At 62.9% G+C, this 57,671-nt stretch carries 51 protein-coding genes and 3 tRNA genes (2 of these 54 only partly in view); 42 read left to right on the top strand and 12 right to left on the bottom strand.

The genetic code is table 11. The annotated features are described in order from the left end of the window. The 40 genes from pgi to GYH35_RS02625 all read left to right on the top strand — a co-directional run. A protein-coding gene (gene pgi, locus GYH35_RS02820) for a glucose-6-phosphate isomerase (protein WP_161813685.1) crosses the window boundary here: on the top strand, window positions 1-400 show its final stretch. It extends 1,247 nt beyond the left edge of the window; the window shows 400 of its 1,647 coding nt (coding positions 1,248-1,647); the start codon falls outside the window, past its left edge; the stop codon is at window positions 398-400. A 28-nt stretch (window positions 401-428) separates the two neighbouring features. Next, on the top strand, window positions 429-1,514 hold the full coding sequence (gene gmd / locus GYH35_RS02815; protein WP_161813686.1) for a GDP-mannose 4,6-dehydratase: 1,086 nt from the start codon (window positions 429-431) through the stop codon (window positions 1,512-1,514). Continuing rightward, window positions 1,507-2,448: a GDP-L-fucose synthase gene (gene fcl, locus GYH35_RS02810; protein WP_161813687.1), complete on the top strand. Its 942-nt coding sequence runs from the start codon at window positions 1,507-1,509 to the stop codon at window positions 2,446-2,448. The genes gmd and fcl overlap by 8 nt, the downstream gene beginning before the upstream one ends. A gap of 82 nt (window positions 2,449-2,530) precedes the next feature. Further along, on the top strand, window positions 2,531-5,452 hold the full coding sequence (locus tag GYH35_RS02805) for an SLBB domain-containing protein (protein WP_161827593.1): 2,922 nt from the start codon (window positions 2,531-2,533) through the stop codon (window positions 5,450-5,452). A 152-nt stretch (window positions 5,453-5,604) separates the two neighbouring features. Then, window positions 5,605-5,952: a MarR family EPS-associated transcriptional regulator gene (locus tag GYH35_RS02800; protein ID WP_161813689.1), complete on the top strand. Its 348-nt coding sequence runs from the start codon at window positions 5,605-5,607 to the stop codon at window positions 5,950-5,952. Further along, window positions 5,949-6,857 carry a Wzz/FepE/Etk N-terminal domain-containing protein gene (locus GYH35_RS02795; RefSeq protein ID WP_161813690.1) on the top strand — a complete coding sequence of 303 codons (909 nt, stop codon included), beginning with the start codon at window positions 5,949-5,951 and terminating at the stop codon, window positions 6,855-6,857. Before GYH35_RS02800 ends, GYH35_RS02795 begins: the two co-directional genes overlap by 4 nt. A gap of 48 nt (window positions 6,858-6,905) precedes the next feature. After that, window positions 6,906-7,967, top strand: a complete 1,062-nt coding sequence (locus GYH35_RS02790) for a Gfo/Idh/MocA family protein (RefSeq protein WP_161813691.1) — start codon at window positions 6,906-6,908, stop codon at window positions 7,965-7,967. Continuing rightward, window positions 7,964-8,467: an acyltransferase gene (locus GYH35_RS02785; protein WP_161813692.1), complete on the top strand. Its 504-nt coding sequence runs from the start codon at window positions 7,964-7,966 to the stop codon at window positions 8,465-8,467. The genes GYH35_RS02790 and GYH35_RS02785 overlap by 4 nt, the downstream gene beginning before the upstream one ends. Continuing rightward, entirely contained in the window at window positions 8,454-9,575 is a 1,122-nt protein-coding gene (locus tag GYH35_RS02780; RefSeq protein ID WP_161813693.1) for a DegT/DnrJ/EryC1/StrS family aminotransferase, read from the top strand. The genes GYH35_RS02785 and GYH35_RS02780 overlap by 14 nt, the downstream gene beginning before the upstream one ends. A 16-nt stretch (window positions 9,576-9,591) precedes the next feature. Continuing rightward, window positions 9,592-10,299 (top strand): acylneuraminate cytidylyltransferase family protein, encoded by a 708-nt coding sequence (locus GYH35_RS02775; protein ID WP_161813694.1) that lies wholly within the window; start codon window positions 9,592-9,594, stop codon window positions 10,297-10,299. After that, window positions 10,292-11,341: an N-acetylneuraminate synthase family protein gene (locus GYH35_RS02770; protein ID WP_161827592.1), complete on the top strand. Its 1,050-nt coding sequence runs from the start codon at window positions 10,292-10,294 to the stop codon at window positions 11,339-11,341. Before GYH35_RS02775 ends, GYH35_RS02770 begins: the two co-directional genes overlap by 8 nt. Beyond that, window positions 11,338-12,486, top strand: coding sequence for a UDP-N-acetylglucosamine 2-epimerase (gene neuC / locus GYH35_RS02765; protein ID WP_161827591.1), 1,149 nt, complete (start codon window positions 11,338-11,340; stop codon window positions 12,484-12,486). The genes GYH35_RS02770 and neuC overlap by 4 nt, the downstream gene beginning before the upstream one ends. 27 nt (window positions 12,487-12,513) lie before the next feature. Beyond that, on the top strand, window positions 12,514-13,494 hold the full coding sequence (locus GYH35_RS02760) for a class I SAM-dependent methyltransferase (protein ID WP_161827590.1): 981 nt from the start codon (window positions 12,514-12,516) through the stop codon (window positions 13,492-13,494). Between the two features lie 7 nt (window positions 13,495-13,501). After that, entirely contained in the window at window positions 13,502-14,725 is a 1,224-nt protein-coding gene (locus GYH35_RS02755) for an N-acetyl sugar amidotransferase (protein ID WP_161813698.1), read from the top strand. Then, window positions 14,725-15,489 (top strand): imidazole glycerol phosphate synthase subunit HisF, encoded by a 765-nt coding sequence (hisF, locus tag GYH35_RS02750; RefSeq protein ID WP_161813699.1) that lies wholly within the window; start codon window positions 14,725-14,727, stop codon window positions 15,487-15,489. Before GYH35_RS02755 ends, hisF begins: the two co-directional genes overlap by 1 nt. After that, a complete protein-coding gene (gene hisH, locus GYH35_RS02745; RefSeq protein WP_202624042.1) occupies window positions 15,486-16,127 on the top strand; it encodes an imidazole glycerol phosphate synthase subunit HisH in 642 nt (213 codons plus the stop codon). Before hisF ends, hisH (GYH35_RS02745) begins: the two co-directional genes overlap by 4 nt. Window positions 16,128-16,140: 13 nt before the next feature. Next, complete coding sequence (locus GYH35_RS02740; RefSeq protein WP_161813701.1) at window positions 16,141-17,445, top strand: lipopolysaccharide biosynthesis protein; 1,305 nt, start codon at window positions 16,141-16,143, stop codon at window positions 17,443-17,445. After that, window positions 17,432-18,988: a hypothetical protein gene (locus GYH35_RS02735; RefSeq protein ID WP_161813702.1), complete on the top strand. Its 1,557-nt coding sequence runs from the start codon at window positions 17,432-17,434 to the stop codon at window positions 18,986-18,988. Before GYH35_RS02740 ends, GYH35_RS02735 begins: the two co-directional genes overlap by 14 nt. Further along, window positions 18,985-19,599, top strand: a complete 615-nt coding sequence (gene hisH, locus GYH35_RS02730) for an imidazole glycerol phosphate synthase subunit HisH (RefSeq protein WP_161813703.1) — start codon at window positions 18,985-18,987, stop codon at window positions 19,597-19,599. Before GYH35_RS02735 ends, hisH (GYH35_RS02730) begins: the two co-directional genes overlap by 4 nt. After that, on the top strand, window positions 19,599-20,360 hold the full coding sequence (locus GYH35_RS02725) for an AglZ/HisF2 family acetamidino modification protein (RefSeq protein ID WP_161813704.1): 762 nt from the start codon (window positions 19,599-19,601) through the stop codon (window positions 20,358-20,360). Before hisH (GYH35_RS02730) ends, GYH35_RS02725 begins: the two co-directional genes overlap by 1 nt. Before the next feature lie 10 nt (window positions 20,361-20,370). Further along, window positions 20,371-21,690, top strand: coding sequence for an oligosaccharide repeat unit polymerase (locus GYH35_RS02720; protein WP_161813705.1), 1,320 nt, complete (start codon window positions 20,371-20,373; stop codon window positions 21,688-21,690). 3 nt (window positions 21,691-21,693) lie between these two features. Beyond that, window positions 21,694-22,851, top strand: coding sequence for an N-acetyl sugar amidotransferase (locus tag GYH35_RS02715; RefSeq protein WP_202624041.1), 1,158 nt, complete (start codon window positions 21,694-21,696; stop codon window positions 22,849-22,851). Then, the gene (locus GYH35_RS02710; RefSeq protein ID WP_161813706.1) at window positions 22,848-24,068 is read left to right on the top strand and encodes a glycosyltransferase family 4 protein; all 1,221 of its coding nucleotides are present in this window, start codon (window positions 22,848-22,850) and stop codon (window positions 24,066-24,068) included. Before GYH35_RS02715 ends, GYH35_RS02710 begins: the two co-directional genes overlap by 4 nt. A gap of 166 nt (window positions 24,069-24,234) precedes the next feature. After that, a complete protein-coding gene (locus GYH35_RS02705; protein WP_161813707.1) occupies window positions 24,235-25,452 on the top strand; it encodes a Kelch repeat-containing protein in 1,218 nt (405 codons plus the stop codon). A gap of 124 nt (window positions 25,453-25,576) precedes the next feature. Next, on the top strand, window positions 25,577-26,611 hold the full coding sequence (locus GYH35_RS02700) for a polysaccharide biosynthesis protein (protein WP_161813708.1): 1,035 nt from the start codon (window positions 25,577-25,579) through the stop codon (window positions 26,609-26,611). 3 nt (window positions 26,612-26,614) lie between these two features. Further along, complete coding sequence (wbjC, locus tag GYH35_RS02695; protein ID WP_161827589.1) at window positions 26,615-27,724, top strand: UDP-2-acetamido-2,6-beta-L-arabino-hexul-4-ose reductase; 1,110 nt, start codon at window positions 26,615-26,617, stop codon at window positions 27,722-27,724. A 2-nt stretch (window positions 27,725-27,726) separates the two neighbouring features. Then, on the top strand, window positions 27,727-28,854 hold the full coding sequence (gene wecB / locus GYH35_RS02690; RefSeq protein WP_161813710.1) for a non-hydrolyzing UDP-N-acetylglucosamine 2-epimerase: 1,128 nt from the start codon (window positions 27,727-27,729) through the stop codon (window positions 28,852-28,854). A 9-nt stretch (window positions 28,855-28,863) separates the two neighbouring features. Then, complete coding sequence (locus GYH35_RS02685; protein ID WP_161813711.1) at window positions 28,864-30,087, top strand: glycosyltransferase family 4 protein; 1,224 nt, start codon at window positions 28,864-28,866, stop codon at window positions 30,085-30,087. After that, window positions 30,078-31,040, top strand: coding sequence for an NAD-dependent epimerase/dehydratase family protein (locus tag GYH35_RS02680; protein WP_161813712.1), 963 nt, complete (start codon window positions 30,078-30,080; stop codon window positions 31,038-31,040). The genes GYH35_RS02685 and GYH35_RS02680 overlap by 10 nt, the downstream gene beginning before the upstream one ends. Further along, entirely contained in the window at window positions 31,037-32,059 is a 1,023-nt protein-coding gene (locus GYH35_RS02675) for an MraY family glycosyltransferase (RefSeq protein WP_161813713.1), read from the top strand. Before GYH35_RS02680 ends, GYH35_RS02675 begins: the two co-directional genes overlap by 4 nt. Window positions 32,060-32,293: 234 nt before the next feature. Beyond that, window positions 32,294-34,303 carry a nucleoside-diphosphate sugar epimerase/dehydratase gene (locus GYH35_RS02670; protein WP_202624040.1) on the top strand — a complete coding sequence of 670 codons (2,010 nt, stop codon included), beginning with the start codon at window positions 32,294-32,296 and terminating at the stop codon, window positions 34,301-34,303. Window positions 34,304-35,105: 802 nt separating this feature from the next. After that, window positions 35,106-36,440 (top strand): UDP-glucose dehydrogenase family protein, encoded by a 1,335-nt coding sequence (locus GYH35_RS02665; protein WP_161813714.1) that lies wholly within the window; start codon window positions 35,106-35,108, stop codon window positions 36,438-36,440. Beyond that, window positions 36,434-37,867 (top strand): mannose-1-phosphate guanylyltransferase/mannose-6-phosphate isomerase, encoded by a 1,434-nt coding sequence (locus GYH35_RS02660; RefSeq protein WP_161813715.1) that lies wholly within the window; start codon window positions 36,434-36,436, stop codon window positions 37,865-37,867. Before GYH35_RS02665 ends, GYH35_RS02660 begins: the two co-directional genes overlap by 7 nt. 74 nt (window positions 37,868-37,941) lie before the next feature. Continuing rightward, window positions 37,942-39,315 carry a phosphohexomutase domain-containing protein gene (locus GYH35_RS02655; protein WP_161827588.1) on the top strand — a complete coding sequence of 458 codons (1,374 nt, stop codon included), beginning with the start codon at window positions 37,942-37,944 and terminating at the stop codon, window positions 39,313-39,315. A gap of 203 nt (window positions 39,316-39,518) precedes the next feature. Beyond that, entirely contained in the window at window positions 39,519-41,948 is a 2,430-nt protein-coding gene (locus GYH35_RS02650) for a PAS domain S-box protein (RefSeq protein ID WP_161813717.1), read from the top strand. After that, complete coding sequence (locus GYH35_RS02645; protein WP_129645439.1) at window positions 41,945-42,391, top strand: response regulator; 447 nt, start codon at window positions 41,945-41,947, stop codon at window positions 42,389-42,391. Before GYH35_RS02650 ends, GYH35_RS02645 begins: the two co-directional genes overlap by 4 nt. Before the next feature lie 75 nt (window positions 42,392-42,466). Next, a tRNA-Val gene (locus GYH35_RS02640) sits at window positions 42,467-42,541 on the top strand. Between the two features lie 67 nt (window positions 42,542-42,608). After that, complete coding sequence (gene gltX / locus GYH35_RS02635) at window positions 42,609-44,012, top strand: glutamate--tRNA ligase (protein WP_161827587.1); 1,404 nt, start codon at window positions 42,609-42,611, stop codon at window positions 44,010-44,012. Between the two features lie 103 nt (window positions 44,013-44,115). Further along, a tRNA-Ala gene (locus GYH35_RS02630) sits at window positions 44,116-44,191 on the top strand. 20 nt (window positions 44,192-44,211) lie between these two features. After that, window positions 44,212-44,287: transfer RNA gene (locus GYH35_RS02625), tRNA-Glu, on the top strand. A 155-nt stretch (window positions 44,288-44,442) separates the two neighbouring features. On the opposite strand, the gene GYH35_RS02620 is transcribed toward GYH35_RS02625, so the two are convergent. The 11 genes from GYH35_RS02620 to GYH35_RS02570 form a co-directional block, all read right to left on the bottom strand. Beyond that, entirely contained in the window at window positions 44,443-45,291 is an 849-nt protein-coding gene (locus GYH35_RS02620) for a methyltransferase domain-containing protein (protein ID WP_161813719.1), read from the bottom strand. A 123-nt stretch (window positions 45,292-45,414) separates the two neighbouring features. Continuing rightward, entirely contained in the window at window positions 45,415-46,386 is a 972-nt protein-coding gene (locus GYH35_RS02615; RefSeq protein ID WP_161827967.1) for an NAD(P)H-dependent flavin oxidoreductase, read from the bottom strand. Window positions 46,387-46,424: 38 nt separating this feature from the next. After that, window positions 46,425-47,666 carry an NAD(P)/FAD-dependent oxidoreductase gene (locus GYH35_RS02610; protein WP_161827586.1) on the bottom strand — a complete coding sequence of 414 codons (1,242 nt, stop codon included), beginning with the start codon at window positions 47,664-47,666 and terminating at the stop codon, window positions 46,425-46,427. Next, on the bottom strand, window positions 47,663-48,547 hold the full coding sequence (locus GYH35_RS02605; protein ID WP_202624038.1) for an alpha/beta fold hydrolase: 885 nt from the start codon (window positions 48,545-48,547) through the stop codon (window positions 47,663-47,665). Before GYH35_RS02605 ends, GYH35_RS02610 begins: the two co-directional genes overlap by 4 nt. 2 nt (window positions 48,548-48,549) lie before the next feature. After that, window positions 48,550-49,785 carry an acetyl-CoA C-acetyltransferase gene (locus tag GYH35_RS02600; protein ID WP_161827585.1) on the bottom strand — a complete coding sequence of 412 codons (1,236 nt, stop codon included), beginning with the start codon at window positions 49,783-49,785 and terminating at the stop codon, window positions 48,550-48,552. A gap of 47 nt (window positions 49,786-49,832) precedes the next feature. After that, window positions 49,833-50,615, bottom strand: a complete 783-nt coding sequence (locus GYH35_RS02595; protein WP_161827584.1) for a CoA-transferase subunit beta — start codon at window positions 50,613-50,615, stop codon at window positions 49,833-49,835. Beyond that, complete coding sequence (locus tag GYH35_RS02590; RefSeq protein ID WP_202624037.1) at window positions 50,612-51,463, bottom strand: CoA transferase subunit A; 852 nt, start codon at window positions 51,461-51,463, stop codon at window positions 50,612-50,614. The genes GYH35_RS02595 and GYH35_RS02590 overlap by 4 nt, the downstream gene beginning before the upstream one ends. A 94-nt stretch (window positions 51,464-51,557) precedes the next feature. Then, complete coding sequence (locus GYH35_RS02585) at window positions 51,558-52,715, bottom strand: acetyl-CoA C-acetyltransferase (RefSeq protein WP_161827582.1); 1,158 nt, start codon at window positions 52,713-52,715, stop codon at window positions 51,558-51,560. A gap of 18 nt (window positions 52,716-52,733) precedes the next feature. Beyond that, the gene (locus GYH35_RS02580; protein ID WP_161827581.1) at window positions 52,734-54,050 is read right to left on the bottom strand and encodes an MFS transporter; all 1,317 of its coding nucleotides are present in this window, start codon (window positions 54,048-54,050) and stop codon (window positions 52,734-52,736) included. Further along, entirely contained in the window at window positions 54,029-55,543 is a 1,515-nt protein-coding gene (locus tag GYH35_RS02575) for a class I adenylate-forming enzyme family protein (protein WP_161827580.1), read from the bottom strand. The genes GYH35_RS02580 and GYH35_RS02575 overlap by 22 nt, the downstream gene beginning before the upstream one ends. Before the next feature lie 8 nt (window positions 55,544-55,551). Beyond that, the gene (locus tag GYH35_RS02570; protein WP_161813727.1) at window positions 55,552-56,004 is read right to left on the bottom strand and encodes an acyl-CoA thioesterase; all 453 of its coding nucleotides are present in this window, start codon (window positions 56,002-56,004) and stop codon (window positions 55,552-55,554) included. Between the two features lie 112 nt (window positions 56,005-56,116). Here GYH35_RS02570 and GYH35_RS02565 point away from each other — a divergent pair, with 112 nt between their 5' ends. Next, window positions 56,117-56,434, top strand: a complete 318-nt coding sequence (locus GYH35_RS02565; RefSeq protein WP_161813728.1) for a 2Fe-2S iron-sulfur cluster-binding family protein — start codon at window positions 56,117-56,119, stop codon at window positions 56,432-56,434. Between the two features lies 1 nt (window position 56,435). Here GYH35_RS02565 and GYH35_RS02560 read toward each other — a convergent pair whose 3' ends face one another. Beyond that, a complete protein-coding gene (locus GYH35_RS02560) occupies window positions 56,436-57,200 on the bottom strand; it encodes an SDR family NAD(P)-dependent oxidoreductase (protein WP_161813729.1) in 765 nt (254 codons plus the stop codon). Window positions 57,201-57,393: 193 nt separating this feature from the next. Between GYH35_RS02560 and GYH35_RS02555 the strand changes: the two genes are divergently transcribed. After that, window positions 57,394-57,671: the 5' end (the start) of a cytochrome P450 gene (locus tag GYH35_RS02555; RefSeq protein ID WP_161813730.1), read on the top strand. Its footprint extends 829 nt past the window's final position; the window shows 278 of its 1,107 coding nt (coding positions 1-278); its start codon is at window positions 57,394-57,396; the stop codon falls past the right edge of the window.

Below are 57,671 nucleotides of genomic sequence, written 5' to 3'. Positions count from 1 at the left end.
CCTGGCGCTGGCGAATTGTTTCGCGCAGGCCCAGGCGTTCGCGTTCGGTCAGACCGAAGCGCAGGTGCGCCAGGACCTGGCGGCGAAGGGCACGGGCGAAAGTGAGATTGCGCGGCTGATCCCGCACAAGCTGCACCCGGGCAACCGGCCGAGCACGGTGATCCTGTTCCCGCGCCTTGGGCCGAAGACGCTCGGCCGGCTGATCTCGCTGTACGAGCACAAGGTGTTCACGCAGAGCGTGATCTGGGGCATCAACGCCTTCGATCAGTGGGGCGTGGAGCTGGGCAAGAAGCTGGCGGAGTCGCTGGCGCCGGCGCTGGAAAAGCCGGGCGAGGCCGCGGCCGGGGCCGAGCCGTCGCTCAGGAATTTATTGGAGCATGTCGCCCGCTGGCGTGGCTAGCCGGGCTAGCTGACGATGAGAGGCTGCGGTGAAAAAAGCGCTGATTACCGGAATCACAGGCCAGGATGGCGCCTACCTCGCCGAGTTCCTGCTCGGGCAGGGCTATGAGGTCCACGGCATCAAGCGGCGCGCCTCGTCGTTCAACACCGATCGCATCGATCATCTGTATCAGGATCCGCACGAGCGCAACGTCAAGCTGTTCCTGCACTACGGCGATCTGACCGACGCCACCAACCTGATCCGCATCATCCAGCAGGTGCAGCCGGACGAGATCTACAACCTCGCCGCGCAAAGTCACGTTCACGTTTCGTTCGAGACGCCGGAGTACACCGCGAACTCCGATGCCCTGGGCACGCTGCGCATCCTCGAAGCGGTGCGCATCCTCGGCCTGGAAAAGAAGACGCGCTTCTATCAGGCATCGACGTCCGAGATGTACGGCAAGGTCCAGGAAGTCCCGCAGCGGGAGACCACGCCGTTCTATCCACGCTCGCCGTATGGTGCGGCCAAGGTGTACGGATACTGGATCACCGTGAACTATCGCGAGGCGTACGGCATGTATGCTTGCAACGGCATCCTGTTCAATCACGAATCGCCGATCCGCGGCGAAACCTTCGTGACTCGGAAGATCACGCGCGGGCTGGCGAGGATCAAGGAAGGGCTGCAGGACACGATCTATCTCGGCAATCTCGACTCATTGCGCGATTGGGGCCATGCGGGCGACTACGTGAAGGCGCAGTGGCTGATGCTGCAGCAGGAGCAGGCGGAGGATTTCGTCATTGCCACCGGCGAGCAGCATTCGGTACGGGAATTCGTCGAGCTGGCGGGCGCCGCGCTCGGCATGCGTATCGAATGGCAGGGCAAGGGTGTGGACGAGCAGGGCATCGACGGCAACTCAGGCCGCGCGATCGTGAAAGTCGACAGCCGTTATTTCCGCCCCACGGAAGTCGATACTCTGCTTGGCGATGCGACCAAAGCCCGACAGAAGCTCGGCTGGCAGGCCGAGACCAGCTTCGACACGCTGGTGCGGGAAATGGTTGCCGCGGATCTCGAGGCTGCCCGTCGGGATGCTCTCGTGGCCCGCGAAGGTTTCCGCACGTACCACCGACATGAGTAAAGACGCGCGCATTTTCGTCGCCGGACATCGCGGGCTGGTCGGCAGCGCCATCGTTCGGCGGCTGCAGGTCGAAGGCCACGGGAATATCCTGCTGCGTTCGAGCGCCGATCTCGACTTGCGCAACCAGGCCGCGGTCGAACGTTTCTTCACGCAGGAGCGCCCGGAGTTGGTGATTCTGGCGGCGGCCAAGGTTGGCGGCATCCACGCCAACAACACTTATCCGGCAGATTTCATCCGGGACAATCTGCAGATTCAGACCAATGTGATCGACGCCGCGTATCGGCTCGGCACGCGCAAACTGCTATTTCTCGGCTCCAGCTGCATCTATCCGAAATATGCTCCGCAGCCGATGAACGAGGATTGTTTGCTCACCGGACCGCTCGAGCCGACCAACGAGTGGTACGCCATTGCCAAGATCGCCGGTGTGAAGATGTGCCAGGCGTACCGGCGGCAATATCAGTTCGATGCCATTTGCGCGATGCCGACCAACCTGTATGGACCGGGCGACAATTTCGATCTGAACAATTCGCACGTGTTGCCGGCCTTGCTTCGTAAGTTTCACGAGTCGAAGCAGCAGGGCCTCGACGAGGTGGTGGTGTGGGGTACCGGGACGCCGCGCCGGGAGTTTCTCCACGTCGATGACCTGGCCGATGCCTGTTTGTTCCTGTTGCGCGAGTATTCGAGCGATCATCCGGTGAATATCGGCTGGGGCGAAGATGTTTCCATCCTGGAGCTGGCGCGGCTCATTCAGGAAATCGTCGGTTTCAGCGGGCAACTGCGCTTCGATACCAGCAAGCCTGACGGAACGCCGCGCAAGTTGCTCGATACGTCCCGGCTGCGGGATCTCGGCTGGCGTCCGAAGATCCCGTTGCGCGAAGGTGTGGCCGCAACCTATCGCTGGCTGCTGGCGCACCTGTCCGAGCGCCGCGGCTGACGAAGTAATCGCATCTGCGGGGGCGGCTGTGTAAACTCCCGCCCCTTGTCGCAGGGAATACATTTCGTCAAAGCGGCCCTGAATGCTTAGCACCAGTTTCGCCGGCCGGGCTCTCCGGCTGGCCTCAATCCTCGTTTATCTGCTATTCAGCATGGCGCTGTCGCCAGCGGCAGTCGCCCAAACGCCCTCCGCGGACCAGATCGAGATGTTCCAGAACATGTCGCCCGAGCAGCAGCGGGCGATCATGGAGGCCATGGGCGGCGGTGGCATGCGCACGCCGTTGCCGCGCACCGGAGTGGTTTCGGATCGACCACTCGAATTTCCACAGACCGTTCGCCCCAGGGCGCGTGACGAGGAGACCGACGGCGTTGGTCCGGATGGACTGCCCCGGGAGCCCAAGCTGAAGGGCGGCGATACGGTGCTGCTGACCCTGGAAGTTCGTCAGTTCAAGCGCAAGGCGCCGGAGATCGAAGAGAGGGAGCGGCGCGAGGAGCGGCGCGGCGCGGGACAGCCGGCGATTCCCGGGCGGCAAATGACCGATCCACGCATGGCTGGTTCCCAACAACCGGCCGAGGCGCAGACCCAGGAGTTGCTCGAGCGTACTCAGGAAGAGACCGTTCGCTTGGAAGAATTGCGAGAGCGAGTGCTCCGGCGCAATCCATACAAGCTCGACAAGTGGGGCATTCTGAACATTCCCGAGCTTGGCCCGATCCCGCTCGCCGGCCTGACTGCAAACGAAGCGACACAACGTATCTCGGCGGAGCTGCGCCTAGCGGACTTCATCGTCGCGCTCACGCGGCTGCCGTTGAAAGCCTATGGCTCGGAAGCGTTGAAACCGTTCGGCTACGACTTGTTTGCCGGCTCGCCCTCGACGTTCGCGCCCGCGACCGATGTGCCCGTACCCTCGGAGTATGTGGTCGGCCCCGGCGACACCTTGCAGATCCAGCTGATCGGCAGCGTCAAGGGCCGCTATGCGCTGGTGGTGGGCCGCGACGGCCGCATCAACATTCCCGAGCTCGAGCCGGTCCCGGTCGCGGGGCTGCGCTTCGAGGAAGTTCGCGAGCGGCTGGAAGCCGTGATTCGCGAGCAGATGATCGGAACCGATGTGAACGTCAGCATGGGTGAGCTGCGTTCGATTCGTGTCTTCGTGCTGGGTGACGCGGAGGTGCCGGGCTCCTATACCGTGAGCGGCCTGTCCACGATCACCAATGCGCTGTTCGTCAGCGGCGGCGTGAAGGAGATCGGCTCGTTGCGCAATATTCAGCTGAAGCGCGCCGGTCGCACCGTGACCACCCTGGATCTGTACGCACTGCTGTTGCACGGCGACACCAGCGCCGACGCCCGACTGTTGCCGGGCGACGTGATATTCGTCCCGCCGGTCGGCGCGACCGTGGGTCTGGCCGGCGAAGTGCGGCGTCCGGCGATATATGAATTGAAGGCTGAAACAGCGGTCGGCGAGCTGCTGGAGCTGGGAGGCGGCTTGTTGCCTGAGGCCGACCCGACTCTCGCGACGCTCGAGCGCGTCAACAGCCAGCGTCAGCGTGTCACTGTCGATGTAAACCTTTCCGCCGCGAGCGGCCGGGGGCTCCCTCTTCAGAGCGGCGACACGCTCCGAGTCCCGACGATCCGCGCGATCCTGGAAAACTCCGTAGCCGTCAATGGGCACGTGCATCGTTCCGGCGAATATCAATTCACTCCGGGGATGCGCCTGTCCGATGTGTTGCCGAGCCTGGACGAGCTGAAGCCGAACGCCGATCAGCGCTATATCCTGGTCCGGCGCGAGATGCCTGCCGACCGCCAGGTGCGGGTCTTCTCCGCCGATCTGGAGCAGGCGCTGGCGGATCCGAACGGCGCCGCGAATTTCGAGCTCGCGCCGCGCGATCAGATTTTCGTGTTCGATCGCGAGTCCGGCCGTGACCGCATCATCGAGCCGTTGATGCGCGAGCTGCGCCTGCAATCGCGCATCGACGAGCCGACGCTCGAAGTGAGCGTGGCCGGCAAGGTGAAGATCCCTGGAACCTATCCTTTGGAACCGGGCATGCGGGTCAGCGATCTGCTGCGCGCCGGTGGCAGCCTGGACGAAGCGGCCTATGGCGGGCAGGCGGAGCTGACTCGTTATGAGGTAGGAAGCAATGGCGCGCGCCAGGCCGAGTTGATCGAGATCGATCTGCGCCAGGCGCTCAATGGCGATCCCACGGCGGATCTGGCGTTACGACCCTTCGATTACCTGGTCATCAAGGAAGTGCCGCTGTGGGCGGCTCAGGAAGAAGTCGAAATCCGCGGCGAAGTGCGCTTCCCCGGGCGCTATCCCATTCATCGTGGCGAGACGCTGCGTTCGGTCATGGCGCGGGCCGGCGGGTTGACCGACCTCGCTTTCCCCGAAGGCGCGATCTTCACTCGCGAGGAGTTGAAAGAGCGCGAGCGCAAGCAGCTGGCGACGCTCGCGACCCGTATGGAATCCGACCTGGCGCAAGCATCGCTCATGTCGGCGCAGGAGGCTGGCCGCGATGCCAGCTCGGCGCTCGCGGTCGGGCAATCGTTGCTGGCGACCCTGCGTGAAGCCAAGCCCGTAGGCCGTCTGGTCATCGATCTGGAACGGTCGACTGCGGCGCGATCAGGCTCGGAGCAGGACATCGTGCTGAAAGACGGCGATCGTTTGCTAGTGCCGCGCGTCGTGCAGGAAGTCACGGTCATCGGCGAAGTGCAGAGCACGACCTCGCATCTGTTCCGCAACGATCTGAGCAGGGACGACTACATCGCGATGAGCGGCGGCCTCACGCCGCGCGCCGACGACGACCATATATATGTGGTCCGCGCCGACGGCAGCGTCGTTACTCGTTCCAGCACAGCCTGGTTCAGCGGCGGCGGAGTGGACATCAAGACGGGCGACACCATCGTCGCGCCGCTGGATACGGAGCGCATGCGGCCACTGCCGTTCTGGATAGCCGTGACCACGATTATCTACAACCTTTCGATCGCCGCCGCGGCGGTGAATTCCTTCTAACGTCAAGGGACGGGCGGTCTGCCGGATCTGGCAGACCGCCCGAGTTTCCGTGCGTCTTTTGGATCCGTGTCGTTGACAGCCTTGTGGTGGTGTCCCTACACTCCGCCGCGTTCAACACTTGAACACATCTCGGCAATGTCCGGCATCTATCGATGAGTGAGGTTCACTACAAGCTGATGCGGGCGCTGGAAGCGAATCCCGAGATGAGCCAGCGCGATCTGGCGCGCGAGCTCGGGGTGAGCCTGGGCAAGGTGAACTATTGCTTGCGGGCCTTGGTTGAAAGGGGCTGGATCAAGGCCAGCAATTTCACCAACAGTCAGAACAAGGCTGCTTACATGTATCTGCTCACGCCGCGCGGCATCGAGCAGAAGGCCAGCCTGGCCGTGCGCTTCCTGAGAGTGAAGATGCAGGAATACGAAGCGCTGAAACTCGAGATCGAGCAGATACGCAAGGAAACGCTCGTACGTGAGCGATCCGACCATTCGGAGGGGCACAAGTGAACGCAACCGTGGCGCAGGCCTACGATGAGGAGTTCATCGACATCCGCGAGTTGCTTGCGCGATTGAGGACGCGCTGGATGTGGATCCTCGCCAGCGTCGTCGTCTGTACTGCGTTGACCTCGGCGATGGCGTTTCTCAGCACGCCAGTTTACAGAGGGTCGGTGGTCCTCACGGCCGCGGACTCGGAAGTCGCCGGAATGAGCGGCGGCCTGGGCAGCGCGCTCGGGCAGCTCGGCGGGCTTGCCTCGCTTGCGGGTATCAGCGTCGGCGCGGATGGCTCCGCGACCGAAGAGGCGCTCGCAGTGCTCCGGTCGCGGCAGTTCACCGACGCGTTCATCCGGGATCTGCAGCTGATGCCGATCCTGTTCCCGAAGTTGTGGGACAAGCAGACCGGCACGTGGCGGACGGACATCGAAGCGCCGCCGACGCCAGCGCAAGCCTACAAATACTTCGACAAGCGCGTGCGTAGCATCTTTCGCGACAAGAAAACCAATCTGGTGACCGTGAATGTGGACTGGCGCGACCGGGAGCTCGCGGCGCAGTGGGCCAACGAGCTCGTGCAGCGCTTGAACGCCGAGATGCGTGCGCGCGCCATCGAAAGGACCAACGCTTCGGTCGGATATCTCGAGACCGAGCTCAAGACCACGACGACGGTCGCCACGCGCGATGCGATCAATCGCCTGATCGAGACTCAGATCAAACAACGAATGCTGGCGAACGTGACGCCGGAATATGCATTCCGCGTCGTCGACAAGGCCCTGCCGCCCGACGCGGACGATCCGATCAAGCCGAAGAAACTGTTGCTGCTGGTGGCAGGGCCCGTGATCGGACTCGCGCTCGGCGTCGTAGGCGTGCTGATCCTGTTCTGGGTTTATGCGCCTCCCAGGCGCGCCGTGGGCGCGTAGGCGGACGCGAGTCGCTCGAGGCGTATCGAATCTAGAAAGGATGAAAAGATGTTGAAATTTTCGCTTGTCGGCTGCGGTCGGATCGCCAAGAGGCATGCCGAGCTGCTCGGTCAGAACCAGATCGCCCACGCGCAGCTCGCCGCTGTCTGCGACATCAATCCGGGCAAGGCCGAGAAGATCGGCAAGCAGTTCGATGTGCCGCACTTCCACGACATGCACGAAATGATGAAGAGCGTGCCGTGCGACGTGGTCGTGGTGCTGACCGAGAGCGGCAATCACGCCAAGCACGTCATCGCGCTGGCGCCCTATGGACGCAACATCATCGTCGAGAAGCCGATGGCGCTCACGCTCGATGACGCCGACGCGATGATCCGTGCTTGCGACAAGGCCGGCGTGCGTCTGTTCGTCGTCAAGCAGAACCGTTTCAACGTGCCCGTGGTGAAGCTGCGGGAAGCGCTCGAAGGGCAGCGCTTCGGACGACTCGTGCTCGGTACGGTGCGAGTGCGCTGGTGTCGCACGCAGGCCTATTACGATCAGGACCCCTGGCGCGGCACCTGGGCGCTGGACGGCGGCGTGCTGAGCAACCAGGCCAGTCATCACGTGGATTTGCTCGAGTGGATGATGGGCGAGGTGGACAGCGTGTTCGCCAAGGCGACCACCGCGCTGGTCAACATCGAGGCTGAAGACACCGCGATCGTGGTGTTGCGCTTCCGCAATGGCGCACTCGGCATCATCGAGGCGACCACTGCAGTGCGGCCCAAGGACCTGGAAGGATCGATCTCGATTCTCGGCGAGCAGGGCACGGTCGAGATCGGCGGTTTCGCGGTCAACGAAATGAAGGTGTGGAACTTCGCCAAGCCGGTCGACGACGACGCGCAGGTCATGCAGAAGTATTCGGTCAATCCGCCGAATGTTTACGGCTTCGGCCACCAGGCCTATTACGAGCACGTCGTCGACTGCATTCGTAACAACAAGCAGCATCTGGTCGACGGCCTCGAGGGCCGCAAGAGCCTGGAGCTGATCAGCGCGATCTACGAGTCGGTGGAGACCGGCCGCGAAGTGGCGCTGCGCTTCCGGCCGCAGCTGTGTCGCCTCGGAGCGCGTTCGTGACCGGCATCAACCTCAAGCGGGCCGCGATTGTCGATGTGCAGGCGGGCGAGAACGTCACGATCGTCGAGCCGGCGAACGTCTACGGCTGCGCGCTCGGCGACGGCGTGTTCGTCGGGCCGTTCGTGGAGATTCAACGCGGCGTGCGCGTGGGCGCCAGGACGCGAATTCAATCGCACTCGTTCGTGTGCGAGCTGGTCGAGATCGGTGAAGACTGCGTCATCGCGCACGGCGTGATGTTCATCAACGATCCGTTCGCCACCGGTGGGCCGGCGAAGGGACGGCGTGAGCTGTGGAAGTCGACGCGCATCGGCTCGCGCGTGTCCATCGGCTCCAACGCCACCATCATGCCCGTGTCGGTCTGCGACGACGTTGTCATAGGCGCCGGCGCGGTCGTCACCAAAGATATCGATGTACCGGGATTTTACGTCGGCAATCCCGCCCGCCTGTTGCGCCGGCTGGACGCCGATCCTTCCAAGAGAGAGAAACATGGCCGGCAGTAGCAGCGTCGCGACGACGGTTCCGTTCGCGGACCTTCATTCCCAGTATCTGAGCATCAAGGACCAGATCGATCACGCATTGAGCGAGGTCATCCGTACCAGCGCGTTCATCCGCGGTCCCTTCGTGCAGAAATTCGAGGAGGAATTCGCGGCGGCCATCGGCATGAAACATTGCGTCTCGTGCGCGAACGGCACGGATTCGCTGTACATCGCCATGCGCGCCTTCGGCGTAAAGCCCGGAGACGAGGTGATCGTTCCCGCGCACACGTGGATTTCGACCAGCGAAACCGTCACCCAGGCGGGCGGCAAGGTGGTCTTCTGCGACACGGACGACACCTACACGATCGATCCGGCGCAGATCGAAGCGAAGATCACGCCTCGCACCGTCGGCATCATCCCGGTCCATCTGTATGGGCAGCCCGCCGACATGGATCCGATCATGGCGATTGCCGCCAAACACAAGCTGTGGGTCCTGGAAGATTGCGCGCAGGCACACCTGGCCCGGTACAAGGGACGCATGATCGGCACGTTCGGGGCGGCTGCGTCGTTCTCGTTCTACCCGGGGAAGAATCTCGGGGCGATGGGCGACGCCGGCGCCGTGCTGACGGACGATGCCGCGCTCGCCGGGCGCATGGCGATGATCGCCAGGCACGGTGGGTTGGTGAAAGGCGATCATCAGGTCGAAGGCATCAACAGCCGCCTCGACGGTCTGCAGGCGGCCGTGCTCAGCGTCAAGCTGCCGCATCTGGCGGGTTGGACGACGCGTCGTCAGGAAATCGCGGCGGAGTACGGGCGGTTGTTGGCGGGAGTGGCCGGGTTGGGCTTGCCGTCCGTCGCGAATGGCCGCGAGCACGTCTACCACTTGTATGTGGTCCGTCACGAGTTGCGCGACGAGCTCGCCAAACATCTCTCGTCACGCGGCATTCAGACGGTGATCAACTATCCGGTTGCCTTGCCGTTCCTGCCGGCCTACCGTTACTTGGGCCACCAGCCCGCGGATTTCCCGGTTGCGTATCGCAATCAGTCGCGCGTGCTGTCGCTGCCGATATTTCCAGAGATGACAGCGGCGCAGATTCGCGCCGTGGCCGACGCGCTCAAGTCGTTCGTCTGAGATCTGGACGCAGCTCGTGTTCCGCGATTCACATCCCGTTCTGGCGCTCATCCCGGCCCGCGGCGGCTCCAAGGGTGTGCCGCGCAAGAACCTTGCTGTCCTGTGCGGCCGGCCGTTGCTGGAGTACACGGTGCGAGCTGCTGTGGATTGCGCGGCCATCGATGCGAGCTACGTTTCTTCGGACGATGCCGAAATCCTCGAGGTCGCACGGCGCCTGGACGCCCGCGCCGTCGAACGGCCGCCGGCATTTGCAACGGACGCGGCGTCGGCCATCGAGGTCGTGCGGCATTTCATTGAGACCCTGCCAGCGGAACTGCGAGCTCGCGATCCTCTGATCGTGTATCTGCAGCCGACCTCGCCGCTGCGCGATGCACAGCACCTCGACGCGGCGTTCGAGCTGCTCGCACGGCACGGCGCCACCACGCTCATGAGTGTGGTCGAACTGGAGAAATCGCCCTTCAAGGCGTTCGGCCTCGATGAGCGGCAGCGACTGCGGTCGTTGTTCGACGAGCGCTTGTCCAATGCGCGCCGACAGGATTTGCCGCCGACGTTCCTGCCGAACGGGGCCATCTACATTTTCGCGGTAAGCGACTTTTTATCGCGCGATGGATTTCCCTCGAACGGCAGCGTGCCCTACGTCATGAGCGCGGCCGACAGCATCGATATAGACACGCCGGACGACCTGCAGCGGGTCGAGCGGATTCTGGGAGACAGACATGGCTGAGTTTCGTATCGGCAATCGCATGATCGGCGACGACCATCCCCCGGTGGTGATCGCCGAGATCGGTATCAATCACGAAGGGAGCCTCGCGACCGCCATCGAGATGGCGGATGCGGCCATCGATGCGGGTGGCGAAATCATCAAGCATCAGACGCACGTGGTCGAAGACGAGATGTCGGACGAGGCGAAGTCGGTCATACCCGGCAATGCCGATGTCTCCATCTACGAGATCATGGAGCGCTGCGCGCTGTCGGAGCAGGACGAGCTGAAGTTGATGCAACACGTGCAGTCGCGCGGCGCCATTTTCATCAGCACGCCATTCTCGCGGGCCGCTGCGCTGAGGCTGGCGCGCTTCGATGTTCCCGCATACAAGATCGGCTCGGGCGAATGTAACAACTATCCGCTGGTCAAGCTGATCGCACGTTGCGGCAAACCGGTCATTCTCAGCACCGGAATGAACTCGATCGAGAGCGTGCGACCGTCTGTCGAAATTCTGCGCGCCGCCGGCGTGCCCTTCGCGCTGCTGCATTGTACGAATGTCTATCCCACGCCTCCGGAGCTCGTACGGCTCGGCGCGATGATGCAGCTCAAGGAGGCGTTCCCGGATGCCGTCATCGGCCTGTCCGATCATACGGTCAGCAACCACGCCTGCCTCGGCTCGGTGGCGCTCGGCGCCCGCGTGCTCGAGCGGCATTTTACCGATCGCATGGATCGCCCGGGTCCGGACATCGTTTGCTCCATGGATCCCGCGGCGCTGACCGACCTGGTGCAGGGCTCGAAGCTCATTTTCGCGGCCCGTGGCGGCAGCAAGGGCCCGGTCGAGGCGGAGGCGCCGACGATGGCATTCGCATTCGCATCGGTCGTCGCCACGCAGGACATCGCGGCCGGTCAGAAACTCAGTGAGGAGAACATCTGGGTCAGGCGCCCCGGCGGCGGTGACTTTTCCGCGCTCGACTACGACTCGCTGCTCGGCAAGCCGGTGCTCCAGCCGATCCGGCGCGGCGCGCGCCTGACCAAGGGTCACCTGGGGGGAACGTCGGCATGACGGATGCGGCTGCGCGCAAAGTCGTGTTCCTCACCGGGACGCGAGCCGACTTCGGCAAGCTGAAATCCCTGATGCTGCGGCTTCAGGCGGATCCGGCTTTCGACGTGCGCGTGTTCGTGACCGGAATGCACATGCTCGCGAAGTACGGGTACACCTGCGAGGAAGTGGAGCGTTCGGAATTCAAGAACATCCACAAGTACATCAACCAGAACAGCAACGACAGCATGGACCAGGTGCTGGCCAAGACCATCGGCGGCTTGTCGGATTACGTGAAGGAGACTTCGCCCGATATGCTGATCGTGCACGGCGATCGGGTCGAGGCGCTGGCGGGCGCGACCGTGGGCGCGCTCAACAACATTCTCACCGGCCACATCGAAGGCGGCGAGGTTTCGGGAACGGTGGACGAGCTGATCCGTCACGCGGTTTCCAAGCTCTCGCACCTGCATTTCGTGGCGAACGAGCGCGCTCGCACGCGTCTCATTCAGCTCGGCGAGCGCGACGACACCATACACGTGGTCGGCTCGCCGGACATCGATATCATGAACTCGCAGTCGCTGCCCGGCATCGACGCCGTCAAGCGCCGTTACGATTTCGGATTCGCCAACTATGGAATCCTGCTGTTCCATCCGGTCACCTCGGAGCTCGAGGATCTGCGCCGGCAGATTGGCGTCGTGGTGGATCAGGTGATCGCGACGAAGCGCAACTACGTCGTGATCTATCCCAACAACGATCATGGCAGCGACACCATCCTGGAGGAGTATCGACGCTTTGGCGGCCTGGCCAACTTCCGCGTCTATCCTTCCATGCGTTTCGAGTACTTCCTGTCGCTGTTGCGACACGCCGATTTCATCATCGGCAACTCCAGCGCCGCGGTCCGAGAAGCGCCGCATTTCGGCGTGCCTGCGATCAATCTCGGCTCGCGACAGTACAACCGCGTGAGTTGCGCTTCGGTTGCCGACGTTCCGATCGAGCCGGAAGCGGTGGGGCGCGCGCTGGCCGGTTGGGAGCGCATGCCGCGGGAGCCGCTGGCATTGTTCGGTCATGGCGATAGCGCTGCCCGATTTCACGACATTTTGAGATTGCCGGAGTTCTGGAAGACACGGACGCAGAAATATTTCGTAGACCGCACGTCGATGGTTGAGTAACACGAAACCACGGTACGGAGGTCCGCCATGCAAACTGAATCCGACGCTACGCTCGCCGCCGAGGCGCATGCTTTCGATCGACAGATCGAGGAGCGCGTCGCGCACGGCCACATCCCGGACTTGCGCACCTGCAGACCTTGCGACTGGTTTTACAACAATCCCTGGCGCCGTCCCGCCTACGTGCAACTGGACTTTGGCGAGCAGTTCGAGCTCATCAACGCCGCCATTCATGAGCACACTCACCCCGCCGACGGACCGCCGAAGGTGCTGGAAGTCGGCTGCGGTCCCGGCTATTTGTCGCTCGAGCTGGCCCGGGCCGGCTCCGAGGTCACCGGGCTCGATTTATCGCCGAAATGCGTGCAGATCGCCGAGCGTTTCGCCGCCGAGGATCCCTTCGCCAGCAGCCGTGCCCCGCTGCATTACGTTGCCGGCGATTTTCAGCAGAGCCCGGCGATGCCAGAGGACTGGTTCGACGCCGTGGTGTTTCTCGGGGCCTTGCATCATTTCCCCGACCAGAGCGCCACTCTGGACCGGGCCGCGCGGCTGCTCAAGCATGACGGGATCATCGTCGCGCACGAGCCGGTGCGCGATCGCGTGACCCGCGGTAACGCGGTTTTCGTGCATCTGCTGCGCGTGCTGTGCTCCGCGAAGAAAGGCTTCTACAAGGACTACCCGGTGCCGGCGGACGCGGCAACGCGCGAACGGGAGTTCGAGCGATTGTTTGCAGAGATGCGGTATGAGTCCGACGACGGCGGCAACCTGCAATCGGTCAACGACAACGAAGCGGGCTACGCCGAGATGTATCCGGCGCTGACGGCCCGCTTCGAACAGCTCAGCTTCGACTGGCGGTATGCGTTCTTCCACGAGCTCATCGGCGGACTGCGCTTCGATGAGCAGTTGAACGAATCGCTGGCCCATTACCTGCGCGAGATCGACCGCGAGCTATGCCGGCTCGAGGTGCTCTCCGCCACCGAATTCTTTTTCGTCGGACGGCATAAAAGCCACTGAGACAGTCATGGTCAAAGCATATTTCGGACTCCCGGAGACGGTGGTGTTCTGCCGTCATTGCGTCATCTCGAATCAGCGGCCGAGCTCGACCGTCGAGTTCAAGCATCAGCGCGAGGAGAAGAAGGCCACCATCGGCTTCGACGAGCAGGGCGTCTGCGACGCCTGTCGTTATAACGAGGTGAAGGCCAAGCAGATCGATTGGGAAAAGCGGCAAGGCGCGCTGATCGACTTGCTGGATCAGCATCGCCGCAGCGACGGCGGCTACGACGTCATCGTGCCGGGCAGCGGCGGCAAGGACAGCGCGTACACCTCGCACATCCTCAAATACAAATACGGGATGAATCCGCTGACCGTGACCTGGGCTCCGCACAAGTACACGGAGATCGGCTGGAAGAATTTCGAGAACTGGGTGCACGTCGGCGGCCTGGACAACATCCTGTTCACGCCCAACGGCCGGCTGCACCGCTATCTCACCCGGCAAGCGTTCCTGAATCTGTTGCACCCGTTCCAGCCGTTCATCGTCGGGCAGCGAATCATCGGCCCGCTCATTGCGGCGAAGTTCGGCGTGCCGTTGGTGATGTACGGCGAGAACCAGGCCGAGTACGGCAACAACCCGAACGAGAACTATCGCCCGACGATGGATCGCAAGTTCTTCTCGATCGGCGACCCGCTGGACATCGTTCTCGGCGGCAAGCCCATCAAGGACATCCTGGCCGAGAGCAGCTTCAAATTGAACGACTTCGCGCCCTACATTCCGCCGAGCGCCGACTACCTGGAGCAGCGCAAGGTGGAGGTGCACTACCTCGGCTATTACCTCAAGTGGGATCCGCAGGAGTGCTACTACTACGCCGCCGAGAACACCGGTTTTCAGGCGAACAGCGAACGCACCGAGGGCACGTATTCGAAATACAGCAGCATCGACGATCGCATCGACATGTTCCATTACTACACCACGCTCGCGAAATTCGGCATTGGCCGCGCGACCTACGATGCGGCACAGGAGATCCGCAACGAAAAGATCACGCGCGAGGAAGGGGTGCAGCTGGTGCGTCGCTACGACCAGGAGTTCCCGAACAAGTATTTCAAGGATTTCCTCGAGTACATCTCGCTGAGCGAGAGCGAGTTCCATGCCACCGTCGATCGTTTCCGCTCGCCGCATCTGTGGCAGCGACAGGGCGACGAGTGGCAGCTGCGACATGCGGTCTGGCACGAGCAACCGGAACATTCGTAATGGGCAGGCAAGTCCGTCTGATCGCGCGGCTGGACATCAAGGGACCCAACCTGATCAAGGGCGTCCATCTGGAAGGTCTGCGCGTCATCGGCGACCCGCAGGCGTTCGCCAAGCGGTACTACGAGCAGGGCGCAGACGAGTTGCTGTACATCGACGTCGTCGCCAGTCTCTATGGGCGCAGCAAGCTGACGGAGATCGTGCGGCGAGCGGCGCATGACGTGTTCGTCCCGATGACCGTGGGCGGCGGCATACGCACGGTTCAGGATGTTACCGATCTGCTGCGCGCCGGAGCGGACAAGGTGGCGATCAACACCGCGGCCGTGCATCGTCCGGAGCTGATCCGTGAAGTGGCGCGGCGTTTCGGCTCGCAATGCATGGTGCTGTCGATCGAGGCCAAGCGACGCGAGAGCGGACGTTGGGAGGTGTATACGGACTGCGGGCGGGAGAGGTCCGGACTGGATGCGGTCGAGTGGGCCCGCCGCGGCATCGAGCTCGGCGCCGGCGAAGTGCTCATAACCTCGATCGATCAGGAAGGCACGCGCAAAGGCTTCGATGTCGAATTGACGCGCGCGATCTCCGAAGCGGTGAACGTTCCGGTGATCGCGAGCGGCGGCTATGGCGAGCCAGCGCATTTGTCCGCCGTGGTGAAAGAAGGGCGCGCTGACGCCGTCGCCTTCGCCGATGTCTTGCATTACAACCGCGCGAGCCTGGCGGATTTGAGAGCTGCCGCCAATGCGGCGGAAATCACAGTGAGGCAGGTATGACGATGCAAGTCACTGTCGTCGACTACGGTATGGGCAACCTGTACAGCGTGCAGCGCGCGCTGGAATCAGTTGGCGCCGAAGTCACGGTCAGCGGCGATGCCGCCGTGGTGGCAGGAGCATCGAGATTGATACTGCCTGGCGTGGGCGCTTTCGCCGACGGGATGGCCGGCTTGCGTGAGCGTGGATTGGTGGAGCCGATCCGCCGCCATGCGCAGTCGGGCCGGCCGTTGATGGGCATCTGCCTGGGCATGCAGATGTTGGCCGGCGTCAGCGAAGAATTCGGCGAACACGCCGGGCTCGATCTGATCGCGGGACGCGTGGTCGCGGTGCCGGCGGTTACAACTGAGGGCTCGGCGCAAAAGATTCCGAACATCGGTTGGCGAAACCTGGCGCCGGCGGAGAATGCCGACTGGTCGCGCACGGCGCTGGCGACGACACGCGCCGGCGAATCGGTGTACCTGGTGCACTCGTTTCATTTCGTGCCGACGGATGCGAGGCACGTCCTCGCCCATTGCGAGTATGGCGGTCATCGGGTGACCGCCGCAGTGGGGGGCGGCAGAATGATCGGATGCCAGTTCCATCCTGAGAAGAGCGGCGCCGTGGGATTGCAGATCCTGTCGCGTTTCGTTCAAGACTGAGGCCGCCGCCAACTTGACCACCAGTGCGGCACGCGCGGGAGCGATATATACCGTCGGCAACCTGTTGTCGGCCGGCGTGCCGTTCTTGTTGCTTCCGCTGCTGACGCGTGTCTTGCCGCCGGCCGAGTATGGCGCGGTCGTGAATTACTTTTTGCTCGTGTCCGCCTGCACGGCGTTCGCGGGTTTGGGCGTGCAGGGCGCGCTGGGCGTGAGCTGGTTCAAGGAACATCCGCAAGACATGCCGCGACTGGTCGGAGCCGCCATCGTGGTGGCTTTGCTCAGCACGCTGCTCGTCGCCTTTGTCCTGACTGCTCTGGCGGCGCTGCTGTTTCCTCATCAATTCGGTTTCGATCCATGGGTTGCCGGACTCGCGGCGATCTCGGCTGGATCGAACGTGTTGCTGCAGTGTCGGCTCGTTCTGTGGCAGAGCCAGCATCGACCCGCGGCCAACGCCGCGCTCCAGTTCGCCTCGAGTGCATTGAACGTGGCTCTTTCATTGATCGGTGTGCTGGTGCTCGGCTGGGGCGGAATGGGCCGCATCGCGGGCGCCACGGTCGCTGCGGTCGCGGTAGGGGCACTCGCGGTGATCATGCTGCGCGCAGCCGGGGAGGCCGTCTATGAATTGCGCAAGCAACACGTGCAAGGGCTGATCATGTATGGCGTGCCGCTCATTCCTCATGTGCTGGCGGGCGTGATGCTCGCGACCGCGGATCGATTCGTCGTTTCCGCGCTGCTGGGGCCGGAGATGCTTGGCATCTATGGCGCGGCGGCTCAGCTCGGCACGGTCATGGCCATTTTCGCGGACGGGTTTGTGAAAGCGTTCAACCCGTGGCTGTTCGCTCGACTGAGCAGCCAGCAGCCGGACGAAGAGCTGCGCGTCGTCGGTGCAATGTACGCAGCGGTTCCAGGATTCCTGGCGGTGGCGATTGCAGTCGGAGCGGCGCTGGTCGCGGTCGGAACGCTGGTACTCGGTCCGGCATACCATTCGGCACTGAGCATCCTGCCCTGGTTCATTCTCGGCGGCGCCTTCTCGGGCGTGTATGCCTCAGTGGCTGGCTTGTACTTCTTCGGCAATCGCACTGGTGTGCTCAGCGGCGTCAGTTTCCCGACGGCGTCGCTCGGACTGTTGTGCACCATCGGGCTCGTGTCGAGCTTCGGCCCTGCCGGTGGCGCCATGGGTTACGCATTGTCGCAAGCTCTCCTGGCACTAGTCGCATGGATCGTGGCGCAGAGGACTTTCAAGTTGCCGTGGCACAGTCCGCGGCTGGCACTCGTAGCTTGGTGGCAGCAGGCTCTGGCAGGTCATGCGAGTCGCTGAAGCACAACGAGATATGCGTGGCGGCCTGCCGCTGTCGTCGGAGTTCATGAACGCTCTGGCCACGGTCGAGGCGCAATTGCCGGTGCTCGACTGGCGGGTGGGCGGTATCGCCGTCTGGCCGTTGGTCCGTGTGCGCTGGATGTTCGCCGAATTTACGGCGGCGAAGCAGCGAGCGGAAGTCGGGCCGACGCCGAGCGTCAGTGCGGTGTCTCGCTTGCGCGCAATGGCCTCCGGCGCGATGCGCGGATTCACCGATTCAATCTTGCATGCCCGCGATCGGGACCGCGGACCGGTGCGGCGCGATCTCGTTTTTCTGTCGGATGGACTGTCATTCGCGCGCATAGGCCCCCATTGGGTCGAACGCTTTTGCGATCCTCTGATCGCGGACGCAAGCGCAAATGGGTTGAGCAGCGCACTTTGGACACCGTTGCACACTTATCGCCGTCCGCTTCATACGCCGTCGCGTTCCGTGCAAGCAGGCGTCGACCGAGCGACAGTGCGAGCGATGTTGCGGCGTGCGCCGCTGCCCGCGGTGCTCCCGATGCGCGAGGAGGCCTGTGAAGTCCTGTCGAGAGCAGGATTCGGCGCCAGCTCGCTCGCACTCGCAAAGATTCTTTCGGATGCCGCACGGCTGCGGGCCGTTGCTGATTTCTACCGCGCCAAACTCGAACGTACGCGTCCGAAGCTGGCTATGCTGGTCAGTTACTACAGTCTGGAAGGATTCGCCTTTGTGCTGGCCTGTCGTGAGTCGGGAGTTCCCGTCGTGGATCTTCAGCATGGCGTGCAAGGCTCGATGCATCCCGCATACGCGGCCTGGCCGCGGCCGAAGGACCGCACTCATCCGCTGCTGCCGGATTACTTCTGGGTTTGGTCCGATTGGGAGCGCGAGGTGATTTCACAGTGGAGCGTCGACACGACGCACTCTGCAGTGGTCGGAGGCAATCCTTGGATGAACGTGTGGCGCGACTCGACTGCATGGCCGGGTAGCGCGGCAGCGCTCACGGCCGGCCGTGAACTGAAGGCGCGATCCGGACACCGCCCCGTCGTGTTGGTCACGTTGCAGTTCGGTTTTGCGCCGGCGGATCAGATCGATCCCTTGGCGCGGCTGATCGAGCACGCCGCCGACCGCTTCGCGTTCTGGGTGCGCTTGCATCCCGTGATGCTGGCGGAGCGAGAGGCGGTGCGAAGCCGCCTGGGCAACCCGGAGCGCTTCCTGCTCGATGAGCCGACGGATCTGCCGTTGCAAGCGTTGTTGCCTTCGATCGACCTCCATCTCACGCACAGTTCGAGCACGGTGATCGAGGCCGCGCAGTTCGGCGTGCGCTCGGTACTGACGACGCAGTGGGGCGCGGAGCTGTTCGAGCCGTCGATCGAGCAAGGCTGGGCGCACCTGGAGACGGGCGATGAAATCCAGCTCGCGGCCACGCTCGAGCGCGTACTCGCCCTGGGGCGTGGCGGCGATCTTGCGGAGAGCGCGCAGCGATCTGCGCTCGTTGAGTTGATCGAACAGGCCACGGATCGTAGGACGCGCGAGCGAACATGATCACGATAGTCGACTACGGGATGGGGAATCTTGGCTCCATTCGCAACATGCTGACCAAGATTGGCGCGGCCAGCGAGATCAGCTCCGATCCTCGCGCCGTCATGGCCGCACAAAAATTGATTCTGCCCGGCGTCGGCGCCTTCGATGCAGGAATGCAGAGTCTCGAGCGCAACGGTCTGCGCTCAGTGCTGGATGAGAGAGTGCTCGGCGCCAGGGTGCCGACCTTGGGCATCTGCCTGGGCATGCAGCTGATGACGCGGCACAGTGCCGAAGGCGATCGCGCCGGCCTCGGCTGGATCGATGCGCAGGTGTTGCGCTTCGAGCCGGGCGACGCCGGGCTGAAAGTGCCGCACATGGGCTGGAATCTGGTTGCGCCGGCGCGGCCGGATGCGTTGCTGGAGAATCTGCCGGAGCAGTCGCGGTTCTATTTCGTACATTCCTATTACGTGGCCTGCGCGGACCGCAACGACGTGCTGCTGACCACGAGCTACGGCCGGCAGTTCGACAGCGGGTTGCATCGTGACAATGTCTGGGGCGTGCAGTTCCACCCCGAAAAAAGTCACAAATTCGGCATGCAGCTGCTGACCAACTTCGCCAACGGGTGCGTCTGATGCTCAGAACGCGAGTCATTCCGTGCCTGCTGCTGCGAGGCCAGGGGTTGGTCAAGACGACCCGCTTCAAAGAGCCGAAGTACGTCGGCGATCCCATCAACGCGATCAGGATCTTCAACGACAAGGAAGTGGACGAGCTGGTGGTCCTCGATATCACGGCGACGCGGGAAGGCCGCGCCCCGAACTTCGAGCGGATCGAAGAGTTTGCGAGCGAGTGCTTCATGCCGCTTGCCTACGGCGGCGGTTTGCGCACCGTGGATGAGGCGAGACGACTGCTGAAACTCGGCGTCGAGAAGGTCATTTTCAACGCCGGCGCATGGCGCAGCCCCGAGGTGCTGCGGCAGGCGTCGAAGGAATTCGGCGCGCAGGCGGTGGTTGCATCCATCGATGTCCGGCGCAAGCTCCTGGGTCGATATGAAGTCGTGGTCGACTCGGCGAACGTCGGCACCGGCGTCGACCCGGTGACCTATGCCAAACAGATGGAGGATCTCGGCGTCGGTGAGATCCTGCTCACCGCGGTCGATCGGGACGGCACGATGAAGGGCTATGATCTCGACCTGCTGTCGCGGGTGAGCCGAGCGGTATCCGTGCCCGTGATCGCCAGTGGCGGAGCCGGCTCCCTCGCGGATTTTCGTGCTGCCGTCACGGAGGGAGGCGCGAGCGCCGTCGCTGCTGGAGCGATGTTTGTATTTTATGGTCCGCACCGCGCGGTACTGATCACTTATCCCAGTCCGGCGGAGCTTGCCGCCAACTTCGCGTAGGGACGAACCAGTGCCACTACGATTGATGCTCTATTTCGCGCTGTTGACGCCGCTGCTCGGCATCATTCAGGTCGAGCAGGGCGCTTACGCGCCGAGCGTCAACCGGTGGGGCGAGCCCAATGGCGCGACATATGCGTTCGCGGCTTACATCGTGTTTGCGCTGTTGGGCGTGTGGATCAGCACCCGAGGAACGTTTTTTCGCGATTCGACGCGGCGAGAAGCGGCGTCGGTCGCGATCCCGCGCATCGAGGTGATGAAGTTCAGCACCGTCGCGCTCATCGTCAATGGCGCGTTCTGCGTCCTGACGGTGGTGGTGTTCGGCGGACTGTCGGTGCTTTCCGGCGAGGTGGGCAAGGGCGAGTTCCGCACTTCCCTGGGCGGCTTCGGCGCGGTGGCGTACCTGATTCTCAAGTGGCTGGCGCCCACGATTTTCGCGCTGGCCTGCGCCATGTACAGCGCGGGGGGCAAGCCGAGGGGCGCGCGGATTCCGTTGGTCGTCCTCGGGCTGATCACAGCCATCATCGGTGCTTCCTGGGGCTTCAAGACCACCGCGTTGTACATCCTGCTGCCAGGTGTCATGGTGATGCTCTGGTTCAGGCCCGCCCGCGCGCTGCTGCTGCCTGCGGCAGCGGCATTCGCCAGCATCTTTGTAGCCTTTCAGATGTTCGACAAGCTGGAAGGCATGATCTACGAGAGCGCGTTTCAGTTCATCCTGGCGCGTCTCACCATCTTTCAAGGCGATGTCTCCTGGTTCATCTGGGACATGTGGAGGAGCGGCGAGGAGTTCGCGAACTACTGGATCACGCCGATGGTCGCCATCGGCGACCGGCTGTTCTCGATGCTGAGCGGAATCACCCGGGACGATATGCAGGAGTGGGTCTCGGCTCACTATGGCAGTCTGCTCACCTACACGATCGGCTACCCTCTCGAGGGCATCGAAGAGGGCCACAGCGTCACCGGCACACCCTTCTCCGAAGGCGTGATCGCCATGGGCGCGTTCGGCATACCGGTATTCGGATTGCTCGCCGGCATCATCACCGGCTGGGTCTACGCGAAGATCGACAAGGCGCTCTCGAACGGCCGCCTGCTCAGCGCGGCGCTTTGGGCAAACTATTCGGTATTTTTTCTGTTCGGGTGGCTCAACGGCGGAGAGATCGTCACGTTGTTTCATATCTCCGTCATCGTCGGCGCGTTCGCGGCCAAAGTGCTGCTCTCGATGCTGGTCGCGCTCCTGCACGCCAAGGCGCCACGCGAGGCCGCGCTTTCTCCAGCCGCCGATGCCGGGCCCACGAACACCCATGTGGCGCACACTGTTCCACCCGCGAGTTAATCGATGACATCAAGCTCCGCCCCATCTCAGGTCTTCATGGCCCCGGTCGCGCCGGCGCGAATGTGCGTCCGCTGCGTCATGGACACGACCGATCCGGACATCAGCTTCGATGCCGACGGTGTCTGCAGTCATTGCCATCGCTATGAGCGGGTCGCCCGCCAGCGGCTCATTCCGTCCGAGCAACGCAAGCTGCAGCTCGACGCGCTGGTCGAGCAGATCCGTGCCGCGGGCAAAGGTAAACAATACGATTGCATCATCGGCGTCAGCGGCGGTGTCGACAGCACCTACGTTGCGTGGCTGGTAAAGAACCTGGGCCTGCGGCCGCTGGCGGTCCATCTGGACAACGGTTGGAACTCGGAGCTCGCGGTCGCCAACATCGAGAAAACGCTCAAGACGCTCGGCATCGATCTGTACACGCACGTGATCGACTGGGAGGAGTTTCGCGACCTGCAGATTTCTTTTTTGAAGGCGTCGACGCCCGATGGTGAAGTGCCTACCGATCACGCGATCTTTGCGCTGCTGTACGAGATGGCCGCGCGCCATGGTATTCGCTATGTCATCACGGGCACCAACGTAACCACCGAAGCCTTGCTGCCGGAGAAGTGGGGCTACGGCTATTTCGACTGGCGCTACGTCAAGGACGTGCACCGGCGCTTCGGCACAGCGAAGCTCTCGACGTACCCGCATTTTTCTCTGCTGCGGCTGTTCCAGCACATGTTTCTACGGCGCATCCGGCTCGTTTCGATCCTCAACTACATCGACTACGACAAGCAGCAGGCCATGGACGTGCTGCAGAACAAGCTCGGTTGGATCTATTACGGCGGCAAGCACTACGAATCGATCTACACTCGTTTCTATCAGGCCTATCTGCTGCCGCGAAAATTCGACATCGACAAGCGCAAAGCCCACTACTCGACATTGATCTGTTCGGGTCAGATGACCCGCGAGCAGGCGCTCGCAGGTTTGCGTGAGCCGGTCTATCCTGCGCATCTGCTCGAGCAGGACCGCGTGTACACTATCAAGAAGCTCGGGCTGACCAACGAACAGTTCGAATCCGTCATGCGCGCGCCCAATAAAACATTCCTCGACTATCGCACCAGCCACAAGTTCTTCGAATGGGCGAAAGGGATCGTGAATAAGACCCGCCAGTACATCGGATGAGGCCGCTCAAAGTCGTCTACATACACGTGATCGGCGCGTTCGGCGGCGCATCCCGCAGCCTCTACGAAGCCGTGCGTGCGTTTCCTCCGAACCGGGTCGAAGCGACGTTTCTCACTCAGCGTGGCAGCGTGCGCGAGTTTTTCTCGCGCCTCGGCCGCGTGCTGGAGGTGCGCGGGCTGACTAAGATGGATAACACGCGCTACAGCTATTATCGGGGTTTCCGCTGGCTGGTCGTCCTGCGCGAGATCTCCTATCTGCCTGCCACGGTCGCCGGATTGTGGCGCGCCCGCAGGGAGTGCCAGGACGTCGATATCGTTCATCTGAACGAATTCACCGGCCTCGCCGTGTTGTGGCTGGCGCGCCGCTGGCTGAAGCCGCGAGGCGTCGTGGTTCACGTTCGATCGCTCGCCCGCGTCGATCCGTCCTCATGGCGCACTCGCTGGGTCGACTCGATGCTGCGCAATGAAGCCGACGCGGTCGTCGCAATCGACGAGAACGTGCGCGCGAGTCTGCCCGCGGACCTGCCTGTACAGGTCATTCACAATGCATTCTCACCGGCCTTTTTGCCCGAGCCCGACGCGGTCGTGGCACAACGCCTGGCAGTGCTGCGCCCAGAGTCGTTCAAAGTGGGCTTCGTCGGCAATCTGCTCGAGGTCAAGGGCATTCATGAGCTGATCGAAGCCGCTGCAATTACGCGTAAGCGGGGCTACGACGTGGAGTTCATCATCATTGGCGACGACGCGGCGCCATCGCGCGGCCTGCGCGCCATGATCTTGAGAATGCTCGGACTGCAGCAGAGCTCGCGTGCACGCGTTGAAGAGGCGCTGGACCGTCACCAGCTTCGCAGCCAGGTGCACATCGTGGGATTCACCGCAGATATTGCCCGCGCCTATCAGCGCATGGATGTGCTGTGCTTTCCCTCTTACTTCGACGCTCCGGGGCGACCCATTTTCGAGGCGGCCTTCTTCGGCGTGCCGAGTATCGTCGCTGTGCGGGATCCCAAGCCCGATACACTCGTGGACGGTGTCACAGGCATCGCGATAGCGCCGCGTTCAGCGGAACAGTTGGCGCTGGCGATCGAGCGTCTGGCGAGCGATCGCGACCTGACGCGCCGCATGGGGCAGGCGGCACGGGAGATGGCGGAGCGCAACTTCGACGTGAGACGCAATGCTTCGAAACTGTTGGACGTTTATTCGCAGATAGTGGGCAGTTGCTGACGTGCGCCCGCTGGGAACAAAACGACGTGCCTCGATACCGGCGCTGACGTGCGTCCTCGCGCTATTTGCGTTGGCAGGCTGCGGCTCTGACAACGACGGGAAGCAACTGGTCGCGCCGAACGATGGTGACGATGAGGGCCAAGTTGCCTCCTCCGTCGTTTTGCCAATGGTGCAATCAGCGCGCGTCGAAGGCTGTGGCGCCGCACGGATCCACGACACTGGCCTGATTTTATATCTCATAACTTCGCGAGAATGCGGCGAAGGCGAGAAGAAGGTGGTGCTCACGTGGGGCGACCAGACGTCCACGGTAGAGCACCAGATCGATTTCGCGGGTTTCGGGGATGAGCGGACTGTCAGTCTGGACGCCGAGTCTACGCGCACGATCTCGGTCCACCGGGCCAACAGTTGGAGAGGATTTCTTAACGAAGGCGCCTGGCGCTGGCGCGACGGCGCAGGACTGCTAGCCAAGGATGGCGGGTTGTATCTGCTCGGAGGGTGGAACAGCGAGCGCGACCCTACCCTCAACAGTGAGGTCTGGTTCACATCGGACGCGCAGCACTGGCGCCAGTTGACCGCCGCGGCCCCGTGGCCCGGTCGACATGGCGCGGGATGGCTCGTTCACGGAGACAGGCTGTACGTGATCGCAGGCGATCTGTTCTCAGACGTATGGTCGTCGCGAGACGGGGTGAGTTGGCGATTGCACACGGCGCATGCGCCATTCGGTCCCCGATACACTCCGAACGCGGCCTCGGACGGCGAACGAATTTTTGTCTATGGCGGCCAGTCCTGGATTTCGGATCCGACGTGCGCGACCGGTCCGCTCTGTGGCGCCATCGGCTACAACGATGTGTGGCTGGCGGCGCCGGGCAATAGGGCCGATGCAGTGGGTGGCAGATGGACGAGGGTGCTTCCGACTGCACCGTGGGGCGCCCGCGGCCTCGTGCACGGCGCCGCTTTCTTCAAGGGACGCATCTACGTCGTCGGTGGCGGGTTGAAGGCGGTCTTGCCCACAACGTGGCCATTGGCTGAAACCGTTGCCGAATTCAGCGACGTGTGGTCGTCGGCCGACGGTGTGAACTGGCGTTTGGAAGCAGAAAATCTGGGCATTCCGCCGCGGACTCATTTCGCGCTCCTGGCCACGGAGCATGGCTGCTATCTCGCCAATGGCTCAGTGACTACGCAGCCCAACACCAGCAGCGAGGTCTTCTTCGCGTCCGATTGCGTTCATTATGCGGAGATTCGCGGCGGTTCGCCGTTGCCCGTGCGTCACGCCAGTTCGCTCGCCTACTTCAATGGCTCCATTGTCGTGCTGGGTGGTCATGGCAGTACGGCCGGCACCGTGGTCTGGCAATACTTTCCCGACGTGCCTGGAGAAGCGTCCTGACATGCGGACCGCGGTCTCCCTGTCGTCGTCCAATTGTTGCTAAAATGTGACGCCTGGCTCATCTTCTGGCGCCGTGTAACGTTGTCATTCAATATTGGTCCATGAGCTCCATTTGCGCCTCTCTATGTTTCAATCGCGTCGGCTGTTAATCACGGGTGGTACGGGCTCGTTCGGTAACGCGGTGCTGCGCCGTCTGCTGCGTTCGGACGTGGCGGAGATCCGCATCTTCAGCCGCGACGAGAAAAAGCAGGACGACCTGCGCAAGCACTACGCCAGCGACAAGCTCAAGTTCTATGTCGGCGACGTGCGGGACTATCAGAGCGTCGTGAACGCCGTGCGCGGCGTGGATTACATCTTTCACGCGGCCGCATTGAAGCAGGTGCCGTCGTGCGAGTTTCATCCGCTCGAAGCAGTCAAGACCAACGTCCTGGGCACCGAGAACGTCATCGAAGCGGCAGTGAACTCCGGCGTGTCGAGAATCGTCTGTTTGAGCACCGACAAGGCGGTGTATCCGATCAACGCCATGGGCATCTCGAAGGCCATGATGGAGAAGGTCATGGTGGCGAAGTCGCGCGGCTTGGAGCGCACCGGGGCGGTCGTCTGCGGCACGAGGTACGGCAACGTGATGGCCTCGCGTGGCTCGGTGATCCCGCTGTTCGTCGACTTGATGCTGGCGGGCAAGCCGCTGACGATCACCGATCCGAGCATGACGCGCTTCATGATGACCCTCGACGACGCCGTCGATCTGGTGCTTTACGCGTTCGACAAAGGCAACAACGGCGATATTTTCGTGCAGAAGGCTCCCGCCGCGACGATTCAAACTCTGGCTCGCGCGTTGCTCGAACTGACCGGCAAGCCGGATCATCCGATCAACATTATCGGCACCCGGCACGGTGAAAAGCTGTATGAGACTCTGCTGAGCCGCGAGGAGATGGCGGCCGCGGCGGACCTTGGCGACTACTATCGCATTCCGCCGGATCTGCGAGACCTGAACTATGAAAAGTTCGTCGAGCAGGGCGAGCGGCGCATTTCCGACGCGGCCGACTACAACTCGCACAATACTCAGCGTCTCGACCTCGACGGCATGAAGCGGCTGCTGCTCAAACTGGACTTCATCCGCGACCTGATCGAAGGGCGGCCGGCCCGTCCGTTGGAATGACCCATGAACGTATTGGTGACGGGCGCGAATGGGTTCATCGGACGAAACCTCGCCGTGCGACTGGGCGAGCTGCCAGGCGTCGAGGTGTTGCGCTGTACCCGCCAGTCCTCCGCCGAAGAGCTGACGGCGCTGGTGGCGAGGGCCGATTTCATTTTCCATCTCGCCGGCGTCAATCGACCGCGCGACCCTGCCGAATTTACCAGCGGCAATGTCGATCTGACCACGCGGCTGTGTGATGCGGTGAAGTCATGCGGGCGCCGCGTGCCGATCGTGTACGCGTCCTCGATACAGGCGGAGCTCGATAATCCCTATGGCCGCAGCAAACTGCAGGCGGAGCGGGAACTGCGTGGGCTGCACGCGGAGACTGGCTGCCCGGTGCATCTGCTGAGACTGCCCGGCGTCTTCGGCAAATGGTGCCGCCCGGACTATAACTCCGTGGTGGCGACGTTCTGCCACAACATCGCCCGCGAGCTGCCCATCCAGATCGCCGATCCGGGCGTGGTGCTCAGGCTGGTTTACATCGACGATGTCGTCGCCGCCATGCTCGGACTGATGCAGAAGCCGGACGCGTCGCCGGACTTGTTCGCGCCGGCGCCGGCGCCGTATTCGATCACGCTCGGCGATCTGGCTGCCCAGATTCGCGCGTTCAGGAACTGTCGGACGACCTTGATCGGCGAGCGCGTCGGCACGGGATTGACCCGGGCTCTGTACGCGACGTACGTCAGCTATCTGCCTCCGCAGGACTTCGTGTACTCGCTGCCCCAATATGGCGATACTCGCGGGGTGTTCGTCGAAATGTTGAAGACGGTGGACAGCGGGCAGTTTTCGTACTTCACGGTGCACGCGGGGGTGACGCGAGGCGGTCACTACCATCATACGAAGACCGAGAAGTTCCTGGTTGTGCGCGGCACGGCGCTGTTCCGCTTTCGCCAGCTCGTCACCGGCGAATACCACGAGGTGCGGACCAGCGGCGCGCAGCCGCAGGTGGTAGAGACGATTCCCGGGTGGACGCACGACATCACCAACGTCGGCGACGAAGAGATGGTGGTGATGCTGTGGGCCAATGAGATCTTCGACCGCCAACGTCCCGATACGATCGCAAAGCCGCTGTGAGCATGAAGAAGCTGAAGGTTGTCACCGTGGTGGGCACGCGGCCGGAGATCATCCGGCTGTCGCGCGTGCTGGCGAAGCTCGATCAATATTGCGATCACGTGCTCGTGCATACGGGGCAGAACTACGATTACGAGTTGAACGAGATTTTCTTCCGCGATCTGCAGTTGCGGAAGCCGGATCATTATCTCGCTGCCGCGGGCGGCACCGGCGCCGAAACGGTCGGCAACGTGATCATCGCGACCGATCGCCTGCTGGCCAGCACGCAGCCGGAGGCCCTGCTGGTGCTCGGCGACACCAACAGCTGTCTCGCCGTCATCGCGGCCAAGCGGCGCAAGATTCCGATCTTTCACATGGAGGCGGGCAATCGCTGCTTCGACATGCGGGTGCCGGAGGAGATCAATCGCCGCATCGTCGACCACACATCCGATGTCAATCTGACCTATAGCGACATCGCGCGCGAGTATCTGTTGCGCGAAGGGTTGCCGCCGGATCGCGTGATCAAGACCGGCAGTCCGATGTACGAGGTATTGGATCACTATCGTTCGGGCATCGACGCCTCGGATATCGTGGCGCGCCTGAGCTTGCAGCCCGAGCGCTACTTCGTGGTCAGCGCCCATCGCGAGGAGAATATCGACTCGGACGCCGCGTTCGCCAAGCTGACCCGCGTGCTCGACACCGTAGCCAAGCAGTTTGGGCTGCCGGTCATCGTTTCTACGCATCCTCGCACGCAGCAGCGGATCGATCGGCTCGGCATCCAGTTCGACCCATTGGTGCGGCTGCTCAAGCCGCTCGGATTCCTGGACTATGTGAGTCTGCAGAAGCAGGCCAGGGCCGTGCTTTCGGACAGCGGCACGATCACCGAGGAATCGTCGATCCTGAACTTCCCGGCTCTGAACATCCGCGAAGCGCATGAGCGTCCCGAGGGAATGGAGGAAGCGTCCGTGATGATGGTGGGACTCGAGTCCGAGCGCGTGCTGCAGGCTCTGGATATTCTGTCCTCGCAGCCGCGTGGGCAGACGCGCTTGTTGCGGCCGGTTGCCGACTACGGCATGCCGAATGTTTCGGACAAGGTAGTGCGCATCATTCACAGCTACACGGACTACGTGAAGCGGGTCGTGTGGCGGCGCTGAAAGATCGCGATGATCCAAACACAGACTGATAAGCGGCCGCGCGTGGTGATCGTTTCCGAGTTCGTGGACGCCACTCGCAATTCGACAGGTTACTACTGGCGCAAGATCATCGAAGGACTGGCGCGCGCCGGTTCCGAGGTCGTGGTCGTGTCGACCGAACAAAGTTGCGCCCTGGCAGCGCCGTTCGGTCCCAATATTTCCTGTCGTTCGACCGCTCTGGGGCAGCACTCGCGCAACGGCGGAGTGAAATCATATCTGTTCGGCCAGGTGCAACTCGCCCTGGGACTGGCTCTGCAGACCTGGCGTGTGCTGCGGCGGGGCGACGTTTTGTATTGCGGCACCAATCCGTCGTTCCTGCTGGTGATCCTGGCATTGTTCCGGCTGATGCTCGGATTTCGCTGGGTGCTGCTGGTGCACGATGTTTTTCCGGAAAACGCGGCAGCGGCCGGGCTGACCTCGCCGAGATCGCTGAAATACCGGCTGGCCAAGGCGGTTTTCGACCGCACCTACTCGGCCGCCGATGCGCTGATCGCCATCGGTCAGGACATGTTGGAAGTACTGCAGCGAAAGACCCGGGGCAAGGCGCAGATCGAAGTCATTCCGAACTGGGCCGACGTTCGCGAGATATCCACGTCCCTGTCGCCGGACGACAAGCCCATGGTCGACCGTTCACGCGCCGACGCCGTGATCTTTCAGTACTTCGGCAATTTCGGCCGCGTCCAGGGGCTGGAATTGCTGCTCGATGCTATTCGAATGGTCGAGCACCCGGCGGCGGAATTCGTTTTCATCGGCGATGGCGCGCTCGCCGGCCAGGTGCAGCAGTTCGTCGCGCAACATCCCGAGCGGCGCGTGCGCTGCCTGCCTTCGCTGGAGTTCGGTCGCAACAACGAAGGTCTGCTGGCATGCGACGTGGCCATGATTTCCTTGATGCCTGGAATGTTCGGGCTGGCGGTGCCGAGCAAGGCTTATTTTTCTATGGCTGCCGACAAACCGCTGCTGGTCATCGGTGATGTCGGCGCCGAGCTGCAAAAAATGGTGTCGGATCACAAGGAGCTGGGCTGGTTTTGCCCGGCTGGCGATCCGAGGGCGTTGGCCCGGTTGATCGAGCAGATCTGCGACTTCGATCTTTCGAGCATCCGTGGCTGTCCGCGGCGCTTCATGGAGCGCAATCACGATTGGAAGCAGGCGATCCGCCGCTATGTGGCGGTGTTGTGGCCGGACACATGCCGATAGAGTCGTCGCCGGGCGCCGTGGCGGTGACAGGCTCAACCGGCTTCATCGGTTCGGTGCTGTGCCCCATGTTGAGCTCGCGAGGCCACGGGCTGACTGCAATCCGACGGGAGTTGCTCGAAGCGTCGGGCGCCGTCGGCGCCGCGCGATTGGAACAGGCCTTGGCTGGAGCAGGCGCGGTGATTCACCTCGCGGCGCGCGCGCACGTGATGAACGAGGACCACGCGGATCCTCTGGCTGAGTATCGCCGGGTGAATCTGGCGAGCACGATCCAAATCGCTGAAGCCGCGCACAGGGCGGGCGTGCGCCGCTTCGTGTTTGTCAGCTCGATCGGCGTGCTCGGTAACAACAGCGGCGATCGTATCTTCACCGGCAGCGAGGAGCCTGCTCCCATCGAGCCCTATGCAATCTCGAAATGGGATGCGGAGCGGGAGTTACGAGCTTTGGCGCAAAAGCATGCCATGGAGCTCGTCATCGTGCGTCCGCCGCTGGTCTATGGTCCTCGAGTCAAGGGCAACTTCCTGCGACTGTTGCGGCTGGTTCATCGCGGCGTGCCGCTGCCATTGGGCTCCGTGCGCAACCGGCGCAGCTACGTCGGAGTCGAAAACCTCTGCGACTTTCTGATCCTATGCGCGTTTCATCGCGCTGCCGCCGGGCGGGTATTCGTAGTCGCGGACGGAGAGGATGTTTCCACGCCCGAGCTGCTGCGAGTGCTCGCGCGGGGCATGAATGTGCCTTCGCGAGTGTTTCATTGTCCGCTCGCGTTGTTGCGACTGGCTGCATCCCTCGGCGGGCGACGGGCCGAGCTACATCGCCTGACCTCGAGTTTGAGGGTAGATGCGAGCGCTGCCCGGGCTGCGCTCGGTTGGCAGCCGCAGACGGGCCTCGAGGCCGGGCTGATCGACATGGCGCGCTGGTTCGCCGGTCAGGTATCTGCGCGAGGGACAACGACGTGACGCTCGTATCTGCTTTATCCGCGGCTACGGCGTTCGTCATGGCGGTGCTGCTCACTGGGGGCGTGCGCAAGATCGCATTGTCGATGCAGGTGCTCGACATCCCGAACTCGCGCAGTTCACATGCCGTCCCGACGCCCAGGGGAGGAGGGTTGGCCACTGTGCTGGCCACCACGGCAGTCCTGGGCGTACTGGTGTGGCTCGATCGGGTATCTCTCAACGTTTTCATGGCGCTTAGTGTCGGCGCGCTGGCGGTCGCGACGGTCGGCTTTCTCGACGACCGGCGGCCGCTGCCGGCCAGGATCCGGTTCACCGTCCATGTGATCGCCGCGATCTGGGCGTTGGCCTGGCTGGGCGGATTGCCGCCGTTGCGCTTCGGCGAGCAGGTCTTCACGTTCGGCTGGGGCGGCTATGTCCTGGGTGTGCTCGGCATCGTCTGGACGCTGAATCTGTTCAACTTCATGGACGGCATCGATGGCATCGCCGGCTCCGAGGCCGCGTTTGTCGCTGCCGCCGGGGCGCTCTTGCATCATTTCAGCGGCGGCTCGCCGGAAGCGATCCTGGCGGCGTCGGTATTCGCCGCCGGCTGTCTGGGGTTCCTGGTATGGAACTGGCCGCCCGCGAAGATTTTCATGGGCGACGTCGGCAGCGGCTACATGGGGTACATCATTGCCGTCCTGGCCCTGATCGCCGCTCGGGAAAATCCCGTGGCGCTGCTGCTGTGGGTAATCCTGGGAGGCGTGTTCTTCGTCGACGCGACCGTGACGCTGGTGCGGCGGGTGTGGCGGCGTGAGAGTTTCCACCAGGCGCATCGTAGCCACGCCTATCAATGGCTCTCCAGGCGCTGGAAGAGCCATCGGCGCGTGACGCTCGCGGTCCTAGGAATAAATCTGACGTGGTTGTTTCCGTGCGCTCTGTTCGCCACGTGGAAGCCTGCTTTCGCGGGCTGGATGACGGTCGTGGCTCTGCTGCCGGTCACGGTCGCTGCAATCCTCGCAGGAGCGGGACGCGCGGAGGCGTGACCCTTCGTCAAGGATGCGCGTGGGCAAATACATGGACGGATGCCCTGTCTGCGATAGGAGTCAGTGCAAAGCTGGCCAACTTCTGGGAGAATTCCATCGCATTCAGCCAGTTCGGCGTGCTTTCCGAACCTTCATCACGACTCAACGAGATAACGGCAACGCGGGTGGAGCTTTGGGGTGAGGCACCCGGCTAACCCTCGATCCCGCCGTAGGTCACACCAAGGAGCGAATTGAGTGACGGAATCCATGCCAAAGTGGATCGAGAATTTTGTCAATCGGCTGGCTCAGCTGCCGCGGTCGAGCAAGCGTCTGCTGATGCTGCTCGCGGATGTGATCGGGATTCCGCTGGTGCTCTGGTCCGCGCTCACGCTGCGCTTGGGCACGATTCATCATGAGCCGCAGGGCTCGAACTGGATCTACGTCGCCGTGCTCTTCACCAGCGTGCTGGTGTTCACCCGGATGGGGTTGTATCGCGCGGTGATTCGCTACCTCGGTCCACGCGCGATTTTGGCCGTGTTCACCGGTGTCACGACTTCTGTGATGCTGCTCACAGTGATAGCGCTGCTATGGCCACGCCGCGCCATTCCCGTGTCGGTGCTGCCGATCTACTGGGCGTTCGCACTGATTTACGTCGGTGGCAGTCGCTTTCTGGTCCGAAGCCTGCTCAATTTCCGGTGGTCGAACGGCACGCAGCGAGTCGTGATCTATGGCGCCGGCGGCGCCGGCGTGCAACTGGCCTCTGGCCTGGTACGCAGCGGCCGCTATCACCCGATCGCATTTATCGACGACAACGCATCCTTGCACGGCAGCACCATCAACGGCCTGGAAGTGTTTTCGCCTCGCTCGTTGCCGGACCTGGTCCGCAACGAAGGGGTCGCCGCGGTGTTGCTCGCGCTTCCGTCTCAATCCCGCCGGCGTCGTCAGGAGATTCTCAAGTCCATCGAGCCGCTGTCGCTGCTGGTGCAGACGGTGCCCGATTACGGCGACATTCTTTCCGGCAACGCTCGTGTCGAAGACGTGCGCGACGTCGATGCCGGTGATTTGCTAGGCCGGGATCCGGTGCCGCCGAATGCCCGGCTGCTGGACGCATGCATCGCGGGCAAGGTGGTCATGGTAACGGGGGCTGGCGGCTCCATCGGCTCGGAGCTGTGCCGTCAGATCATCCGCTTGCAGCCAACACAGCTGCTGCTGTTCGAAATGTCCGAGCTCGCCCTGTACACGATCGAGCGCGAGCTCAAAGCGCTGCTCGCCTCCGAGGGCCTGACTGTGGACGTCGTCGCGCTGCTCGGCGATGCGCATCACAAACATCGCGTCAAGGAAATCCTGCAGATCTACGGCGTGCAGACCATCTATCACGCCGCCGCATACAAGCACGTGCCCATCGTCGAGCAGAACGTCGTCGAAGGCATCTATAACAACATCTTCAGCACCTGGAATGCCGCTGAAGCCGCGCTCGAGGCGCGCGCCGAAACATTCGTGCTGATCTCCACGGATAAAGCCGTGAATCCCACCAATGTGATGGGCGCGACCAAGCGCTTCGCCGAGATCGTGCTGCAGGGACTGCAACAGCGCAGCTCGCACACCCGTTTTTGCATGGTGCGTTTCGGTAATGTGCTCGAGTCGTCGGGGTCGGTGGTGCCGCTGTTCCGCGAGCAGATCCGTCGCGGCGGTCCGGTCACGGTGACCCATAAGGACGTCATCCGCTACTTCATGACCATTCCCGAGGCCGCGCAGCTGGTGCTGCAGGCCGCCTCGATGGGCAAGGGCGGGGACGTGTTCGTGCTCGACATGGGCAAGCCGGTGCGTATCGCCGATCTCGCCAAGCGGATGGTGAGCCTGATGGGTCTGACGGTGCGCGACGATGAGAATCCCGACGGTGACGTCGAAATCGTCTACACCGGACTGCGTCCGGCGGAGAAATTGTTCGAAGAGCTGCTGATCGGCACCAACGTGACCGGTACCGAGCACTCGATGATCATGCGCGCCATGGAGCATTCATTGCCGTGGCACCAGGTGCAGCAGGTGCTCGATGACATGTCGCTTGCGCTGAGCCGCTTCGACTGCGACAAGGCCCGCCAGTTGCTGATGCAGACGGTGGCGGAGTACAAGCCGACCGGCGATATTCAGGATCTGGTGTGGAGCCGCAAGGCGGCCCTGGCTCACACGGAGTTGAAGAACGTGACCGCGCTACAAACACGGCGCTTGCGGGTCAGCACCCCTCCCCACGGGCCTACCGGTCATTGAGCGGCGCGTACCGCCGCTAGCACGCAGCCTGCGTTCCAAAGCAGGCTATAACTGGCGAAAAGCCCCGCCAATCGGGCTCTTTGCAACATTCCAGAATCGCATCATGCGGACCAGGACAAGGAAGGTCCGTAGTCCGGTGCTCCCCACCCGCCGGATGAACCAAAATCCGCGGAGCACAGGACGTGCTCCGCGTCTTTGTTTGTCGATTCGGAAAATTGCCGGGGCACCGCGCAGGTCAGTCGGCGGTCTGCTTGTCGCACAACCGTCGTTCACTCGTGTTGTCATCCGATGAGTTGAATCGAATGGCGCCGCGAACCGCTGTGGGCGGCGGCTCGCGGCGACCGAGTCGAGTGGCGTGACACGCGCGCCTGGCCTCCCTGGCGCGAGGCAGCGTGTGCACCCGGTCCTTCGTCCTGTTCTTATTTGCGATCACTTTCCCTGTGCGCGTCGTTTCTCGAGCCGTGGGAGCAGCGCGATGGCGACATTCAGGAAGAGTTGCGAGCCTGCTGATTCCGTAGCAGTCGCGAGCCGGTTTCCGACCTCCTGTCGAATTCTGGCCGCTGCGTGCGTCCCTGCACGACCCGCGCTTCCTTTGGACAGCTGTTGTCGTCCGTGACAAAGCTGCTGTTCCTAATAGTTAAAGCGACAAAGCCGCGAATTCACCCTCGCGAGCGGTGGAAATTTTTTCAAGTTATGGAACATTCTGGCGGCCCTGTCCGTATCCGCCGACTGCTTTACCGCTTGCGCAGCGTCCGTTAAGCTGCCGAAGCAATTTTTTCTTTTAAGTCCAGCGAGTTATGCCATGCGATTGACGATTTTCGGCTCGGGATATGTGGGCCTGGTGACGGGCGCTTGCTTGGCCGAAGTCGGCAACAACGTGCTGTGCGTGGACGTCGACGAGCGCAAGGTCGAGATGCTCAAGCGCGGCGAGTCGCCGATCTACGAGCCGGGCCTGGACGAGCTGCTACGAAAGAATCTGGCGGCCGGTCGTCTGAGTTTCACTACAGACGCCGTCGAGGGCGTCAAACACGGCTTGTTTCAATTCATTGCCGTCGGCACTCCGCCCGACGAGGACGGCTCGGCCGATCTGAAGTACGTGCTGGCCGTCGCCGAAACGATCGGTAAAAACATCAACGAGTATCGGGTGGTGGTTACCAAGTCCACGGTGCCAGTGGGCACGGCGGACAAAGTGAAGGCCAAGATCGGCTCGGCCCAGCAGGCGCGTGCCGCGCAGGTCGAGTTCGACGTGGTGTCCAACCCCGAATTCCTCAAAGAGGGCGCGGCAATCAATGACTTCATGAAGCCCGATCGCATCGTGGTGGGCACCGACAATCCGCGCACCGCCGAGCTGCTGAAGGCGCTGTACGATCCGTTCACGCGCAATCGTGAGCGCATGATCGTGATGGATGTGCGCTCTTCGGAGCTGACCAAGTACGCTGCCAACGCCATGCTCGCGACCAAGATCAGCTTCATGAACGAGCTCGCCAACCTGGCCGAGCGCATGGGGGCCGACATCGAGAAAGTGCGTCAGGGCATCGGCTCGGATCCGCGCATCGGCTATCACTTCATCTATCCCGGCATGGGCTATGGCGGCTCCTGTTTTCCAAAAGACGTGCAGGCCCTGTCGCGCAGCGCCGGCGATCACAAGTTCAATGCGGAGCTGCTGAATGCGGTCGAGGCGGTGAACAAGCGCCAGAAAATGGTGTTGTTCGACAAGATGCGCGCGGTGTTCAACGACGATCTGGCCGGCAAAACGATTGCGTTGTGGGGCCTGGCGTTCAAGCCCAATACCGATGACATGCGCGAGGCGCCCAGTCGCACGCTGTTGGAGTCGCTGTGGGCCGCCGGCGCGAAAGTGCGGGCCTACGACCCGGTGGCGCACGAAGAAGTCCAGCGCATCTACGGCGAGCGCCCGGACCTGGTGCTGGCGAAGTCGGCCACCGACGCGCTGCAAGGCGCCGATGCGCTGGCGATCGCCACCGAGTGGCAGGAATTCCGCAGCCCCGATTTCGATCTGATCGCCTCGCAGCTCAGCAAGAAAGTGATTTTCGATGGCCGTAATCTGTACGACCCATCCTTTGTGAAACGATTCGGATTGAAGTACTACGCCATCGGGCGAGGTGACAGCGTATGTTGATTCCCGTGATTCTTTCCGGCGGCTCGGGCACTCGCCTGTGGCCGCTGTCGCGCGAGCTGTATCCGAAGCAGCTGCTGCCGCTGGTCGGCAAGGGCACCATGCTGCAGGAGACACTGGCGCGGGTCGCAGGTGTCGAAGGGCTCGGTTCGCCGGTCGTGGTGTGCAACGAAAGCCATCGTTTTCTGGTCGCCGAGCAAATTCTCGAAGCGGATATCAAACCTCGGGCCATCGTGCTCGAGCCGGTAGGCCGCAACACCGCGCCCGCGGTCGCGGTCGCCGCGATGGCCGCTGTGTCCGATCTGCCCAAGGGAGGCAGTGACTCCGATCCGTTGCTGCTGATCCTGCCGGCCGATCACGTGATTCGCGATGTGAAGGCGTTTCGTGCGGCGCTGGAGATCGGTCGCAAGGCGGCTTCGGAAGGCAAGCTCGTAACCTTCGGTGTCGTGCCGAACAAGCCGGAAACCGGCTATGGCTATATCAAGCGCGTCAACGGCGCGGGCCCGGCGTATGGCATCGACCGTTTCGTCGAAAAGCCCGACCTCGCCACGGCGAAGTCCTACGTCGAGTCGAAGGAATATTTCTGGAACAGCGGCATGTTCCTGTTCCGCGCCTCGGCCGTGCTCAACGAGCTGCGCGAGCTGGCGCCGAAAATCTATGAAGCGTGCGCGCAGTCCGTCACCGCCGCCAAGCGCGATCTGGATTTCACCCGCTTGCCGACCAAGGAATTCAGCGCCTGTCCGAGCGACTCGTTCGACTATGCCGTGATGGAGAAGACCAAGCTCGGCGTGGTCGTGCCGCTGGACGCGGGCTGGAGCGATGTCGGCTCCTGGTCGGCGCTGCACGAAGCGATTCCGGCCGACGGCGACGGCAACGTCGTGCTCGGCGACGTGCTGACCGCCGACTCGCATGGCAATTATCTGCACGCCACCAGCCGCCTGGTCGCGGCGGTGGGTCTGCAGGATCACGTCGTGGTCGAGACCAAGGACGCGGTGCTGGTCGCGCCCAAGAGCCGCGTGCAGGACGTGAAGGAACTGGTCAATCAGTTGAAGAAGCAGGGCCGCTACGAAACTTCCTTGCATCGGGAAGTGTTTCGGCCGTGGGGCAGCTACGACAGCATCGATAACGGCCAGCGCTTCCAGGTGAAGCGCCTGTCGGTGAAACCGGGCGCGTCGATGTCGTTGCAGTTGCATCATCACCGCGCCGAGCACTGGATCGTGGTGTCGGGCACGGCGAGGATCACGCGAGGCGAGGAGGTTTTCCTGCTGGAGGAAAACCAGTCGACTTACATTCCGCTGGGCACCAAGCACCGCATCGAGAACCCGGGCAAGATCCCGCTGCACATCATCGAAGTGCAATCGGGCGGCTACCTGGGCGAAGACGACATCGTGCGCTTCGAGGATCGTTACGGGCGAGAAGGCGAGAAATAGCTCACTCGTCCAATCGCCCCGGACGAGCAAACATTCAGAATCGTTTATAGAACCAGAGATAAGGAACGCAGCGCATGTCCAACCCGTCTTCCGCCATCGTCGGCTTCAAGGCCTACGACTATCGCGGCCGGATCCCGAGCGAGCTCAACCCGGAGGTGGCGTATCGCATCGGGCGCGCCTATGCGGAGTTCCTCAAGCCCAAGCGGGTCATCGTCGGACGCGACATCCGCAAGTCCAGCGAGGAGCTGTGCGCCGCCCTGACCAAGGGCCTGCTCGATTCGGGCGTGGATGTTTATGACATCGGCCTGTGCGGCACGGAGGTTGTGTACTTCGCGACCTTCAGCGAAGGCATGGACGGCGGCATCATGGTGACGGCGAGCCACAACCCGCCGGACTACAACGGCATGAAGTTCGTGCGCGAGCAGTCGCGGCCGATCAGCGGCGACACGGGATTGAAGGATATCCAGCGCATCGCCGAGTCGAACAACTATGCGCAGCCGGCGAAGCAGGGCGCCCGTCACACGCTCGATATCGCCAAGAAATATATCGAGCACCTGCTGTCGTACCTGGACAAGTCCAAGCTCAAGCCGTTGAAGATCGTGGTCAACGCCGGCAACGGCGGCGCCGGCCTCATCGTCGATCAGCTCGAGCCGCACCTGCCGTTCAAGTTCATCAAGATCAACCATCAGCCCGACGGCAGCTTTCCGAACGGCGTGCCGAACCCGATGCTGGAGCAGAACCGGGTCGCCACCATCGAGGCGATCAAACAGCACAAAGCCGATTGCGGCGTCGCCTGGGACGGCGACTACGACCGTTGTTTCCTGTTCGATGAGAACGGCAGCTTCATCGAAGGCTATTACATCGTCGGCCTGCTGGCCTCGGTGTTCCTGAAACAGGAGCAGGGCGCGCGCATCGTGCACGATCCGCGCTTGACCTGGGCGACCACCGACATGGTCGCCTCGCTCGGCGGCAAAGCGGTGATGTCCAAGTCGGGACACGCTTTCATGAAGGATGTGATGCGCCAGGCCGACGCCATCTATGGCGGCGAGATGAGCGCGCATCATTACTTCCGTCGCTTCGGCTATTGCGACACCGGCCAGATTCCCTGGCTGCTGGTGGCGCAGCTGCTGTGCGAAACCGGCAAAACCCTGTCGCAGCTGGTGGGCGAGCGCATCGCGAAGTTTCCCGCCAGCGGCGAGATCAATCGCAAAGTGGCCGACGCCAAGGCCACGATCGCGCGCGTGCAGGCCAAATACGAGACCGGCGCGAAGTCCGTCGATTTCACCGATGGCCTGTCGATCGAGTTCGACGACTGGCGCTTCAACCTGCGCTCGTCCAATACCGAGCCGTTGATCCGCCTGAACGTCGAGAGCCGCGGCAACGAGGCGCTGATGAAGTCTCGCACTGCAGAGTTGCTGCAGATGATCGGCGGCGAGGAAGCCCACTGACCGGATCCCGCAGGGTGCTCGGGTCCCATAGACCCGCCGGGCACCCTCGTCGATAGTCCCGAAGTCGCGCTTTTCCCGGCAATGAAGCGGGGGAAGTGCGACTTCGAGCATTCTTGAGGCGCACGCTGGAGGTGTAGGCTCGTTCCACCACGGAACGTGACAACACCAACAAACGGCCAGGGCCGCGCCAGGGAGTATCGGCGGTGGCAACGCACCTTTCGAGCGACGATTCGATGACGAGCGCGCCGCTGCTCGACCTGCAGCGCGTCTTCGATCTGTCTCAAGATCTGATGTGCATGACGGACGCGCACACGCGCTTCGTCCGCGTCAGTGCATCGTCCGCACGGATTCTCGGCTATCAGCCCGACGAGCTGCTGGGACGCAAGTGTCTCGATCTGATTTATCCCAACGATCTGCAGGCCACGCTGCTCGCGCACGAGACGGTGTTGCGCGGAGCGCAAGTCGTCGAATTCGAGAATCGTTATGTTCGCAAGGATGGCACGCTGGTCGAGCTGAGCTGGACATCGACCTGGCTGGCCGGCGCCGGTGGCGCGGGCGCGACTTATTCGGTCGCGAGAGATATCACAAATCGCAAGCGAGCCGAGCGGCTGCGTGAGTCGCAGCGTGAAGTCTTGCAGATGATCGTCGCGGGCTCGACGCTCGGCGATGTGCTTCGGCGCATCTGCAGCATCATGGAAGTCTTCGATGCCGATGCCAGATGCGCCGTGACGGTTCTCGATGGGGCTGGCGGTCGCGTGCGCACCGCATTCAGCCCGAGTTTGCCGTCGCGATTCCTGTCGGTCGTCCAGGATGCATTGCTCGGCATGCCGCACGGTGCATGCGCCCACGCGCTGCGCAGCGGTCGAACCGCGACCTGTGCCGATATCACCAAAGATCCGGATTGGCGCGAGCTCGCCGCCCTTGGCGCTGAGCATGGCTTGCGAGCTTGCTGGTTCACGCCGGTATTCGGGGCGCGTGGACGTTTGATTGCTGTCATAGCTGTTTACTACCCGCACCCGTACGAGCCGTCGGATCGCGAGCTGGTGCTCGTGCAGGCGGCGGTGAGCCTGGTGGCGCTGGCGATCGCGCATGCGAATGCGCAGACACAGCTGAAAGAAAGCCTCACTCGCGTGGAGCTGGCGCAGGCGATTGCGCGGCTGGGTTATTGGGAGCGCGATTTGTCGAACGACAAGCTCAACGTCTATGGCGAGACCACGGCGATCCTGGGAATTCCAGGCGAGCGCTCGGTGAGCCTGGCGTCGTTCCTCGGCGTCGTGCTCGAAGCGGACCGGCCGGCGCTGATTGCTGCCTACAGCGAAGCGAATCGCGGCGACGGCTCGGCCGGGTTGCAATTCCGCGTGCGGCACCCGGATGGATCGGTTCGTTACGTGCACGCCGAGCGGCGCGTGATTCGCGACGAGTCGGGCCGCCCCACTCATATCATCGGCACGATGCAGGACGTGACCGAGCGCAACGAGGCCGATCGGGAACGGCAGCGCTATCTCACTCAACTGGCTGCGCTCGCGGCGGCGGCCCGCAAGGTCAATTCAGTGCTCACGGTGGATGAGCTGCTGCAGGTCATTACAGATATCGCCCGCGACCTGGTCGGAGCGCACGTTGCTGTGTGTGTGTTGAAGAGCGCGGACGACGCAACGGTCGAGTGCTGCAAGACTTCACATTCGGAAAAATATACGTCGGTGGCGCCGGACTCTGTGTTACAGGAGGGGCGGGGCCTCACCGTGTCGCTGGCGGCCGCCTCCGGGCGGCGCATCGGCGTGCTATGCGTCGCCGACAAGCAGAGCGGGGAGTTCGCATCCAACGACGAGCGCGTGCTGAGCCAGCTCGCCGATCTGGCCGCGGTCGGCCTGGAAAACGCCCATCTGTATGCCGAGCTCGAGGAGCGAGTGAGAAAGCGGACCGCGGAGCTACAGGAGTCCAATAAAGAACTGGAGGCTTTCAGCTATTCGGTGTCGCACGATCTCCGGGGACCGTTGCGCGCCATAGCGGGGTTTACCGGCTTGCTGCGCGACCGGCATTACGAGACGATCGACGCGGACGGTCGCCGCTGCATCGATCGCGTACTGGCTGGTACGCAAAGAATGTCGAACTTGATCGATGACTTGCTGGAGCTGGGCCGGGTCACGCGGGTGGAATTCAGACGGCGGCAGGTGGACCTGTCGGAGTATGTGCGCGCGGCCCTGACCCGGCTGCGCGAGGCGTCTCCGGAGCGGGCCGCCGCGATCGTCATCGAGCCGCAGCTGGTCGTGGACGGGGATGCCGGGCTGCTGGAGATTGCGCTGGAGAATCTGCTGGACAACGCCTGGAAGTTCACCGCCAGCCGGCCGGTCGCGGAAATCCGCTTCGGCGCGCTGGCGGCCGATGGCGTTGCCGGCGACGAAAACGAGAGGACGTTCTTCGTGCAGGACAATGGCGTCGGGTTCGATCTGCGCTATGCGACGAACCTGTTTGGGGTGTTCCAACGTTTACATGCGGCCGGGGAGTTTCCCGGCACGGGGGTGGGCCTCGCGACGGTCCAGCGCATCGTGCAGCGGCATGGCGGCCGCATCTGGGCCGATGCGGCCGTCGATCGCGGGGCGACGATTTACTTCAGCATTGCCAAGGGGCAGCAATGAGCGAGCGCTACATCCTGCTGGTCGAGGACAACCCGGACGACGAGGAGTTGACGCTGCTCAGCCTGCGCAAGAACAACCTGGCGCACGACATCGTGGTGGTCCGCGACGGCGTGGAGGCTATCGAATACCTGTTCGGCACCGGGCAGTACGCCAGCCGCGATGTGATGAATGCTCCCACGGTGATCCTGCTCGACCTGAAGCTGCCCAAGCTCGACGGGCTCGGCGTGCTGAAACGGCTGCGTGCCGACGAGCGGACCCGCAACCTGCCGGTGGTCGTGCTCACGTCCTCGAGCCAGGACGCCGACGTGATCGCCAGCTACAACCTGGGCGCCAACAGCTATGTCCGCAAACCGGTGGAATTCGGCGCCTTCGTCGAGGCGGTGAGCAGCCTGGGCCTGTATTGGGTAATGCTGAACCGGCCGCCCCCAGTCCACGTGACATGATTTGACCGCGCCCATCGTCATCCCTAAACTACGCGCCCCTTCAAATCGTATGGCGATTCGTCGGGCCGGCATTCCGGGCGGTTAGCTCAGCGGTAGAGCACTGCTTTCACACGGCAGGGGTCACAGGTTCAATCCCTGTACCGCCCACCATCCCTCAGCAATGAAACTAGGTAGGGACGACATCCCGGCTTGCTGATTCGTCAGCAGGCGGATCCGCATGGTCGTTCGTACCCGTTTCGCTCCCAGCCCCACGGGCATGCTCCATATCGGCGGCGTGCGCACGGCGCTGTTCTCCTGGTTGTACGCGCGTCGCCATAGCGGCACGTTCATCCTGCGCATCGAGGACACCGACCGCGAGCGCTCCACCGAGGAAGCGACCCAGGTCATCCTCGATGGCATGGAATGGCTCGGGCTCGGCGCCGACGAAGGTCCGTTCTATCAGACGCGCCGGATGGACCGCTATCGCGAGGTCATCGGCGAGTTCCTCAAAGCCGGTCACGCGTATCACTGCTACTGCTCGAAAGAAGAGTTGGACGCCATGCGCGCCCGCCAGCAGGAAGCCAAGCAGAAACCGCGCTACGACGGCACGTGCCGGAACCGCACCGAGCCGCGGCCCGGCGTGTCGCCGGTGGTGCGCTTCAAGAATCCCATCGACGGCAGCGTCGTCGTCGAAGACGTCATTCACGGCAACGTCGTGTTCGACAACATGGAGCTCGACGATCTGATCATCGCGCGCTCCGACGGCACGCCGACTTATAACTTCTGCGTGGTCGTCGACGACAGCGACATGAAGTGCACGCACGTGATTCGCGGCGACGACCATCTCAACAACACGCCGCGTCAGATCAACATGCTCAAGGCGCTGGGCGCTCCCGTTCCCGTATATGCGCACGTGCCCATGATCCTTGGCCAGGACGGCGCGAAGCTGTCGAAGCGTCACGGCGCGGTCAGTGTGCTGCAGTATCGGGAGGAGGGCTTCCTGCCCGAGGCTCTGCTCAATTACCTGGTGCGCCTCGGCTGGTCGCACGGCGATCAGGAAGTCTTCTCGATGGAAGAGATGGCTCAGCTGTTCGACATCAAGGATGTGAACAAGTCCGCGTCCGCGTTCAATCCCGACAAGCTGCTGTGGCTGAATCAACAGCACATCATGCGTTCGACGCCGGAGCATGTAGCGAAGTATCTGAAGCCGCAGCTCGCCGCGCTCGGCGTGAATGTCACGGACGATCGCAAGCTCGCCGCTGTCGCGAAGTCCCAGCAGGAGCGGGCCAAGACGTTGAAGGAGATGGCGCAGAACAGCCGGTTCTTCTTCGAGGATGTCACGGGCTACGAGGAGAAGGCTGCGAAGAAGAATCTCACCGCCGAGGCCGTGGGCCCTCTGACGACGGTGCTGCAGAAACTCTCGGCGCTGACCGAGTGGGTCGCTCCGGCCTTGCACGATGCGGTCAACCGGACCGCGGCCGAGCTGAGCCTCGGCATGGGCAAAGTCGCACAGCCGATCCGCGTGGCCGTGTCGGGCGGCACCGTGTCGCCGCCCATCGATGTCACGCTCGAGGTGCTGGGGCGCGAAGTCACTGTCGCGCGGCTGGAGCGGGCATTGGCCTACGCGCGCGGGCAGGGCTGAGTGTTTCCATGAAACTTGCCCCAAATACCGCCCAAAGACATGATTTCGATCAAGTCTCCTTGACAGCCCGGCCCCGCTTCCCTACATTGCGCGCCTCTCGCGTGGGGCTATAGCTCAGCTGGGAGAGCGCTTGCATGGCATGCAAGAGGTCGCCGGTTCGATCCCGGCTAGCTCCACCAACACCACGTTTTCGATGTGCGTCCCCATCGTCTAGAGGCCTAGGACATTACCCTTTCACGGTAGTAACCGGGGTTCGAATCCCCGTGGGGACGCCAACTTGAAAAGGCGTCGGCGGTGGCTCCCAGCCACCTGAATGGTAAGAAAAATCAGGGGTCTCAACCCCTCGGGCGCGAGTAGGCCACGCGTCCGGCGAAGACCGGCCCGGTGGCGAAACGTTCGCAAGCCGGCGCCACGGCTGGCGCCTCAGGCTTCACCGAACCGCTTCGACGTAAACACTCATCTGTGTGTGAGTGCTGTCAAACAGACGAGAGTTTCGCATGACTGGGCTGGCGCTTTGGCCATAGCCGGAGCGATAGACGGTTTGAAAACCTGCATCTCTCATGAACCGCTCGATCTTTGCGGCATTCCACCAAGAGATGTGGTTATGCGGGCGACTGGGATCGAACGAGCAAAGCCCCGTGAAGTAATCGAGGGCCTCTTCCTTGGACATCGAGTTGATGACTTCTCGAATTTCGGCTGCGGCGAATTTTCTGGAAGGAGCGAGGTTGTTCGGGGCAAGTGCGCTCGCTACGTGGTCGAGCCAGCGCTCTTCGAGCGGCACCATGTCCGCCGGTCCCTTGTACTGACGTTCATAGGTTCCCGGGGAATGATACCAAGTGTCCCAGTAGAACCAGTTGGCGTCGCCCCGCATCATCGCGGCGTAATCGGTATCGGCGTCGGGCCCGGTCGTCACTCTGAGAATCCCGCCGGGAATCAGGCAGCGATAGGCCTCCTCGAAGAGCTTCGCAACCGCCGCTTCCTTGATGTGCTCGATCGTGTGCGATGTGTAGATGACCTTGGCGGCGCTCGTCTGAATAGGCAGCGGCGCAAGGCTCATCAAATCATGATGAACGACGTCGCGCTGGACGCCGCTGTAGTGGTCCGAGACGAAGTCGACGTTAGTCCATCTGGGATGCCAGAAGCTGCCTGAGCCGATATTGAAATAGGGTTTTCTTATCGCGTCCTCTTGGTCGTACAGGTGAAGCAGGAAATCATCCCGCTTTCTGCTTATCTCCACCCCGGCAGCGCTCGCCACTTTCCGCAGGATCGTCCCGAGCATTTGTGGTCATCCCATTGATGGCGGTAAGAAACTATATCGCAGGGGGGCGGGTGAATATAGACCAATGAGGCGGTCCCTATCGTCGTGACGCCCTCTAGCGCCGTGCGCGCATCGTGCGGAGCTTCAGTGCACAAACGCCGCCAGGCCTTGCTGTAACTGCGCCTGGCATTCCGTGACCATGCGTTGGATCAGCTCGGCACAGGTCGGTACGTCGTCGATGAGTCCGATGATCTGGCCGCCCCAGACGAGCCCGCCGTCGACATCTCCGGATTCCAGCGAAGCGCGGCCGCGCTGGCCCGAGACCAGCGGTTGGACATCGGAAAACTGGGCTCCGGCGCGGCGCTCGATCGTCACTACTTCATCCGAGACTGCGTTCTTCACGCAGCGAGCGGTATTTCGAAACGGACGGAAGATCAGGTTCGTCTCGCGCTCGGTGCGCGAAACGAGCAGTTGTTTGATGTTGTCGTGAATGGGCGCCTCGACCGTCGCGCAGAAGCGCGTGCCCATGTTGACGCCTTCCGCGCCAAGAGCGAGGGCCGCCGCCATGCCGCGACCATTGCCGATACCGCCCGAGGCGATCAACGGAATCTTCACTTTGCGTGCCGCGGCCGGAATCAACACCATGGCGCCGATGTCGTCTTCGCCCGGATGACCTGCGCACTCGAATGAATCGATGGAGATTGCGTCGACGCCGCGACGTTCGGCAGCGAGTGCATGGCGAACGGCCGTGCACTTATGCAGAACGATCATGCCGGCCGCCTTGGCCTTTGCGAAGAAGGCTTCGGGCACATTGCCCGCCGTCTCGAGCACGCGTACACCGCCTTCGATGGCCACATCCAGATAGCGTTCGTACGGCGGCGGATTGGTCGCGGGCAACATCGTTAGATTCACGCCGAACGGCTGGCTCGTCATTTCACGGCAGCGGCGGATCTCCGCTCCCAAAGCTTCGGGTGTGGGCTGCGTGAGCGCGGTGAGGATCCCTAGTCCGCCGGCGTTCGACACGGCGGAGGCGAGTTCCGCGCGGCCGACCCACTGCATGCCGCCCTGGATGATGGGATAGCGAATGCCAAGCAGCCGCGTGACGCGCGTCTGCATCGAAGGTGGAGCAGTATTGATCATGAACCTCGATTCCTTCAGCCGCAGAGATCCTTGAGAGATACCGCGGGATTGCCGAGTCGCGCAGGATCGGGCGACAGTCCGCCGCTCACGAGCTTGCGGCCGAATGCGTAGTCGCGTGGCGCGTTGACGCAATCGAGTGCGACGACTCGATCTCTTTTCAAATAAACAATCGAGAAGCTGTGGCTCGCGGGAATGCCGCGCACGGTCGTCGAGTCGTGACCGAGCGAGAGGCCTATCGTTTGCAGACGCAGGTCGTACTGATTCGACCAGAACCAAGGCAGCGCCTGATAGGGGGTCGGGGCGGCGAGCACGTCCTTGGCCGCGACGGTCGCTTGATCGACTGCGTTCTGCACGGATTCGATGCGGACCTCGGCGCCATCAGCCCAGCGATTCACATGAAGCGCGCAATCGCCGACTGCGTGAATTCCTGGCAGCGTCGTGCGGCAGTACTCATCGATGCGCACGCCCGCGGAACTGCCGGCTGCGCCTGCGTCGATGAGCGGCGCAATGTTTGGAACGATGCCGATGCCGACGATCACGATGTCCGCGTCGAGGATGGTTCCATCGCTCAGGCGCACGCCGCACACGCGGCCGCGCTCGCCAAGCAACGAATCGACGGCGCAGGAGGTTCGTACATCGACGCCGTGGGCGCGATGCTCGTCCTCATAGAACTTCGAAAGCTGAGGTCCAGCGACGCGAGCGAGCACGCGATCGAGCGCTTCGAGCACCACGACTTGCTTGCCCAACTTGTTGAGCACGGCGGCGGCCTCGAGGCCGATATAGCCGCCACCCACGACGGCAACTCGACGAGCGCTCTCGATCTCCGTGCGCAGCTGATCGACGTCCGCTCGCGTGCGAACCGAATGCACGCCGGCGAGATCGCCGCCAGCGCATGTCAGCCGCCGCGCATTGCCGCCGCCCGCCCAGATCAGATTCTGATAATTCAACATCTCGCCGCCCGCGATGCCGACGCGACGGGCCTGTGAGTCGATGCTCACCACACGGCAGGCAGTACGAACGCCGATCCGGTGCTCGTCCCAGAACGATTGCGAACGGATGAGCATGTTGTCGAACGCGCGCTCGCCGGCCAGATATTCCTTGGATAGCGGCGGACGCTCGTACGGCAGCTCCGGCTCGGTCGTGAGCATCGTCACCGGCGCCGTGTAACCGCCTTGGCGAAGGGCGAGGGCGGCTTGAGCGCCTGCATGTCCGGCGCCGACGATCACGACGCCAGCCGAGGAGTTCGCACTGCTCATTGGGTTCGTCGCCTCACGTGGCGAGCCAGGAAATCGAGGATGGCCGAGTTGAACGTTCGATTGCTATCGCCCGCGACCATGTGGCCCGCCTTGGGCACGACAGCGATCTCGGCGTGCGGCATCCATCGTTTGAAGTCATGCGCGCTGTCTGGCGTCACCACGTCGCTGTCGCCGCCGCGCACGAGCAAGGTCGGCAGGGTCTGCGGCGGTTCGAACGATCGAGCGATGCGCTCCAGCTCGGCCATGTCGTCGTCGATGTTGTCCGGCACGATTCGCGGGTCCCAGTGCCAACGCAGGCGGCCATCGGCGGCGCGACGCAGGTTGCGCATCAGATGACCGCCATCTTTCGGACGCGGCCGATGCGGGTTGTAAGCGGCAACGGCGTCGACGGCTTCTTCGAGCGTCGCAAAGCCGTTCGGATGCGAAGCCATGAAGTCACGCACCCGTTGCACGCCGGACCGTTGCGGGCGAAGCACGATATCCACGAGCACCAGCGCCGGCACTTGTTCCGGACGCACCAAACCACTGCTGATCGCTTCCATCGAGGTGATGCCGCCCATCGACGCGCCAATCAGGATGGCTGCGCCGCCGGCATCATCGAGCACCGCACGCAGGTCGTCGGCGCGCTGGAAGAAGGAATATTTGCCATCGGGCGACCAACCGCTCTCGCCGTGGCCTCGTGCGTCATAGGCGAGGGCTCGATAGCCTGCAGCCACCAACGCTTGCAGCGTTGCCTGCCAGGAGTAGCGTGTCTGACCGCCGCCATGTGCGAGCACGACGCAAGGCGCGTCGGCATTGCCCGCGACGTCCGCGACGAGCATCACGCCGTCGCGCGTGGCGATCTGGCGCGTCGTGACGAGATGTTCGCGAGCCGCAGTCACGCTCAAATCCGCTCGATGATCATGGCCGGGGCCATGCCGCCAGCGGTGCACATCGTGGCCAGGCCGATCGAGCGGTCGCGTCGTTCGAGCTCATCCAACAAGGTGCCAATCAGAATGGCGCCGGTCGCGCCGATGGGATGGCCCAGGGCGATGGCGCCGCCATTGACGTTGACCTTGGCGGGATCGATATCGAGATCGCGCATGAACTTGAGCGGCACGACGGCGAACGCTTCGTTCACCTCGAACAGGTCGATATCGCGTACGGTCAGTCCTGCAAGCGCCAGCGCCTTTTTGGCCGCTGGCACCGGCGCATTCAGCATCAATGTGGGATCGCCTCCGACGGTCGTCATCGCGCGAATGCGGGCACGTGGCTTCCAGCCCTGCGCGCGTGCGTAGTCAGCTGAGGCAATCAGCACACCCGCCGCGCCGTCGACGATTCCTGAGCTCGTGCCCGCGGTGTGAACGTGTTCGATGCGGATGTTTGGATAGACCTGCCGCAGCAGCGCGCCATAAGTGAGTCCGGCATCGTCGAGAGGCTTGTCGAGGACTGCGGTGAATGCGGGTTTGAGCTGCGCCAGCGCCTCTGCCGTCGTTTGCGGACGCGGATACTCGTCCCTCTCGAGAGCGATCTTGCCATCGTCGCTTAATACCGGCACCAGGCTGCGTGAGAAACGCCCCTCGAGGATCGCCATATGGGCGCGGCGCTGACTCTCCAGTGCGAGCGTGTCCAATTCGTTCCGACCGATGCGCTCCAGCGTGGCGATGAGATCCGCACAGACGCCTTGATGTGGCTGCGGAAACTTCCGGCGCAGGGAGAGATTGCCTGAGTCCATCAACAGCGAGCCGCGCGGCAGCGTCTGTGTATGTGACATCGACTCGACGCCACCTGCAAAGACGAGGCGCTGGGTGCCGGACATCACGCCCATGGCGGCCAGGGCTGCGGCGCTCATGCCCGAGCCGCAAAAGCGATCGAGCGTGACGCCCGGCACCAGCGGATCGAAACCCGCATCGAGCGCGGCCATGCGCGCGAGATCGAGTCCTTGTTTACCGAACTGCGTGTTGCAGCCGATGACGACATCGTCGATATCTACCGTGTGGACGCTGTTGCGCGTGGCGAGCGCCTTGAGCACGGTGGAGAGCAGGCGTTGAGGATGAATTCCTGCAAGCGCCCCTTTGTCCGGTTTGCCGATGCCGCGCGGAGTTCTGGCGGCGTCGATGATCCAAGCTTCGTGAGTCATTCGAATCCTGCAGGTCTATCTGGCTACTCAGGCCGCAACAGCGCCGTTCAGGCCGCAACAGCGCCGTGAGCGATGCGCGTGCGCTCCTGGAGATCACGCAGCACTCGCAGCTCTTGCTCGGAGGGTGCGGGTAAGGTGGCAAGCGTGTCGGCGAAACGCACGGGCCAACCACATTCTCGTGTCACGTCATCGCGAGTCACGCCTTCGTACAGTGCGGTGACGGTCAGCTCCTTGCTCTCTGCCTCGGGCTCGAGAATGCACATGTCCGCAATGACACGTGTCGGGCCGGCGGTGGTCAGTCCGAGGCTGCGTCGGTGGTCGCCGCCGCGGCCGTGACCGAACGAAGTGATAAATGGCAACTGGTCCACGAAGGTGCGCCGGTTCAGTGCCATCGTGATAAATGTTTGCTTGCAGTGAGCGCCGATCTCGGGCGCGCCACCGCCGCCGGGCAGGCGGACCTTCGGTGCGTCGTAGGGGCCGATCACCGTCGTGTTGAGATTGGCGTAGCGGTCGATCTGCGCGCCGCCCAGGAAACCGATGCTGATGCGGCCGCCTTGCAACCAGTAGCTGAACATTTCGGGCACCGGCACGGTCGTCAGTGCCGTGTCGCAAAGCTCTCCGTCGCCGATGGACAGCGGCAGCACGTTGGGCCGCGTGCCAATCGTTCCCGACTCATAGATCAGGACGATGTCGGGGGCATGCGTCAGACGCGCGAGATTGCAGGCCGCGGACGGCGCGCCGATGCCGACGAAACAAACATCGTCATTCTTCAGCGCGCGTGACGCTGCAACGATCATCGTTTCCGAGCGAGTAGCGGGCTTCACGTTCATGCTGCCACCCCTTGGAGACAGTCGGGACCGAGGACCTCACGGCGATCGAGTACATACCGCTGCATCCACGCCAGGAAGCGGTCGCGATCGCGCGAGATTTCATCCCAGGCGAGATAGAAGCCGTTGTGGCGGGGATAGTAGCCCTGCGCGTAGGAGGGGAATGCGCCGCGTGGAACACGCGCGATGGCGGTAATCACCCAGCTGGGAAGAATAGTCGTGTTCGGGCTGCGTGGGCCGAAGTCGTCCACGATCTCTTCGACAGTGACGACCGCGCGCTTGGCTCCGAGCACCGCTTCGCGTTGCACGCCGAGGATGCCTTCGAGCAAAACGTTTCCATTGCGGTCCGCTCGCTGCGCATGGATCACGGCCACGTCGCAGCGGATCGATGCAACAGCCGCCAGACGCTCCGCCGTAAACGGACACACGATCTGGCGGATCTGCGAGTTGACGTTCGGATGATCGGTGCCGATGTAACCTCGGAGCGTTGCGAACGGCAGGTTAGCGGCGCCGGATTGATAAGCGGCGGCCATCGCAGCGTGCGCGTGCTCTTCGATGAGCAACGGATGGGGCCAGCCATTCTCCACGGCATCGCGAAACCGATGCAGCGAACCGACACCGGGATTGCCACCCCACGAAAATCGCAGCGCGCGGGCGACGCCCATCCCGATCATCTGGTCGTACAGAATGTCGGGCGTCATGCGGATCAACGTGAGGTCGCGTCGTTGCTGGCGAATGATCTCGTGTCCCGCGGCGAACGGGATCAAATGAGTGAAGCCCTCGAGCGCGACCACATCGCCATCGCGGACGGTGCTTTGGATTGCGGTTTGCAGGTCTAGAAATTCAGCCACAGTAGATCCGGATGTGCGAATATCGCGCGTCGGTATCATAATCGCACATCGAGACCTGCCGCTGTCAAGGGTAGAGTCGATGTGCGTTCGAAGATCAGAGCACCTCGACGATGGTCACGTTGGCGAGGCCGCCGCCTTCGCACATGGCTTGCAGGCCATAGCGCTTGCCTCGTGCGATGAGTGCATTGAGCAGCGTTGCCATCAATTTGCAGCCCGAAGCGCCCAGCGGATGACCGAGCGCGATTGCGCCGCCATTCACATTGAGTTTGTCCGGATTGGCGCCGACGGCCTGCAGCCAGGCGAGGGGAATGGGCGCGAACGCCTCGTTCACTTCATACAAATCGATGTCGTCGATCGACAGGCCGCTCTTCTGCAGGGCCTTGCGTGTGCCCGGAATGGGCTCTTCCAGCATGATGACGGGATCGCCGCCCGTGACAGTGAGATTGTGAATGCGGGCGAGGGGCTCGAGGTTGTGAGTCTTCAACGCGCGCTCGTTCACGACGAGCACGCCCGACGCGCCGTCGCACATCTGACTGGCGTTCGCGGCGCTGAGTACGCCGCCTTCCTTCAGCAATTTCACGGCGCCGATGGATTCGAGGTTGGCGTCGTAGCGAATACCCTCGTCGGTGTCATGCCAGCCGTCCGCGACTTGCAGAGGAACGATCTCTTTCTTGAAAGCGCCGGCGAGCGTGGCCGCCGCTGCGCGCTGATGACTCAGTAGCGCAAACTCATCGAGCTGACGGCGCGTGAACTGGTACTTCTCGGCCACCATCTGCGCGCCAGTGAACTGGCTGAATTCATCGACGCCGTATCGCCTGCGAATGCGTTCGCTCCATGGGCTACCCAATCCGGCCTTCTGCGCGAGGCTTACGGGACTGCCCATCGGCACGCGCGTCATGCTCTCGACGCCCGCTGCGATCACCATGTCTTGAGTGCCCGACATCACTGCTTGAGCGGCGAACTGCAGCGCCTGTTGTGACGAGCCGCACTGCCGATCGATGGTGACAGCCGGTACGGAATCGGGCAGGCGCGAGGTGAGCACAGCATTGCGAGCGATATGAAAACTCTGCTCGCCGACCTGGCTGACACAGCCGAGGATCACATCTTCGATGGCGGCGGGATCGATCCCGCTGCGATCGACCAGCGCATTCAGGATCTCACCGGCCATGTCGGCCGGATGCCAGCTCGCCAGCTTGCCATTGCGCTTGCCGCCGGCAGTGCGCAGGGCCTGTACGATGTAAGCGTCGCTCATAGTTGATCTACCAGTGCTTTACTGAAATTGAGTTGCCGCCATCTGCCGGGCGCGTCTTACCAACACTTGCAGCAGGAACGCGGCCACGCTTGCGGCTGTGACGCCCACGCAGGCGAGTGCGATGGGCAATGGACGTTCGGTGAACGAAAGCGTGTCGCTCAGCAATCCCACCAGCATCGGCCCGAGTCCGGTGCCGACCAGCGCGGTGACTAACGCAAGAAACGCGACCGCCTGTGCGCGAATCTGAGTGGGAACGAGCAACAGAAAGGGCATGGACGACAGCGAATTCACCGAGCTCACGCAGAAAATGGCGACCGCGATCACTGCGATTTGCAGCGAGACCGAGGGCGCGAGCGGGGCGATCAGGGCTGCGGGCAACGCAATCCAGACGCTCAGTCGCATGTATCGAAAGATGCGCTCGACGGTGCGGCGAGGCTGGTTATCGCCGGCCTTGCTGATGACCTGGCCGGCGATGAGCGTGCCGGCAATGCCCGCGATCAGGAAGGTGGGGCCGAATACAGCGCCCGCTGCCTTGGGTTCGATGTGGAACGACCGCATCAGCACCGCCGGCATCCACGAGACGATGGCGTTCAACATCATCACCAGCATCGATATCGCGAGCACGTAGCACGCATAGAAGCTGGCGTGCGCACGCAGAAACCGGGCGAGCTCTTTGAATGACGACTTGTTGGATGCGGCGGGGCGCTCGCGTCGTGGCTCGGCAACCAGGAGCATGAGGGCCGCGGCGAGTAATCCCGGTGCGCCGATGATCACGAACACCCAGCGCCAAGGCTCCATGCTCGGACCCAATGTTTGCACCCACGCATACACGGCGCCGCCGCCCATCAATGCCAGCCCGCCACCGAGATAGGGCGCGAGCATGAATACGGAATTGGCGCGGGCCAGGCCTTTGGCGTCGTTCATGTCGGCGAGCATGGTGAGCGCGGCGGGCGGCAGTCCGGCCTCGCTCGCGGCGACGCCGATGCGAGCCAACAACAATTGCCAGAAATTGGTGACGAATCCGCAGAGCGCCGTCATCGAGCACCACATCGCGATGCAGGCGCTCATGATGCGCGGCCGGTGGCCTCGATCGCTCAGTCGGGCGAGCGGCAGGCTTGCCAGCACGTAGAAGATCGAAAAGCTCAGGCCCTGCGCCAGACCGATCTGCGTGTCGCTGAGCGACAGCGCCTGCTTGATCGGCTCGACCAGCAGGCTGAGCACGTGCCGATCCATATAAGAAAGAGTGAAGCACACGGTCATGAAGACCGTGATCAGCCACGCGCGCCGTGCCGATGGGTTCGCCGTGAGCTCGCTTATCGGACTTTCGGCAACCATGTCTCGGCTCCTTGATACTTCTGTCGGAGCAGGGGCTTCGCGACTTTGCCCGATGGCAGCCGCGGCAACGGCTCGCACTCGATCGCGACGTAGCGCGGGACCTTGTAGTTGGCCAGGTGACGATTGCAGTGGTCGATGATCGTCGTCGTCATGCAGGTCGCATCGCCGTGCACGATGGCTAGCGGCGTCTCACCGAAGCTGGCATCGGCAGCGACGATGACGGCGACCTCAAGTACCCCGGGCACGTCGGCGATCACGCGCTCGACTTCGGCGGCGGAAATGTTCAGCCCGCCCGAAATGATGATGTCTTTGATCCGGTCGATGAAGGTGAGATTGCCGGTGGCGTCGATCTCGCCCAGGTCGCCGGTGTGCAACCAGTCGTCCCGCAAGATCTCGCGCGTGCCTGACTCATTGTTCCAAAGGCCCGCGGTCATGCAGGCCGAGCGAATGAGGATCTCGCCGGGTCCGCCCTGTCGAGCGATGGTTCCATCGTTCAAGCGGATGGCATATTCGGAGAACATGCCGCCGCGGCCGCACTTGTGCGGCTCGGCGACTGCCACGTCGCTGCGAGCGCCCCATGCACCGCCTGCCTCAGTCGAGCCGTACGCGTGCCGAAGCACGACCCCTTTGCTTCGCCACGCACTGAGCAGTGCGGCGCTGACGCGAGCACCGCCAACTTGCGTCCAATAGAGATGGGACAGGTCTGCTTCGGCAAAGGCCGGCAGAGCCGCGATGCGCTCGAAGAAGATCGGCGCCGCCATGAAAGACGTGATGCGATGTCGAGTCAGCAAGTCGAGTGCGCGTTCGGGGACGAACTTGCTTTCGATATAAACAGTCGCGCCTTGTGTCAGGCCCTGTGTCATCACCAGGTAGCCCGAGCCCGAGCTGAAGGGGCCCACCATCAGTACCGAGGAGCCGCGACCGCACTTCGGCTCCATCAATACAAACTCGCTGGCGTACGTGACGACCATGCGATGCGTATAGATGACGCCTTTGGGTCGACCGGTCGAGCCGCTGGTGCCGATGATGAAAGCCGGCGCCTCGTCCGCCGGCTCGTGCGTCGGTGCCAATGCCGGGCCAGTGCGCAGGGCAGGGATGACCGACTCGAGCGACAACAGCTTCTTGGCTGCGGTCTCGCCCAGCGCCTCGGCGACAGCGGCACTCCGCTCCGCGTCGGCAAAGATCAGCGTCGGCGAAAGCTCGCCGAACCATTCGCGAAGCTCCGATGCAGTGGAACGGAAGCTCAGCGGCGCGCCAATTGCGCCCAGCCGGATCAATCCGCAGGCGAGTACGGCGTAGTCGAGCGAGTTTGTCCCAACGATGCTGACCCGGTCCCCGGGTCGAACGCCGCGCAGATACAGGTCATGCGCCACCCGTCCCGCCCAGGCGTGCAGCTCTTTGAATGAGACGCTGCGATCCTCGTAGCTCAGCGCGGGCTGGTCCGGAGTCTCCTCGGACCAGAAGCGCAGCGCGCGGGCAATCGTAAAATTCATCGGTGCCGTTACTCCAGGATGTCGTCACTGCACAGCGAGGTCGTCGTCAGACGTTCGACCCACGCGGCCGGCGCGGGTACGGGCTTCTTCAAGCGGTAGTCGAAAAACACCACGCCGTTCTTGCCTCGGGCCACTTCACGGCCGTCGCCATCGACGGTCGCTCGAAACACCAGGTCGCAGCCATATCTGTTGAAGTCCACGGCGCCGATCTCGAACAGCAATGTCTCGCCATGGAACGCTTCGGATCGGTAGGTAACGGCAGCGTCGGCGACGATCAGCGCCACATCCATGTTGCCGCGGCGGTAGTCGATCGCGTTGAGCATTCGCGCGCGCGCCTCGGCGAACAACGTCAGCAACGCCACCGAATCCAGGTGGCGGCTCTGGTTGATATGACTGGTGTAGATCGGCACTCGTGTCGAGAACACGAACCGTTCGGGCAATTCGATCGTGACGCGCGCCATCGGCTGCTCACATTCACTTCGGTGGAGCTCATGGTATAGTGAACAATGTTCATGTTCCAGTCGCGTCTTGTCGCGAGCGCGGAACCTGGCTCGAGTTCGGGGGAGAGGGCAAATGCCGAAGCTGACTGTTACTACACGTTCGGGCGAGGATCGGGAAATTGCCGTCGCGGCCGGGCCCTCGCTGATGCAGGGCCTGCGCGAGGCGGGTATCGATGAAATCCAGGCGGTCTGTGGCGGTTGCGCCGCTTGTTGTACTTGTCACGTGTACGTGGCGAGCGAACAACTCGACCGACTGCCGCCGCTGTCGGAAGAAGAGGATGCGCTGCTCGAAAGCTCCGATGCGAGACAGCCCACGTCGCGCCTCTCTTGTCAGATTCCGGTGACAGAAGCTCTCGAAGGCCTGCGCGTGACAGTCGCTCCCGACATGTGAGCTACTGCGCAGTGAAGCCGCCGTCGACGACCAACTCGGTGCCGGTCACATAGGCCGCATCGTCCGAGGCGAGGAAAGCAATCGCCGCGGCGACTTCTTCAGGTCGGCCCATGCGTTGCATGGGAATCGTGGCGTGGATCCGGGCTGATTGCTCGCCGCCGTCGGCCTTTGCGACCTGCTGCATCTGTGTCTCGATGACGCCCGGATGCACGGTATTCACGCGAATTCTTTCGGCCGCGGTTTCGATTGCGAGTGCTTTGCTCATGAGCCGAACGCCACCTTTGCTGGCGCCATAACCGACGCAGCGGCGCATGCCGATCAAGCCCGCAATCGATGAGACGTTGATGATTGCGCCACCTCGTTCGTGGCGACGCATGTGTGCAATCACCGCGCGGCAGCCGTAATAGACGCTGGTGAGGTTGACGTCCAATTGCCGACGCCACTCGTCTTCGGTCTGCAAATCGATGCCTTTGAGGATCACCAGGCCGGCGTTGTTCACCAGAACATCGATGGCGCCGAACGCAGCTTCGGCGGCGTCAAGGACCCGCTGCCAGTCTTCGTTTCTGCTGACGTCATGAGACAAACCGCGCGCCGTCGCGCCGGATGCTACGAGCTCTTCGGCTCGTGCGGCGACACCGAGGCCATCGATATCAGTAAGTAAAACTCTGGCGCCTTCGCGCGCCAGGCGTGCAGCGGTTGCGAAACCAATGCCGTCGAGCGAGGCGGCGCCGGTCACGATCGCGGTCTTGCCCTGAAAGCGCATCATCCTGCGGCAGCTCCGAAAAGGCGACTAGAAAGTGAACAATGTTCACTATAAACTCGGCCGGAGTACAGGGCCTAGGGGGCGAGGCGTGAGTAAAGCCGAGGCCGGGCGTTGCCCAGCAACAGCGTTCGATTTCGCGCACTTCGATCACCATTCCGCGCAACACCGTGGAAACGCGGAGCAGGTGTGGGAGGCGATGCGGGCTGCAACCGAGTTGCCGCACAGCGATCTGTACGGCGGCTTTCATGTTGTCACCCGGCACGCGGACCTGCGCACGGCGGCGGCTCAGCACAGGATCTATTCGTCCGCGCAGGGCATCGCTCTACCGAACGAGAGCCGGACGCGGCACGTGCCTGCCGAGGTCGATCCGCCGCTGCAACGTGAGTTCCGTCGATTGCTCGATCCTTTCCTGACGCCAGAGCGCATCTCCGCCAACGAGGCCAAAGTGCGAGCCATCGCGTCGAGTCTGCTCGA

Source organism: Steroidobacter agaridevorans (assembly GCF_009932555.1).
Classification (GTDB): domain Bacteria; phylum Pseudomonadota; class Gammaproteobacteria; order Steroidobacterales; family Steroidobacteraceae; genus Steroidobacter; species Steroidobacter agaridevorans.
Note: the sequence above shows the minus strand (reverse complement) of the source record. Positions and strands in the feature narration are given on the sequence as shown.

Bases quoted from the DNA above. Each gene is read 5' to 3' on its own strand.
- fcl (WP_161813687.1), top strand. From the start codon at position 1,507: ATGAGTAAAGACGCGCGCATTTTCGTCGCCGGACATCGCGGGCTGGTC.
- GYH35_RS02565 (WP_161813728.1), top strand. From the start codon at position 56,117: ATGCCGAAGCTGACTGTTACTACACGTTCGGGCGAGGATCGGGAAATT.
- GYH35_RS02665 (WP_161813714.1), top strand. From the start codon at position 35,106: ATGCGATTGACGATTTTCGGCTCGGGATATGTGGGCCTGGTGACGGGC.
- hisF (WP_161813699.1), top strand. From the start codon at position 14,725: ATGGGCAGGCAAGTCCGTCTGATCGCGCGGCTGGACATCAAGGGACCC.
- gltX (WP_161827587.1), top strand. From the start codon at position 42,609: ATGGTCGTTCGTACCCGTTTCGCTCCCAGCCCCACGGGCATGCTCCAT.
- GYH35_RS02685 (WP_161813711.1), top strand. From the start codon at position 28,864: ATGATCCAAACACAGACTGATAAGCGGCCGCGCGTGGTGATCGTTTCC.
- GYH35_RS02600 (WP_161827585.1), bottom strand. From the start codon at position 49,785: ATGACTCACGAAGCTTGGATCATCGACGCCGCCAGAACTCCGCGCGGC.
- hisH (WP_202624042.1), top strand. From the start codon at position 15,486: ATGACGATGCAAGTCACTGTCGTCGACTACGGTATGGGCAACCTGTAC.
- GYH35_RS02610 (WP_161827586.1), bottom strand. From the start codon at position 47,666: ATGAGCAGTGCGAACTCCTCGGCTGGCGTCGTGATCGTCGGCGCCGGA.
- GYH35_RS02575 (WP_161827580.1), bottom strand. From the start codon at position 55,543: ATGAATTTTACGATTGCCCGCGCGCTGCGCTTCTGGTCCGAGGAGACT.
- hisH (WP_161813703.1), top strand. From the start codon at position 18,985: ATGATCACGATAGTCGACTACGGGATGGGGAATCTTGGCTCCATTCGC.
- GYH35_RS02790 (WP_161813691.1), top strand. From the start codon at position 6,906: ATGTTGAAATTTTCGCTTGTCGGCTGCGGTCGGATCGCCAAGAGGCAT.
- GYH35_RS02585 (WP_161827582.1), bottom strand. From the start codon at position 52,715: ATGAGCGACGCTTACATCGTACAGGCCCTGCGCACTGCCGGCGGCAAG.
- GYH35_RS02725 (WP_161813704.1), top strand. From the start codon at position 19,599: ATGCTCAGAACGCGAGTCATTCCGTGCCTGCTGCTGCGAGGCCAGGGG.
- GYH35_RS02680 (WP_161813712.1), top strand. From the start codon at position 30,078: ATGCCGATAGAGTCGTCGCCGGGCGCCGTGGCGGTGACAGGCTCAACC.
- GYH35_RS02780 (WP_161813693.1), top strand. From the start codon at position 8,454: ATGGCCGGCAGTAGCAGCGTCGCGACGACGGTTCCGTTCGCGGACCTT.
- wbjC (WP_161827589.1), top strand. From the start codon at position 26,615: ATGAACGTATTGGTGACGGGCGCGAATGGGTTCATCGGACGAAACCTC.
- GYH35_RS02645 (WP_129645439.1), top strand. From the start codon at position 41,945: ATGAGCGAGCGCTACATCCTGCTGGTCGAGGACAACCCGGACGACGAG.
- GYH35_RS02715 (WP_202624041.1), top strand. From the start codon at position 21,694: ATGACATCAAGCTCCGCCCCATCTCAGGTCTTCATGGCCCCGGTCGCG.
- GYH35_RS02710 (WP_161813706.1), top strand. From the start codon at position 22,848: ATGAGGCCGCTCAAAGTCGTCTACATACACGTGATCGGCGCGTTCGGC.
- GYH35_RS02700 (WP_161813708.1), top strand. From the start codon at position 25,577: ATGTTTCAATCGCGTCGGCTGTTAATCACGGGTGGTACGGGCTCGTTC.
- GYH35_RS02705 (WP_161813707.1), top strand. From the start codon at position 24,235: ATGGTGCAATCAGCGCGCGTCGAAGGCTGTGGCGCCGCACGGATCCAC.
- GYH35_RS02755 (WP_161813698.1), top strand. From the start codon at position 13,502: ATGGTCAAAGCATATTTCGGACTCCCGGAGACGGTGGTGTTCTGCCGT.
- GYH35_RS02560 (WP_161813729.1), bottom strand. From the start codon at position 57,200: ATGATGCGCTTTCAGGGCAAGACCGCGATCGTGACCGGCGCCGCCTCG.
- GYH35_RS02595 (WP_161827584.1), bottom strand. From the start codon at position 50,615: ATGAACGTGAAGCCCGCTACTCGCTCGGAAACGATGATCGTTGCAGCG.
- wecB (WP_161813710.1), top strand. From the start codon at position 27,727: ATGAAGAAGCTGAAGGTTGTCACCGTGGTGGGCACGCGGCCGGAGATC.
- GYH35_RS02660 (WP_161813715.1), top strand. From the start codon at position 36,434: ATGTTGATTCCCGTGATTCTTTCCGGCGGCTCGGGCACTCGCCTGTGG.
- GYH35_RS02615 (WP_161827967.1), bottom strand. From the start codon at position 46,386: ATGCAGACGCGCGTCACGCGGCTGCTTGGCATTCGCTATCCCATCATC.
- GYH35_RS02580 (WP_161827581.1), bottom strand. From the start codon at position 54,050: ATGGTTGCCGAAAGTCCGATAAGCGAGCTCACGGCGAACCCATCGGCA.
- GYH35_RS02760 (WP_161827590.1), top strand. From the start codon at position 12,514: ATGCAAACTGAATCCGACGCTACGCTCGCCGCCGAGGCGCATGCTTTC.
- GYH35_RS02800 (WP_161813689.1), top strand. From the start codon at position 5,605: ATGAGTGAGGTTCACTACAAGCTGATGCGGGCGCTGGAAGCGAATCCC.
- GYH35_RS02655 (WP_161827588.1), top strand. From the start codon at position 37,942: ATGTCCAACCCGTCTTCCGCCATCGTCGGCTTCAAGGCCTACGACTAT.
- GYH35_RS02770 (WP_161827592.1), top strand. From the start codon at position 10,292: ATGGCTGAGTTTCGTATCGGCAATCGCATGATCGGCGACGACCATCCC.
- GYH35_RS02805 (WP_161827593.1), top strand. From the start codon at position 2,531: ATGCTTAGCACCAGTTTCGCCGGCCGGGCTCTCCGGCTGGCCTCAATC.
- GYH35_RS02735 (WP_161813702.1), top strand. From the start codon at position 17,432: ATGCGAGTCGCTGAAGCACAACGAGATATGCGTGGCGGCCTGCCGCTG.
- GYH35_RS02570 (WP_161813727.1), bottom strand. From the start codon at position 56,004: ATGGCGCGCGTCACGATCGAATTGCCCGAACGGTTCGTGTTCTCGACA.
- GYH35_RS02620 (WP_161813719.1), bottom strand. From the start codon at position 45,291: ATGCTCGGGACGATCCTGCGGAAAGTGGCGAGCGCTGCCGGGGTGGAG.
- neuC (WP_161827591.1), top strand. From the start codon at position 11,338: ATGACGGATGCGGCTGCGCGCAAAGTCGTGTTCCTCACCGGGACGCGA.